The sequence below is a fragment of the Flavobacterium sp. DSR2-3-3 genome, from assembly GCF_049896585.1.
Lineage (GTDB): Bacteria > Bacteroidota > Bacteroidia > Flavobacteriales > Flavobacteriaceae > Flavobacterium.
The window spans coordinates 1-57,671 of the sequence record NZ_JAFCUP010000010.1 but is presented as its reverse complement, the minus strand read 5'-3'; the positions used below and the strand labels follow the sequence as shown (position 1 = coordinate 57,671).

The following is a 57,671-nucleotide window of genomic DNA, read 5'->3' as shown; positions in this document are numbered from 1 at the left end:
TCCAACTAAAATGCGTCGTTTCCGAAGGTGAAACTCCAGCTCCCGTGCTTCCGGTTGTGGCATTGATATGAACATCAGTCGTAAGCATTTCGTTTTTAGCCAAAGGCAATAACGCTAATTGAATTGCTGTTGCAAAACAACCTGGATTAGCGATAAATTGGGCATTTTTTATGTTCGCTTTGTTTAATTCTGGCAAACCGTAGACGAAAGATTTTCCGTTGAAATCTTTGTCTTTTGTTAATCTGAAATCGTTTCCTAAATCGATGATTTTGGTATGACTCGCAAATTGATTGTTCTCTAAAAACGATTTTGATTTACCATGACCTAAACACAAGAAAAGTACATTCACATTTGGATTTACAGTATCGGTAAAATTCATTTCGATATCGCCCATCAAATCGTGATGCGCGACATGAAGTGGTTTTCCGGCGTTTGTCGTGCTATACACAAAATCAAGTGTAGCTTTGGGATGAAACATCAATATTCTGATGAGTTCGCCCGCAGTGTAACCTGAACCGCCAATTATTCCAATATTAATCATAATCTTATTTTTTAAACATATTAGAATTAATCCTTGTTGGAGTAATTCGATTTGTATTATTTTTTAACCACATAGATACATAGATTTTATTAATTTTATAAAGCGTTTCACTTATTGGAGTAAAATATAGCTTTGTGTAACCAAAAATTGGTCTATATAAGTTCTTTTTTCTATGTTTCTATGTGGTTAAATTTTATATTTATTGATTAATTCAGAATTTCAATTAATCGTGTGTCAGTTTATTTACTGATGAAAATATATTTTGGGCATTCCCCAGAATTTTGATAAATCCTTTGGCGTCGTCAGAAGTCCAGGCGTTGTTCATTTCTCCGTATTGTCCAAAAGTAGTATTCATTAAATCATTTTCAGATTCAATACCGTCCAATGTAAAGTGATATGGTTTTAGAGAAACGATAACAGTGCCGTTAACTGTGGTTTGAGTATCTTCCAGAAATGCCTCGATGTTTCTCATTACCGGATCTAGAAATTGTCCTTCATGAAACAACATTCCGTACCAGTTTCCTAATTGTTCTTTCCAGTATTGTTGCCATTTGCCCAACGTATGTTTCTCTAATAAATGGTGTGCTTTAATGATGATTAAAGGCGCAGCGGCTTCAAAACCAACTCTTCCTTTTATTCCGATTATCGTATCACCAACATGAATATCTCTACCAATTGCATATGCGCTGGCTAATTTTTCTAATGCAACGATATTTTTTGTTGGGGTATCCAAGTTCCCGTTGATACCTACTAGTTGTCCTTTTTCAAATTGTAAGGTAACTTTCTCTTCACCCGTTTTTTGCAATTGCGAAGGATACGCTTCACTTGGTAAAGTTTGATTTGACGTCAATGTTTCTTTACCGCCTACGCTTGTTCCCCACAATCCTTTATTGATGGAATATTGTGCTTTTTCCCAAGAATAATGAACTCCATTTTTAGATAAATAATCCACTTCTTCCTGTCTTGATAATTTTAAATCACGAATAGGAGTGATGATTTCAATTTCGGGAGCAATGGTTTGGAAAATTAAATCAAAACGAATTTGGTCATTTCCTGCGCCAGTGCTTCCGTGTGCGATTGCTTCGGCACCAACTGATTTTGCATATTTAATCGCTTCGATAGCTTGAAAAACACGCTCAGCGCTTACAGACAGTGGATAGGTATTATTTTTTAATACATTTCCATAAATTAAATATTTTATGGCTTTGTCATAATATTTATCGACAATGGTAAGATTTGTATGTTGAGCACTTCCTAATTCGTAAGCTCTTGCTTCAATGGCGGTTAGCTCCGTTTCATCAAATCCGCCAGTATTTATAAGAACGGTATGAACTTCATATCCTTTTTCGTTTTTTAAATATTTTAGGCAATAGGAGGTGTCTAATCCTCCGCTGTAAGCTAGTATTACTTTTTTCATGATATTATTTTTTTTCCTCACCCCATCCCCAGTCGAAGGAAGGGGAGCCGAAACCGGCAATTGGGAATTTATATTTATGTTTTTTTTTTTACTCCTTGGCTCCCTCAGCTTCGGGGAGGGCTGGGGATGGGATTTATTTTTTTAAGAACAAGGCTTCTTTAATTGATTTTAATCTGTTTAATACTCTAACGTTAAATGGATGTTCAGGCGGATCTTTAGGTTTTTCTTTTGGATCGTAAAGCATTCCAGTACACAAACACATTTTGTTGTCTTTACTTTTTAGGATTTCAAAATTAGTGCAGGTTTTACAACCGGCCCAAAAAGTTGGATCTGTCGTCAATTCTGAAAACGGAACCGGTTTATATCCCAAATCAGAATTGATTTTCATTACTGCTAATCCAGTTGTAATTCCGAATATTTTAGCATCTGGGTATTTCTCCAAAGAATAGTCAAATACTTTCGATTTGATTTGTTTTGCCAATCCTAAATTTCTGTAGTCAGGGTGAACTATCAATCCTGAATGTGCCACATATTTACCGTGCTGCCAACTTTCGATATAACAAAAACCAGCAAATTTCCCGTTGTCTAATGCAATTATGGCATCCTTACTTTCCATTTTTTTCTGGATGTATTCAGGAGTTCTCTTAGCAATTCCCGTACCTCTTAATAGTGCGGATAATTCTATGGTATCGCATATTTCATGCGAATATTTATATTGTTCTTCCTGAGTTATAATGATAGAAATATTCATTTCAAAAGCTGAATTTTGAGTTATAAAAAGATTTTAATATTTGTTTTTGAAATGCATTTTTACCAAATTCAAATACAACAATAAAACTGTTGATTGTTGTGCAATAAATTGAACTACAATGCGGTAGGATTAAATAAGTATTAGTTTTTGGATAAATTATTCCAATGGAAAATAGCGGTGATTTCAAAATGAAAAGAATGAAAAATGAATAAAAATACAAAACAGCTTTTGGGTACTATAATTATAGCATCCGTACTTCGGGAGAAGTTGTAAGTCTGTTTGTCCGTGACAAAGAAGTTATATGTAAACTTGATTTATTCATTGCTTCAAAAGTACACATATTTTTATAACGTAACACTACTTTTCTGTTTTCTAACAAAATTTTAATGTATTGTTGATTTATTTAAATTAAAAAAACTCCTTATTAAAATTGATTATCAAGAAGTTTTATAAAGTTGTAAAGTCTTAAAAATATTAGTTTCTTAGGCTGTTTCGAGTGATAATATCTTTAATTTTAGCTTTTAAGTCAATTCCAGTGTCATAAACCATTTGTTCACTGCTAGGGAAAGGAATTGGATTTCTATCAAAATAAGAATAATAATTATCGTCCGCAGCGAGTCGGTCTCCTTTGTAAGTGGCATAAATATTTTCGAAAATAAATTCACTAGTTAAAGGAAAAGATTGTAAAAGTTGATTGTTTCTGAAATTTATATAATCCACTTTCGCCGTAATTTGGCAAGATTTAAATTGTTTGAATTCATAAATTCGGGCAGTTACAGTTTTAAGATTATCTATCATAACTACTTTACCTTTTTCGTCCAGCACTTCTTTTCCGTTGGCATCAATCAGTTTTTTGAAACCGTCTTTGATAATTCGTTCTTTTACAAATTCTCTTTCTTTAATTTGCTCTGGCGAAATGTAAATTTCTCTAAAATTTATCATCAGTCCGTAATCATAATTGAATCCTTTTTGTTTGTTGCTGTGGTAAACAGTCCATTTATCGTTTAATCCTAAAGTACTGAAATCCAATAAATCATTTTGAAGATGGACCGGAATGATCATGTTGGTTTCGTTTTTGGTGTAAACTGAAACATAATCAGAACCTTTGTATTTTGCATCGTCCATCAATCGCAAAACATCTTTGTAATTTGGATTTATTTGATTTAAATAATCCATGTCATCATACGCTTTTCGATAATTCATCTTGTCTGATGTTGCCATTAATTTTTTGGCATTAGCATACAAATAAGTGGACAAAGCATTTTTGCTGTCAATGATTTGATCGTTATAATTATCAAATGGGAAAATGGCATTTCGTCCTTCTTTGATTAACCTTAAAGGAAGTAAAGGTTTGATTTTTTCCTGACGCGAATTCAATTGTAAATACGTATTATATAATTTTTCCAATTGAGCCGGATTAGCATCTTTAGCCAATAAATTAATAGCATTCAAATCCCGATCTTTTGCTTTGGCGAAAGCCTCTTCGAGTAAGTAAATATAGTCTTGTTTGCCTTTTTTATCTTTATTTGTTCGCAAATTGGATGCGGCGTTATCAATTGCCTGATCGTAATTTCCGGAGTTTACTAAATTTTGCGTTTGCTTTACGCCACAGGAGTAAATAATGAGAAACAGGAATAATGAAAGAGTAATTTTTTTCATAAGCGATATGATTAGTGAAGTGATTTTTGATTGAAATGCTACTTTTTTTAAACAGAGTAAGTATTCTAATTTCCAAAATTCAAAAATAATGCCATAAAAAAACCCAACAAAAGTAGTATAGTTGTTAGGTTTTTAGATTCTATGTTTATTCCTTTTATTTTCTAACGAAAGGTGGCAATAGCTTACTGGAAACTTCACCAAAACCAATGCGAACATGTCCGTTCTGGCAGTGTCCTTTCATGATTACAGTGTCATTATCATTGATAAATTTACGTTCAGTTCCATCTTTCAATTGTATTGGGTTTTTTCCGCCCCAAGTTAGTTCTAACATCGAACCAAAACTGTCAGGAGTAGGCCCGGAAATAGTACCAGATCCCATCATATCGCCTGAATTTACACGACAACCATTAGAAGTATGGTGTGTTAATTGCTGGCTCATTGTCCAGTACATGTATTTAAAATTAGAATGAGAAATAACTGTTGCTTCCGCATTTTCAGGCTGAATGGCCACTTCTAAATTAATGTCAAAAGAATGTTTTCCTTTTTGTTGCAAATAGGGAAGAGGCGTTGGTTCTTGTTTTGGACCTTTGGTTCTAAAAGGTTCTAAAGCATCCATAGTCACGATCCAAGGCGAAATTGAAGAGGCGAAATTCTTTGCCAAGAACGGTCCCAACGGAACATATTCCCATTTTTGAATATCTCGGGCACTCCAGTCATTCAATAAAACCATTCCGAAAATATATTCTTCAGCTTCAGTAACCGAAATATTTTCTCCCATTATATTTACATCTGTAGTAATAAAAGCTGTTTCAAGTTCAAAATCGACAGAACGGGAAGGGCCAAAAACTGGTGTGGTTTCTCCGTTTGGCAACGTTTGTCCCATAGGTCTGTGAACTGGAATTCCAGAAGGAACAATCGTGGAACTTCTTCCGTGATAGCCCACAGGAATGTGTAACCAGTTTGGTAGCAATGCATTTTCAGGGTCACGGAACATTTTCCCTACATTAGTTGCATGCTCTTTACTGGAGTAGAAGTCTGTGTAATCCCCAATAAGCACCGGTAATTGCATTTCTACATCTTCCATCCTGAAAATTATGATGTCTCTATCTTTGGCATTATCCTGTAATTTTGAATTTGTCACATCAAAAAGTTCTGCAATTCGGTTTCGAACCAAACGCCATGTTTTTTGACCATCGGAAATAAAATCATTCAAAGTGTCCTGCATGAACATATCATCCGTCAGCTCAATGCCTTCAAAATAATTTAATTGTTGTAAAGCTCCCAAATCAATGGCGAAATCCCCGATTCTGGTTCCTACGGTTACTATATTTTCTTTGGTAAGAAAAACTCCAAAAGGAATATTTTGAATAGGAAAATCACTATTGACAAGTACTTCTAGCCATGATTTTCTGTTGGTATCGTTAGCTGTTATTGGCATATTTTGTTAATTATTTTGTTAAAAAATTACTCATCAAATATATTATAATCTAACTATTAACCAAACGTTTTTTTGTATTTTTGCATCAAATTAACGAAAATCAAAAAAATGCAACGCGACGAACAAATTTTTGACCTTATTCTAGAAGAACAAGAAAGACAAATTCACGGATTAGAACTTATTGCATCGGAAAACTTCGTAAGTGACGAAGTAATGGAAGCAGCTGGGTCTGTTTTAACTAACAAATATGCTGAAGGCTATCCTGGCAAAAGATACTACGGCGGTTGCGAGGTAGTTGATGTCATTGAACAAATTGCTATTGACAGAGCCAAAGAGTTATTTGGTGCGGCCTATGCAAATGTGCAGCCACACTCCGGTTCGCAAGCAAATACAGCGGTTTACCACGCATGTATTAAGCCTGGAGATAAAATTTTAGGTTTTGATTTGTCTCATGGTGGTCACCTAACGCATGGTTCGCCAGTTAATTTTTCAGGACGTTTGTATACTCCTTCTTTTTATGGTGTAGACAAAGAAACAGGACGATTGAACTATGATAAAATTCAAGAAATAGCGACGAGAGAACAACCAAAATTAATTATTGCAGGAGCTTCAGCTTATTCCCGTGATATGGATTTTGAACGTTTCAGAGTAATTGCTGACAGTGTTGGCGCTATTTTATTGGCTGATATTTCTCATCCTGCAGGTCTTATCGCAAAAGGATTAATGAATGATCCATTACCTCATTGCCATATTGTGACAACTACAACTCACAAAACATTACGTGGTCCTCGTGGAGGTTTAATTTTGATGGGTAAAGATTTCGAAAATCCATTTGGTCTGACCACGCCAAAAGGAGAAATCAGAATGATGTCATCTCTATTGGATTTAGCTGTTTTCCCAGGAAATCAAGGTGGTCCCTTAATGCACATTATTGCTGCAAAAGCAGTAGCTTTTGGTGAAGCGTTGAAAGATGAATTTTTTACATACGCTTTGCAATTACAAAAAAATGCGAATGCTATGGCGGATGCTTTTGTAAAAAGAGGCTATGAAATCATCTCTGGCGGAACGGACAATCACATGATGTTGATTGATTTAAGAAACAAAAACATTTCTGGGAAAGATGCTGAAAACGCATTAGTAAAAGCAGAAATTACAGTAAATAAAAACATGGTTCCATTTGATGATAAATCACCATTTGTAACTTCAGGAATTCGTGTAGGAACTCCTGCAATTACCACTCGTGGTCTTGTGGAGGAAGATATGGAAACCATAGTTGCTTTAATAGACAGAGTTTTGATGGATCATACCAACGAAGATGTAATCGAGGCTGTAGCAAATGAAGTAAACGAAATGATGAGCGAAAGAGCTATTTTCGTATACTAATAAATCGTTGTAAAATTTTTAAAGTCGAAAGTCGAAAGTCTTTGAATAGAATTTAATATTCTGTCTTAGTTTTGGCTTTCGACTTTCGACTTTATGACTTTCTAACTTTAAGATTTAAATTATGTCTGTATTAAGATTAAAATTACCAACCGATCCAAGATGGGTCAATATTGTAGAAAAGAATATTGAGGAAATCTTGACGGATCATGCTTGGTGTGAACAAAAAGCAGCTACAAACGCAATTACGATTATCACTAATAACTCAGAACATCAGGATTTAGTGAAGGATTTATTGGCTTTGGCCAAAGAAGAAATCGATCATTTTGAGCAAGTTCACAATATTATTATCAAACGTGGACTCAAATTAGGTCGCGAGCGCAAAGACGATTATGTAAATGAATTGTATTCGTACATGAAAAAAAGCAGCGACGGAAGCAGGGTTTCCAGCTTAGTGGAACGGTTATTGTTTTCGGCAATGATAGAAGCCAGAAGTTGTGAACGTTTCAAAGTACTTTCAGAAAATATCAACGATGAAGAACTGTCCGTGTTCTATAGAGATTTGATGGAAAGCGAAGCAGGACATTATACCACTTTCATTACATACGCTAGAAAATATGGTGTGGGAATTGATGTAGAAAAACGTTGGCGAGAGTGGCTGGAATTTGAAGAGTGCATTATTGCTAATTATGGTAAAAACGAAACGATTCACGGGTAGGTATTTTGATGTTTTTAAATTTTAATTGCGTTAGGTAATTGTTTTTGAGGTAGTTGATTGTATTTTTATTCCTTACGATTTTGCCATTTGGGACAAAAATTAAGTAGTAATAATCGATTCGCAATATTTAATATCTTTTTTAGAAATAAATCAATTATTAACAATATATTCACAGGATGAAGCTTAATTACAATTACGATGGAAATATTGCTTGTCGCAGAATACTAGAAGACCATTTAGATAAATTAAATATTGAATATCAGGTTTTAAGTTTAGGTCAAATTGAAATTAATGATGATGTTTCAATTGAGATTTTTGAACAGCTTCAAACGGCATTAGATAGCTATTCAATCCACATTATAAATAATCCCAAAGGGCAACTGATTCAGCAGATAAAGGATGCCATTGTTGAAATTATTTATGAAAAAGATAAATTTCCAAGTACAACAATTTCGCAATATTTATCTGAAAAACTGAATTCTAGATATGGTTATATTACCAATATTTTTTCGGAGTACACACATACTTCAATAGAGAATTTTATTATTATTCAAAAAATTGAAAGAGCCAAAAAATTAATATTAGATGGAGAATTTAGTTTAACGGAGATCTCTTATGAATTAAATTACAGTAGTGTTGCATATTTATCGACACAATTCAAAAAAGTTACCGGATTGACGCCATCCATGTTTAAAAGAATAGTTGAAAAAAGAAGAAAATTATCAAAAGATATTAAATAAAATTACCTACACCCGAATATTTCATGATTAATAATATAAATAGAATACATATTTTGATTGCTGACGATGATGAAGATGATATTCAACTTTTTAATGAAGCGTTGGCTGAGCTAAAAATGGATAATAAGCTGACTTCCTGTAAAGATGGAAAAGATTTGATGGATTATCTTCACAATCCTGAAAATAAGCTGCCACATGTTTTATTTCTGGATTTAAATATGCCTTGCAAAACGGGTAACGAATGTCTCCGCGAAATAAGAGCAAATGCTCGTTTTAATGATATTTCTATTGCAATATATTCCACTTCTTCGTCAGAAAAAGATATCGAAGATACTTTAGTGGGAGGGGCCAATATTTATATAAAAAAGCCAAACGATTTTTCGAAATTAAAAAAGGTAATTAAAGATGTGGTAAACATGAACTGGCAATACCAATCTTTAGGCTTAAACAAAGAAACCTTTTTCTATAGTTTGTAAATCTTAAATAATGAAAATTTTAAGATTACTGAAAAATACTCAAGTATTCAAAATCGCTTTGGCTATAGCAATTGTAGTTGTGATGTACATTGCTTCTCAATTTTATTATCAAATGCACAAGCTCAACGCAACCGTTGAACTGATTGCAAATTCCAATGAATCCCAAGATGAATTAGAAAACCTGTTATCCGTAATCAGTAATTACGAAACAAGTTTACGCAGTTTCATCATTACAAAAGACGAGAGTTATATTGAAAATCGATTTTTAAGTCGTGGTAAAATTGAACGAAGTATTGAAAAATTAAAAGAGTTATCGGTCAATGATTCATCCAGAAATCAAGATATTGATAGCCTCAAAAAAATTATAGACCAAAGATTTAAGCTATTTCGCGAGACATTGATTGTTGCAAAAAGTAAAAATGACAATCGATTGGCATTGAATGCAAAAATGGTTGAAAGTAGCGAAGTTACTGAAATGATGAGAAGCTTTGTTAGCAAAATAGTATTTTCGGAAAATATAAAAACAAAGCTGCAAAACGACAGTCATCAATTTGAATTGAATGACTTGATTATCACTGCTTTTTTATTGGTGATCGTAACGCTTTTGGTCTTATTTCTGTCTTTTAATAAAATGAATGTGGATATTGCGGAACTGCAGAAAGCAAATGATAAATTAAAATTGCTTAATAAGTCCTATAACACTGCAGAAATGACAGCAGGATTTGGACATTGGATGTTAAACATAGAAGCGAACACCTACACTTTTTCAGATAATTTATACCGTTTAATGGGAGTTGAACCTAATGCTTTCGAACCTAATATTGAAAACACAAAAGCCTTTATTTATCCTGAGGATTTAGAATATGTAACTAAAATACACGAGGATTCTTTGATAAATAATGAATCTACTGCAATGAATTTTCGATTTTTAACTGCTGACGGTGAAGTAAAACATATTAGGGCTGTTGGAAGTTTTACTACAGATGGAAATGGAGATTCATTCAAAATAGGCGTTATTTATGACATTACAAGTCAACACCACAAGACGCTTGAATTAGAAAATAATAACAAAGAACTGGAATATATAAATGCAGAACTGGAATCATTTAATAATATTGTGAGCCACGATTTACAAGAACCATTGCGTAAAATTCAAATATTTATTTCCAGATTAGAAGAAAAAGAATTGCATTTGCTGACACAACAAGGAAAAGATTATTTTTCTAAAATACGAACTGCGGCAAATAGAATGCAGACATTGTTAATTGATTTGGTAAATTATTCCCGAACAATAAAAGGCGACAAGGTTTTTGCAGCAACGGATTTAAATTTAGTTTTAGACGAAATTCTCCTTGATTTATCGTGTAGTATTGAAGAGAAAAAGGCAGAAATTTTAATTGGTAAGTTACCAACACTTATCGCCATACCTTTCCAGATTAAACAACTTTTTATTAATTTAATTTCCAATGCGCTTAATTACAGCAGGGAGGAAGTAAGTCCTCAAATCAGCGTAGTTTCTAAAAAGGTTACAAAAAGAGACTTGCGAAATTATAATATAGATAGCAAGAAGGAGTATTATAAGATTGTAATTTCGGATAATGGAATTGGTTTTAAACAGGAATATGCCGATAAAATATTTCTTTTATTCAAACGATTGGAAACCGATGCTAAATACGCAGGAACTGGGCTTGGACTGGCTATTTGCAGCAGAATTGTGGAAAATCATCAAGGCTTTATCAAAGTGAAAAGCACGCCTAATCTCGGATCTAAATTCTACATATTTTTTCCAAGAAGAGATTCGCTTTAATAGAGGTTTTTAAAATTATTCAGAAATAGCATTATGCTCTCATGCGGAAAAAAGCTTCATTTTACCTCATAATTTAGCGTATTAAATTTTTTCTCACTTCTAATTTGAACTAATGAATGTAGCTTCAAAATGGATATTGTTGTACATTTATAGAAAGAATTCACAACAATTCAAAAAATTAAATAAGAAGCGAAATGAGTTTACAATTACGATTATTATTTTATTTGCTACTCCTCAGTTTGCTTTCTTGTTCCAAAAATAAAGCAGAAGAAATTAAACCAACAATAGGTGAAGTTACGGAAAGTGTTTATGCCTCTGGAGTTATCAAAGCAGAAGGACAATATACGGTCTACGCTACTGTAAACGGCACGTTACAAAAAGTAAATGTTACCGCTGGTCAATCCATTACTAAAGGACAGTCTTTATTTGAATTGGAAAGTGATAAAGCGGAATTGAATACGGAAAACGCTCTTTTAGCGTATCAATTAAGTCTGGAAAGCAGTCGGTATATCCAAGATAAAATTGCCGAAATGCAAATGAAAGTCCAATCAAGCAGAGATAAATTAACGTTGGACGAATCCATTTACAACCGAAATAAAAACATCAAAAATCAGGGAGGCATTTCGGAAGTTGATTTTGAAAGAGTAGAATTAGCATTCAAAAGTTCCAAAATTAATCATGAATCGGCTAGAAAACAATTGGCACAACTCAAAGCCCAATTGGAGAATGATCAAAGCAGAAATGCTGTCAATCTACGAATAAACCAGAAATCCCAAAGTGATTTTATCGTCAAAAGTGCCTTTTCCGGACAATTGTTTGATGTATTGGTGAAAGAAGGAACATTAGTTACGCCGCAAACTCCTTTGGCGATAATTGGTCAATCCGATTCCTTTTTATTGGAATTAGAAGTGGACGAAAATGATATGGTTCGCGTGAGCACGGGACAAAAAGTATTGGTGACAATGGATAGTTATAGAGGACAGGTTTTTGAGGCCGTTATTGATAAAATTTACCCGATAATGAACGAGCGATCCCGTACTTTTAAAATCGAAGCATCTTTTATGAAACCACCTTTAAAACTGTATCCAAATCTTACTGCTGAAGCCAATATTATCATTCAGATAAAGCAGAATACCATCACGATTCCAAAATCATATTTGATAGAAGGCAAATATGTTTTAGTAAACAAAGAAGAAAAAAGGGAAGTGAAAACCGGTTTGAGCGATTATCAAAAAGTGGAAATAATATCAGGATTAACCGCTGAAGAAACGATCTATAAACCCAAATAATGAACTTTAAACTGATTTTAAATATTGCTATGCATTTGCTTCGTGCAAGATTGAAGCAAACGATTGTTGCTGCTATTGGCGTAACGTTCAGTATTGCTATGTTTATTGCTTTGGTTAGTTTTATGAATGGTTTAAATGATTTATTAGATGGCTTAATGCTCAATAGAACGCCCCATATACTGCTATATAATGAAATAAAGCCTTCGGAAAATCAACCCATACTTTCATCCGAAGCGTTCAAGAAAAAAACCAATTTTGTTCGTTCGATTAAGCCGAAAGACCGTGGAAAATCCATTTATAACAGCAAAACAATTCTGGCTGTTTTAAAACAAGATTCTCGCGTGATTGATGTTGCTCCAAAGGTGACTTCGCCCGTTTTTTTTAATTCGGGGACGATCGAAATTTCAGGAATAATAAATGGAATTGATGTTTTATCTGAAGATAAATTATTTAAAATCAGTGATTACATCATAGAGGGAAAAGTAGCTGATTTGCTTCAAAATAATAGCATTATTATTGGAAAAGGTTTATCGGATAAAATGCTTCTTACCAAAGGTGACATTATCAAGATTACCACTTCTAAAGGAAATTTAGCTTCGCTTAAAATTGTGGGTATTTCTGAAATTGGGATTGCTGAAATCGACAATGTGACGAGTTTTACCTCTTTGGCGACAGCCCAAAAAATATTGGGAGAACCTACAAACTACATCACCGATATTCAGCTAAATTTATATAATATGGCTACTGCAACTGCTGTTGCGAAAGAGTTTCGGGATAACTTTAATCTGGATGCGATTGATTATCAAACTGCAAATTCTCAGTTTGAAACCGGAAGTACGGTGCGAAGTATCATTTCCTATTCCGTTGGCGTGGTGTTGCTAATTGTCGCCGGTTTTGGAATTTATAATATTCTGAATATGATGATTTATGAAAAAATGGACAGTATTGCGATTTTGAAAGCAACTGGATTTTCCGGTAATGATGTGAAATGGATTTTTGTTTCGCTTTCTATCATTATTGGACTTGCTGGAGGATTGTTTGGTTTGCTGTTTGGCTATATTTTCTCTTCAATTATTGATGTTATTCCGTTTGAAACGGCTTCATTACCCACGGTAAAAACTTATCCTGTTAATTACAATCCGCTATTTTATGGTATCGGGATTACTTTTGCATTATTTACAACAACCATTGCCGGACTTTTTCCTGCTTTAAAAGCTAGTAAAGTAGATCCAGTAGAAATTATCAGAGGGAAATAAAGATGGAAAATAATACTGTTTTAGAGACAAAAGGTCTTAATAAATATTTTTACAACCCTATAAAATTTCAAGTGTTGAAAGAAATAAGTATGCGAGTAAATCATGGCGAATTTGTTTCCATTGTAGGAAAATCTGGCTGTGGTAAATCAACTTTGTTGTATTTACTTTCTACAATGGACACGGAATATGAAGGTCAGATATTAATTCATAACGAACTTGTTACCGGAAAAACCGACAGAGAATTAGCATTAATCAGAAATGAAAAAATAGGCTTTGTATTTCAGTTTCATTACTTACTGGCAGAATATAATGTGTTGAAAAATGTAATGCTTCCGGGGATGAAATTAGCTAAATATTCAAATAAAGAATTAGAGAATCGCGCTATGGAGCATTTAAAAACACTCGACATGGAAGATCAGGCGCTGAAAATGCCAAATCAATTGAGCGGCGGACAAAAACAGCGGGTAGCTATTGCACGTGCTTTAATAAACGATCCGTGGATTATAATGGGCGATGAACCGACAGGGAATTTAGACAAGAAAAATAGTGACTTGGTTTTTGATATTTTTAATAAATTAACTCAAGAGAAAAATCAGACTTTACTAGTTGTTACTCATGATACTGATTTTGCCGAAAAAACGAACAGAATTATTGTTATGGAAGACGGAAAAATAATTTCTTAAAGCACTATTGAACTATAATTTCATGTTTATAAAGTAGTCCTTTTATTCCTTCTAAAGCAAAAATGGCTTTCTTTAATTTTGTTGTTTTGGGATCAATCGTATAATTATAACTGGTTTTAAAATTAGCTTTGTTGGCAATTGCTTTTGCAAATTCAGAACGGTATAAATCACAGTTGTCAAAAACGACTTCAGTCAAATCAGTACTCATGAAATCGACTGCAATAATACTGCAATTGGTGAATGATGTTCCTTTGATTTTTAAGGTATAAAATTTGGAGAAATCCAAAATACAATCAGTAAAAGCAATTTCGAAAATCAATTTATCGCACATGGCAAAATTGACGTCTTTAATATCACACCGATTGAAGGTCACGGTTCTAAAAGCGACATAATTAATTTTGGCATTGCTAAAAGTGCAATCATTAAAAGTACAGTCTATGAAAGTAACCGCCACAAAAACACATTGGGAGAAATTACAGTTGGTAAAAGTACAGCATTCAAATTCCTTAAAATTGACTTCTTCCTCGCTATAAATGATATTATTATATTCAATATCTAGAAAATATTCTGGCATTTATAGGTTTTAAATTCAAGTTTTAAGTACTTATTTTGCGCAATAAAGAAACAAAATTACAGAGCTATAAAAATCAAAATTTTAAATAATTATTTTAAAATTTTAAACTCGATCGTAATCTCCTTTCCAATTCACAATGGCTTTTTTAATGGCTTTTCCCGAAAGATTTTCCTTTAGCGCTCTTTGCGTAAGTTCAGGAAGTTCATTGTCTGGGGCAAAACGCAACGCAAATAACTGGTCGTCATTTAATTGGTGTTCAAAATCTTCTAATCTTTTTCCGGTAATAAAAAAATAGCGATAGCGCACCTCTAAACGTACAATGCGATTTTGTAAAGTCAACGCATAATGCTGACGCAACATAAAGGCAAGGCACAAAAGCACCACAAAAACAACACTGATAAATCCCCAAATCAATGAATTTTCATTAGTGAAACTGAAATAAATGCTGAAAGCTAAAAACGCCATTATGACGGGATAATATACAAAATGATGAGGCGGATAGTACCGAATGTGATTTTTATAAGATTGTGTTCCCATGATTTTTTTTAATTTTTTTTAAAGATAGTTAAAACAGTTTATTTTAAAGTCAGTATGATTTTTTAATTATCAGAAAGTCAAAACAATATAATTTTGTGCGCTGATTTTAAAAATTTTAATGGCTATTTTTTATTTATAGTATTAAACCAAAAGTCAAATTTTGGGAAAACCTTCGGAATTCTTATGACTTCCGACTGGAATTAATTCCATAATTTTATAAAAAATTAAAAATATGATACCTACGAAAGGATACGCAGTACAGGATTCAAAAACAGATTTAGCCCCATGGAATTTTGATAGACGAGAAGTTGGGCCACATGACGTACAATTCGACATTCAATTTTGTGGCGTTTGTCATAGTGATCTTCACCAAATAAAAGATGATTGGGGTGGAGCAATATTTCCAATGGTTCCGGGACATGAAATTGTAGGGAAAGTGATAAAAATAGGAAGTCATGTCAAAAAGTTTAAGGTAGGAGATTTAGCAGGGACAGGATGTCTGGTAGATTCTTGTAGAACCTGTGAGAACTGTAAGGAAGGTTTAGAGCAATTTTGCCTAAACGGAAGTACTGAAACATATAATGCTTTAGGACAGGATGGAAAAACGCCTACTTATGGTGGATATTCCAATACTATAGTTGTTCATGAAGATTTTGTTTTGCATGTTTCAGATAAATTAAATTTAGCTGCGGTTGCTCCATTGCTTTGTGCTGGAATTACTACTTATTCTCCATTAAAGCATTGGAAAGTAGGGAAAGGACACAAGTTAGCTGTTTTAGGTTTAGGAGGTTTGGGTCATATGGCTGTTAAATTTGGTGTTGCTTTTGGTGCAGAGGTTACTGTATTAAGTACATCTCCAGGGAAGGAAGCCGATGCTAAAAAATTAGGTGCTCACAAATTTATTGTTACTAAAGATGCAGACCAACTAAAAAGTGTAACTGGGTATTTCGATTTTATTCTTGATACTGTTTCTGCTCCACATGATTTGAATCTGTATTTGTCATTGTTAGGAGTAAACGGAGTGCATATTTGTGTGGGAGTACCACCAACACCATATGAGATTCGTGCGTTTAGCTTAATAGGAGGAAGAAAAAGCTTAGCGGGTTCTTTGATAGGTGGATTGCCAGAAACTCAGGAAATGCTTGATTACTGTGCAGAACACGGTATTGTTTCTGAAATCGAAATGATTGATATCAAAAACATAAATGATGCTTACGATCGAATGACAAAAGGCGATGTGCGTTACCGTTTTGTAATTGATATGGCAACATTATAGCCAACAGTTTTAAAAAAAAGCCCTGTACGTTTTATAATGTACAGGGCTTTTATGTTTTTCTAGAATTTGAATTCCAATTTATGAGTGTATAAATTTTAGTTCATTTTACTTTTTTTCAATGGATCTTTCAAAAAATTCATAAGTTCGTAGCATTTGATCCATTCGTTGGCGATTGTCACCATTTCGAGTTATTTCATGAGTTGCTCCCGGGTGTACGACAAACTCGACTGGTCGATTTAATACTTTTAAACTACGAAACATCATTTCTGCCTGAATAAAACCGGTACGACGATCGTTGCCACCATGAAAAATAATGAAAGGTGTTGTAATATTTTGGACATAGCTTATTGGTGATTCACGAGTTAAAATTTCCTTTATTTTTGTTTCCCACGGATACCCTCCAAAATAATTTGGAACTAATCTCCATGCGTTTCCTTCTCCAAAAAATGTATTAAGATCATATACACCACGTTGCGCACAAGCCGCTTTGAAACGATTATCATGACTTATGATCCAAGCTGTTAGGTAACCTGCATAAGAACCTCCGGTAATAAGCAACTTGGAGTTGTCAGCCCAACCTTCTTCAATAGTTTTGTCTAATGCTGTTAACACATCACTTGCGGGACCTTTGCCCCAGTCATTAATATTACCTCTTAAAAAATCCAAACCATATCCACCGGAACCTCTTGGATTACTATAAACGATGCCATATCCTTTACTACAAAAATATTGGTATTCATGCCACATACTTTCTTCACCTGGACCCCACATTGCTGATGGGCCACCATGAATTTCTAACAATAACGGATATTTTTCTCCTTGTTTGTAGTTGGATGGTTTCATAATCCAATATTCTACAGTCATCCCTAAATCGTTAATAAATGTTTTCTTTTCAGGAAAAGACAATTTTTTATTTGTAACCCAATCATTAAAATCACTTACTTTTTTTTCATTTTTAAAATTGGCATCAGCAAAATATAATTCAGAAGGATTTGATACCTGAGTTTTAGAAAATACAATCGTATTATTTGCAATGTCAAAACTTGAAATACCAGCATCAACATTGGATAAAACATCTATTTTTTTTGTTAATCGGTTAATTCTGTGCAATACATTACCACCGTTCATTTGAGCCGTAAAGTACAGATATTTGTCATCTTTACTCCAGGTAAGATTCGATTTATTTCGATCAAAAGGGATTGTTACAATATCTTTTTCGGTGCCATTAATAGGCATTATCGATAATGAAGGAACGGTTATAAAAGAAGTATTACTGGACAAGAACGCTAACCATTTTCCTGATGGAGATAAAGTGGCACTATTGTATCTTTTCCCGCTTTCGCCAAGTATCATTTTAAAATTCTCGCCATTTGTGTCAACTGTGAAAACCTCACTTTCTAATGAACGATCTGCATTTTCTATTGTGTCAACATCTCCTGATAACATTATTTGTTTCCCGTTTGGGGTGTAGTCAGCAGTACTAAAACTATAAAATCCTTTTGTAAGTAAACGAGGTTCAGCATCTTTGGAGACATTTATTTCAAAGAAGTGATTGAAATTCATTTCTGAAGAAACATTTGACTCACTTTGAAAGTTCAATTTATTCAATACAATTGCTTTTTTATCTATTGCATTCTTATCTAAATAAGCTCTTATTTCTGATAAATTTCCGTTTGGATTTGCTTTATCACTATTAGTCAACAAATGTTCATTTTTGTCAAAACCGGGTTTCTCCATTTTCCAAGTAGGAATTGTTTTTGATTTGTTTAAAATAGAGTCTTGAAGTAAATCTCTTAACGGGATGCTTGCAGAAAAAAGTATTTTTTTGCCATCTGGCGACCACTTCGGATTGCTTGCACCGTATTTATGTTTTGTCAATTGAATAGGTTCTCCACCTTCCATTAATAATATAAAAATTTGCATTTTGTCCTCTACTGAACGGACAAAAGCAATTTTTTTGCCGTCCGGACTCCATGCCGGTCGTGTTGCTCCATCTTTATTTGTAGTAAGTTGTGTGGGTACGGAATTTTTTAAAGTAGCGGTAGTAAAAATCTGTGTGAGATATTTGTAGTCTAATTTATTATTTTCATCGGCTTCAATAGAAGTCACAGTAAAAGCAGCTCGTTTGCCATCTTGAGTCAGCGTTACATTACTAACAGTTTTAATTTTTAACATATCTGTAATATTAACAGCTTCATTTCCATTTTGAGCGATTGCGGAATGTAATTGTATTAAAAACAATAGTAGGATCGAAAATTTTCTTATCATGTTGATTTTGTTAGGGGTGGTTGTTTGTTTTTAAGTTAGTCTTTTTACAACTGATATAAACCTAATTTATTTGCTTAGGGCTATGCTTTTATTTAGTAAATATATAAAATAAAAGCCTGTTGTAAGTAATTTGATAATTTGTCACGCAACAGTACAAATTAGGATTGATACATCAAAAATCTATTTTTTTTAATTTACCAATTTTATAAAAATATTGATATAAAAAAACTCCTCAATTGCTTGAAGAGTTCTAGTGGGGAGAGCAGGATTCGAACCTGCGAAGTTTGCACAGCAGATTTACAGTCTGCCCTCGTTGGCCGCTTGAGTATCTCCCCAAGACTCAACAAGCATTGCTTGTTGTGCTAACTGGGTGCAAATATAAAAACTGTTTCGATGTTTCCAAACTAAATTTGCACTTAATTTCAGTATTATTTTTAATACATTGGTATTGAATAAAATAAAAAAATCTCCACTGGGGAGATTTTTTTATTTTGTATCAATGAAGCTGTTTATTTAGCTAAAAGTTCTAAAATTTTAGCTCTAAGTGCATCTCCTCGTAAATCTTTTGCGACTATATTTCCAGATGCATCAAGAATAAAAGTTGCTGGAATAGACTCCACTTTATATTGCGCTGCGATAGGCTCATCCCAAAATTTTAAATTGGAAACCTGATTCCAAGTTAATTTATCTTTTGCTATAGCGTCTTTCCAAGCTTTGGCATCTTTATCTAACGATACACCAATAATGTTAAGACCTTTACTGTGTAATTCTTTGTAAAGAGCAACAACATTTGGATTTTCTTGACGACATGGTCCACACCAAGATGCCCAAAAATCTACTATAGTTACTTTTCCTAAACTTTCTTTTAGAGAAATAATTTTTCCCTGAGGATTAGGACCAGAAAAATCTGCTCTTCATTTAGCTTCTCCAGCAGGAGCAGCAGGAGCAGCTCCTACAGCAGCTGGCGCTTTCATTTCAGCTAATTTAGTTTTGATGGCAATACCTGGTTTTGTTTTTTTCAATGATTCTTCTAAATTATTATATAACTTTTCAGATTTTGCTACATCAGCTGTTGGATCGTTCAACATACCTTGGATAATCAAAGCAGTAATAAATGATTTAGGATGTGTTTCAGCATAAGCAACATATTTTGCTTTCGAAGCTACACCAACTTCTTCTTGAATTTTAGAAAATTCTTTCATCAATCCATTGATTACAACAGTATCTTTGGCTTGTTGTGCGGCATTCATAGCCTGCATGTTTTTACTTTGGAAATCCATAAGTTTCTTTTGAACTTGAGTGATTTCTTTATTGAAAGTTACATACTCGTCATTATTATAAGTACCTGAAACTTTCGATTTTTGAATGCTGTCTTTATCAATGGCAATAGTTACTTCTCCATTTTCTAATATTAAAGGTATTTTAGCTTGTGCTCCTTCTAATTGAATGGTGTAAAAAGCAGGCTCTGTAATAGATCCTTTCATTTCAAATTTACCGTTTTGAACTTTTACAGTGTCTTTTGGTAACATCATTCCGGTTGCATCTTGTGTTTCCAAGATAATAGTTTTACCATTATCAATTCCTGTTGCAGTTCCTGTAATGAGGTATTCGTCTTTGCCAACTTTGCTACAGGAAATTAAAACTACAGCCGCTGAAAGTAATAAAATTATTTTTTTCATTATTAATTAGTTAATTGAGTTAAGTCTGCAAAAGTATTTAAAAAATATAAAATACAAATAATTTTTGAACCTAAATTTTTGTTATAATTTGGTATTTATTTTGTATTATTTTAATAATGGAGTGATGCTAATTCCGTTCATAATTTATGGCTACAGTTTGCATTGGTAATTCATTCATTTTAAAGGAGTTAAGATACTTTTTCTTAGGACAAAGAAAAAAACTTTAAAAACAGACTTTGAATTAATTAGGATAAAATGCATTTAAAATTTTGAGCAATATTAAATCAGAATATCATTATTGCGCGTCAGCCGAGTAGTGTAGATAATAAATTAGTGTAGTTGCCGATGTTTAAATTGAAAATTAACTAACGTATTACACCGTTAGTTCTGTTTCATCAACATTTTCTGAGCCGCATTTAATAATGTCGGATTCAACGTGTTCCATTTCATTTTCTGTAATCTTAAATATTTAACTTTACAATTCTCAATTCTTTATGAAGAATAAAACAAGGTGAATTTGAATGCAAATTAAGATCAATTTGGTCTCTTTGTTTTTCAAGAATATCAAGTGTTTCTTTCGCTTTTTTATATTGTGATTGGTAAAGCTTGCAAAAATCTTTCATGGTAAATAAAGTAATTTGGTATAATTTGATTTACTAAGTTGCTAAAAACAAGTGTATTGCACAAAAGTGTTTGTCAAATTAATTGATTCAATCTATTTTAAAAATAGATTGGCATACCCACTTAAACAAAAAAAGCATCCTTTAATAGGATGCTTGTATCTTTTTTTTACTTGAAAATATTTAATCTTGATTGATTGTTTTTCTCCAAGTAAATGAATTCAAAATGTGTCTTTTTGCAAATCTTCCAGGAGAATCTGCGTTTACCATTTTGACGTAAGTTGCTTTAGGAACGCTGATGTATTCATAAACACTACCATTTGAAAAATTGATAATTAATCTTCCTTCAACAAATTTATAATCTGTGATTGTTGATGTAGAAATGGTTTGAGTATATTCTGGCAAGTTTGCTTTTGTAGTCTCAGGATTGATACTAACCAAAAAGTGGTATGCTTCAATAATTTTTTTACTATTTTCTTCTGCAGCTTTCAATCCAGCTTCGTCACCTGAAAATTTATCAGGATGTGATTCTTTCATCGCATTACGATAAATCGTTTTCAAATCTTTCAGCTCTGCAGTTTTATCTACATTTAGCAGTTTGCGGTATTCAACTATTTTTTTCATAAATAAGGTAACTACTTGTCTTTTATTATAAAATCAATATAATTTGATTTCAAAATCGACAAATTTTTTGCAAAGGTACACTTTTTTTTATTTTTTTGGATTCACACCAGTAAATTTTCAAAAAAAGTACTTTTTAGTGCTCTTATCTAAAGAATTTTAGAGCTGAAAATTAACTATTGTTGCGGCTTATTATTTGCTTTATCAAAATTTTTCGATTTTTTTTGATATTTGTTGTAACTAATATCACTGGGATTTTCAATAATTGATTTTATAGTAATGTAATCTCCAACGGCATGTTTTTGTGCCATTTTATAATCTAAAAGATATTCTCCACAAAAAAAGTTGTTATTTTCATCTTTTTCCATAATTCCTGTGTAAACACCTTTTTGTAACATTCTTTCTTCAGAAGCTTTTGTCATAATCCGTTTATTTTAAAAAATCTAGTGGGCAAAGTTAGTCAAATATAGTTTGTCTTGCTACGATTTGGGCTTTCTGATTACCTTTGCCTCATGGAAAAAATTTTTCGGCCAAACCTTAATTCCTTTAAAAATACTTTCTGTGCATTTGATGAAATATCCATGGATGCTGTGAATGGATTAAAAATTCAGTACGCCAGCAAATCAGGGAGCAAGTATTATTACACTAAAACAGGAATGTATCGCTTGTCAAATCATTGGGGTCGATTGGCTAATAGCAAATGGCGTCTGAAGCCTTTAGAACCTGAAACCATTTCCAAAATTAAATTGGGCTATGCGTCGTGGGAAAATTTTTATCCGGATAATACTGTTGAAGAGCTCTATTATTTAGAAGCAAATTACCAAGAGAAAAAGGCCAATTATCAACATAAGAATAATCCAACCTACGATAAAAAAGCAGTATTGCGAACCAGCTTTGAAACGACTAAACGCATCAAGCAGATTCGGAATTTGTTTAATCTTACTTCCTGGGCCAAGTATTTTGAATGTGATGATATTAATCTTTTGAGAAAAAAAATTATCGATGAACTTATCTTTACCAATAGAGGTCTGGAAGAAATAAAAAAAGAATTCATGTAAAACCATTTTGAGAATGATTTTTTTTTACCTTAAAATTTCCTTTATGGGTCGATTTTTCAGCATTTCATCGTTCGATGCAATTAATACCAAATCATTTACTGTAATCGGTTTAGATAAATAACCTAAAATGTTTTCATAAGACTTTGATTTGGTTTTGTCTTCAAAAGCAATAGATGAGCTTACGATGTAAACAACAATTTCTTTAGGAAATTTAGGTTTTATTATTCCCATTTCGTCCATAAATTCCCAGCCATCCATTATTGGCATATTGATATCCAGTAAAATTATATCCGGAAGATTGGCATTAATTTCTAAAGCATTATACAAATCATCAATAGCTTCTTTTCCATTTTTGAAAGAGAAAATCGCAGAAAACATTTCAGATCGTTGAATTATTTTATTTACGATTATTTGGTAAATTGCATCATCGTCCACTATCCAGATTGCTTTTTTTATCATTGAATGTAGATTTTAAATGTAGTTCCAACATTAGGTTCACTTTCTACAGTAATTGTTCCTCCCATAGCATCAACTTGATTTTTTGTAATGAACAATCCTATTCCTTTTGAATCAGAATTGTTAGAGAAAGTTTTATACATGCCGAAAATTTTGTTGGCATTTCTGACGAGATCAATTCCTATTCCATTATCTGAAATTTGAAGGACATTTACGTCATTTTCTTTTACAAAATTAATTTTTATGATTGGTTTTCTACTGTTATGTCGATAACGTATAGAATTTGAAATAATATTATAAAGGATGCTTTCTAGATAGGCCGGATTATAATTTATCATTGTGTCCGTTGGAATATCTGTTAAAATAGTGACATCATTTGACGAAATTTGTTTTGAAAGTACATTTTTTACTGTGTTAATATATTGGTCTAAATATAAAGGTTCCGATACTAAACTAATATTTGTTCTAATGTTAATTACTTCGTTCAGGTGAAGCATAGTTTCGTTAAGCGAATTAGATACTGTTTTTAAAAGTTCCATCATTTGTTCCCTTTCTTCTTCAGATTCTGAGGTTTCAATTAAATCAACTATTGAAGCAATATTGCTCGTATGCGATCTTAAGTTGTGAGAAACGATATAAGAAAAATTCAACAATCTTTTATTTTGTTCTGTAACAAGATTAAAGGATGTATTTAAATCTTTTTCAGCTTCTTTTGTTTTGGTAATATCAATCATAATGCCACGTAATCTCTCTGCTTTACCATTTTTAATGACAACATTTACGATGTCACGCAGCCAAACTAAATCTCCATTTTTGGCTACCATTCTATACTCAAAATCATGGTCGGCATTGTCATTTGTTTGTTTCATACAATAATTCTGAACCCATTCACTATCTTCTGCATAGATATGGTCGCGCCAAAAAGTAGGACTTTTAAGCCATTCCTCAGGGGTATAACCTAGTATGTTTTCAACTTTCTGACTAATAAAATTAAAAGAAAAATCAGTAGCATCGCACTCCCAAACAATTCCGTCAATGGTATTGATCAGCGATTTAATTCTTTGTTGGGAATCTAGAATTATTTTTTCAGAGTATTTACGATCAGTAATGTCTTCTGTGGAAACAATGATTCGTTCTAATGTTTTTTCGTAACCACGAATTACATTCCACCTTAAGTTAATGTCTCGTAATTTGCCCTCAGCATCTTTTATTACGGTGTCAATAATAAATTGTTTTTTATCTTGAGTAATTGAGATCAAATTTTTTATGAAATGTTCTTTGGACTTCACATTAAACAATTCTTTTTTGATACTAATTAATTCCTTTAATGTGGAAACTTTATAAAGCGACAAGTTAGCTCTGTTAGCACTGATAATTTTAATTAAGGAATGACATTTATCGACAACTGCCGGATTACTGTTGAAATATTCTGTTACTTTTTCTTTGGTTTTCCCCATCAAATTTAATTCCTCCAGATATTTTTTAACATCTAAAAAATCCTCTTCTCTGAGAGGCAATGGCGAGTCTTCGAATAAACTTTTGAATCGAATTTCACTTTTTTTGATCAATTCTTCAGCTTCCTTTTTTAAGGTAATATCTTCAATAATTGAAATTGCGCTTATTTGCTTTTTGTTTTTATCTATTATTGGCTTAACATTTAAATTTACCCAAATAATTTTTCCTTGGTTTGTATAATATCTTTTTTCCATGGAATATTCATTGATTATTCCTTTTTCCAGATTATATACATTTGTTAAATCTTTTTTAAGATCATCAGGATGCGTTAAAGATTGAAAATTCTTTTGTTTCATTTCATTCTGAGTGTAGCCTAAAAGTTCACAAAATTTATTGTTTACTTCCAAAAAATTCCCTGTTGCAATGTTGATATTAGCAATACCAACCGCTGCTTGATCAAAAATAATTTTAAATTTTATTTCAGAATTTAATAATTTGGTGGCTTGTGTAGTTACTAAAGATTGTAATTCCTCTGGAATTTTTAAAAGTGTATAAATTAAAACACCAAAAAGTGCCGCAAGAATAATTCCAATAATTCCCGGAATTAAAATCTGTGAATACAGATAATTTTTGTTTTTTGATATTAAATATAATTTCCAGTCACCATCCGGTATGTCTGTACATATATTATAATTTTCTGAGAAATCAGTTTTGTTGGGCAAATAGAAAATCTCCTTTTGTTTCTCCGCATTGTATTTTGAAAACTGAAAAAAATATTTTGAATCATCCACGTTTTTAATTCCAGAAGCTTTTAAAAAAGTTTCTAATTTAATTACAACTGCGGAGAATCCCCAAAACTTATTATTTTGAAAAACGGGAAACCGCCCTACAATTCCCACTCCGCCTTGTTTCAATACAAAAGGACCGGCAAAATACATCTTTTTTTTAATGATTGATTTTAAGGCTTCTTTTTTAAGACTTGGGTTAGTTAAAATATTTAAATTCAAAGCCGCTTCATTTCCTTTTTGCGGATAAATATATTTTATTATTCCATCAGGGACTAATTGAACAGCATTAATATTGGCATTTGATTCCATTAATTTTTCACTCACGTAATCAAAATTTTCAGGAATGCCTTTATCGTTAATGGTTAGTGCCAACGTTAAAGTAGTCGTGTAGCAGTTTTTAAGGGCTTGTTCGATATTTTGATGAACAACAAGTAATATGTTATTCATCTCGCGTTCCTGATCTTCTTTTATCAGCTTATATTGTTGTGAGACGATAAATGCCGCTACATAACTTAAGAATAAAAATGTTATGAAGCCTGTTGTTTTTGGTCTTTTTAAGAACCATCTGATGAATTTTGGGTATTTTTTTTCAGACTTCATGTATTGTATTGGTAGGTTTTAGGTACAATTTAGTTTAAAAATAAAGATATGAAAAAAAATGTACGAGCACACTAATTTATTAATTATCGTCATATTCTTCGGTATTTGTTTCCAAAATGCTTTTTTGTAAATCAGTAAACAGGATGAATAATTGTAAACCAGACAATTTTAATAGTAGCGTTTTGAGTATAAATAAATTTTATTTTCAATAATAAAACCGAACTTTGCAATAGTTTTTGAGTCAAATACTTGATTTAATTATTAAAAAGTATAGATATGAGCAGAAATAACGAAAGAAATATTAAAAAACATAACGATAAATTGCATAAAGCGCAAGATAAAGCAAAACAAACCGTATTGTTGCGCAAGGAAAAATTAAAACAAATTACAAAAAAGTTCAATGAAGATAAGGCTTCAGAAGAATAAAGTAAAACTCGTATGATGGAAATAAATAAATTTGATCAAGTGAAAAATGGAGTTCAGCAAATAATTGATTTTGTTGCCGAAAAAAACGCCAAAGAAGCCAACAATAAATTAGTGGAAGTTAGCGAGGAATTAGATGAACTTTTAGATTTTGCTGACGAAGATGAAGATTTAATCGAAATAAGCCGCTTTCAGGTATTGTTAAATCAGTTGCATCAAAAAATAGTTGGGCTCAATGGACAGGTAACGGGCTCAATTTAAAATTTTTAATATTTAACATGATTGAAAACAAATGTCATTGCGGTTCCGATAAAGATTTCGAGAATTGTTGTGAAGTAGTATTAAAAGGCATTCAAAAAGCGCCTACAGCTGAATCTTTGATGCGTTCAAGATATTCCGCTTATGTGACGCATCAAGCCGATTATTTGTTGGCAACAACCCATATTTTGGAAAGAAGTCAGTATTCGAAATCTGAAATTTTACATTGGGCAACTAGCAACAAATGGCTTCAATTGGCGATTATAAAGTCCACTGAAAATAACGTGGAATTCAAAGCCTATTTCTTGGACAGCAAACTTCAAAAACAGATTCATCACGAACTTTCTACTTTCAAATTCGAAAATGGAAGTTGGTTTTATGTGGATGGTCAATTTTTTAATTAGCTTATCTTCCCAATAAAATCCAACTTCATGGTGTCTGAATGTTTTTAACTAAAAATTAATAAACGTTTGTATTCAGTATATTTTTATTGATGTAATTTTATTGTCTATGAAAAATGAATATAAAAAAGGATTTTATTTCAAGCAATACGAAGCACCTTTTCAATCTCCGTTTGATAAACTCTTTGGTATTTTCAAAGAATTAATTACACATACCTCGGGAGATTTTGATGAAGCAATCGACTGGTTGCGGGAATTAGACAAAGAATATAAACTCACAGATGAACATTACACCATCGATGATTTTATTGAAGATTTAAAGAAAAAAGGGTATATCCGTGATGAACTAAAAGAAGATGGAACTTCGGGAATCGGTATTACCGCAAAAACGGAACGCGCCATCCGGCAGCAAGCCTTAGACAACATTTTTGGTAATTTAAAACGCTCCGGAAGCGGGAATCATAAAACGAAACATTCCGGAAACGGGGATGAACACACTGGAGAATTTCGGGAGTTTCATTTTGGTGACGGACTCGAACGAATCTCTTTAACTGAAAGCTTACGTAACGCTCAAATCAATAATGGAGTAGCTGATTTTATGTTAACCGAAAATGATTTGGTTGTCGAAGAGACGCAATATAAGTCGCAGATGAGTACTGTTTTGATGATTGACATTAGCCACAGTATGATATTGTATGGAGAAGACCGAATTACTCCAGCCAAGAAAGTGGCGATGGCTCTTGCTGAATTGATTACGACACGATATCCAAAAGATACTTTAGATATTTTAGTTTTTGGAAATGATGCCTGGACCATTGCAATTCGGGATCTACCGTATTTAAAGGTGGGACCTTATCACACGAATACAGTCGCCGGTTTACAACTAGCCATGGATATTTTGCGTAGAAAACGTAACACCAACAAGCAAATTTTCATGATTACCGATGGAAAACCTAGTTGTGTCCGCGAAAAAGACGGTTCCTATTATATGAACAGCAACGGGCTCGACGAATACATTGTGGATAAATGCTACAATCAGGCGCAGCAAGCCCGAAAATTACACATTCCAATCACCACCTTTATGATTGCCAATGATCCATATTTGCAAAAATTTGTAAATAAATTTACAGAATCAAATCAAGGAAAAGCCTTTTATACCGGATTGCAAGGTTTGGGGGAAATGATTTTTGAAGATTATGAAACAAATCGAAAGAAGAGAATAAAATAGTAGTCGGTTTAGATTTCCATAAGTCAGTTCGAGCGCAGTCGAGAACAACAGCAATAGCAATTTCAATAACAATTAAGGTCAACTGCAATATCAATATCAATAAAAAATAATAAATGAATACTATAAAAACACTCGGAGAATTAAAAAAATCAGGTTACGAAAGTAAAAGCATTAAAGATGAATTGCGATCCAACTTAAGAGAAAAAATAAAATCTGGAAAACCAACATTTGAAGGCGTTCACGGTTTTGAAAATACCGTAATTCCAGAACTAGAACGCGCTATTTTATCGCGTCATAACATCAATTTATTAGGTCTTCGTGGTCAAGCCAAAACCAGATTAGCACGTAAAATGATAGAGTTGTTGGATGAATACATTCCGTTTGTATCGGGTTCCGAAATTAATGATGATCCTTTACAACCAATTTCGCGTTTTGCCAAAGACATCATTGAACTCAAAGGCGATGAAACTCCAATTTCTTGGCTGCATAGAAGTGACCGTTTTTTCGAAAAATTAGCAACACCTGATGTGACAGTTGCAGATTTGATTGGAGATGTCGATCCAATAAAAGCGGCAAATTTAAAATTGTCTTATGCGGATGATCGTGTGATACATTTTGGGATGATTCCAAGAGCAAATCGTTGTATTTTTGTTATCAACGAATTACCTGATTTACAGGCGAGAATCCAAGTAGCGCTATTTAATATTTTACAGGAAGGAGATATTCAAATTCGTGGTTTCAAGTTGCGAATGCCACTCGATATGCAATTTGTGTTTACGGCAAATCCGGAAGATTACACGAATCGTGGAAGTATTGTAACACCATTAAAAGATAGAATTGGTTCCCAAATATTGACGCATTATCCGGAAACTATTAAAATTGCCAGAACCATTACAGAGCAGGAAGCGAAACTTGATGTCACGCAAAATGATATGGTTTACGTGCCTTCATTGGCAAGGGATTTATTGGAACAAATCAGTTTTGAAGCAAGAGACAGCGAATATATTGATAATAAAAGTGGCGTGAGTGCCAGATTAAGTATTACTGCTTTCGAAAACTTATTAAGTACAGCAGAAAGAAGAGCACTGAAATCCGGTACTGATAAAACAACGTTGCGTTTGTCTGACTTTATGGGAATTATTCCTGCCATTACTGGAAAAGTGGAATTGGTTTACGAAGGTGAGCAGGAGGGAGCTGCCGCTGTAGCGCAACATTTATTGGGCGATGCGATTCATACTTTTTTCCCTGCATATTTTCCAAAAATTGAAAAACTTGAAAAAGAAGGCGTCAAAAATGCCTACACGGATATCATTGAATGGTTTTTTGCCGAAAGCGGTTTTGAATTATTAGACGATGCTTCCGATGAAGAATACGAAAGGATTTTGGGAAGTATTGTCCCGCTTGAAATTTTAATCAAAAAATATCAACCGCAACTAGAAAAAGAAGATAAATTTTTTATGAAGGAATTTATCCTTTGGGGATTGGTAGAATACAAGAAACTGAGTAAAGACCGCTTCTCCGAAGGCTATCAGTTCAAGGATATTTACGGTAGTTTTATCAGTAAATTATAAAGAACGTACTTTTTTTTCACTGTACGAGTCATTTAAGGAACCAACATTTTGTAATTTTTTAAATGACTTTTATGTTTTTTTTGCGACTGGTATTCATTGATTTAAGATTGATTTGCAATACCTAAAAAGTCTAAAAACTTCACGCAGAAAAATTATTTAATGTACATTGATGGTTTGATTTGCATACCAAGATGTAAGCATGTAAGTCATCTAAGCAATTTACTAATTTGTAGTTTCTTAAATGACTTATATTTTTAAAAATGAAATTGTAATTTTATTTTTTTCTTGCAAAAGTTATTAGTTTACCATTTAATTTTTTATTTATTTCAGAATTAGTCTTTGACGATTTTTATTAGTCTACCTTGCCCCGTTGGCGGTATTTTCAGTCAATGCGAAAGTCATGGAAAATAACTTTGAGGATTTAATTGCCTCCTACATTGAAAATAAAGTTGGAATATCTGAACATTTTTTGAGTACTGATTTGGCCCATAATCTCAGACAAAATTTGATTGTTTTGAAGCAAAAAAGCTTATTGATGCAAGCTGGAATTGGTAATTCTGAGAAAGTTTCTTATGATGGTGCGATACGAAGCGATTCTATTTATTGGTTGGATAAAAAACACAACAATGCATTCGAAAATGAATTCCTGGCCCAAATAGAAGCTTTTATTGTTTATTTAAATCAAAGTTGTTATGCCGGAATTACGGGATATGAATTTCACTATTCGTTGTATGAACCGGGTGACTTTTATTTAAAGCATTTGGATCAATTCAAAAATAATCCCAGCCGAAAATATTCTATGATTAGTTATCTGAATAGCAATTGGAAAGAAAGTGACGGTGGCGAATTACTGATTCATCAATTGGATAACAATCAAAAAATTGCTCCTACTCAAGGTAAAACTGTTTTCTTTAAAAGTGACGAATTAGTGCATGAAGTTTTGGTTACCCAAAATACCAGGATGAGCATTACGGGTTGGTTGAAGAGTGATTGATATCTATAAAAAAAAACACTCAGTTTCCCTTCATCCGTGTAACTATTTTTTGAATTAATCGCTTTCCGTCTCTTTTACTTTTTGGCACTTCTACTGCTTTCATTTCAACATTGCCTGCAATAAATTGATAGCTGAAAGCAAATTGAGGGTTTTTTGGGTTGTCATCTAAAAGTCCAAAGCGTAAATCATTAAAGTAAAAAGATCCTTTTTTTTGAGAAATAATATACCAGCCTTCACTGGGTTTCTTCAGTTTTTCAAAGTCCGAATTTCCTTTTAATTGCGATTCTAAAATTTTGTTTTTGTTGTAAGCAGTAAACGAAATGGGTTGCGTATCAAAAAGAGAGTAGTCGCCTAATACATAATTATCTGCAGTTGCTACATTAGCATTCCATAAAATGAGGTTGAAAGCGGTAGGTTTTACAATAATTTCAGAATAGTGGATTCCTTGTTTTGTCAATGCTTTTTCAAATTGGTTCAAAGCATGTACTTTTATAAAACAAGACAAAAGGAGATAAGCACTACTGATAAATAATCCTAAGACTATGTATTTTTCACGAAGTATGGTGTCTTTTGTTTTCCAAACCATAATCAATGCAATAACAAGTGGAATGGTGTACAGCGGATCAATTACAAAAATGGTTTTTAGCGCAAACCGTTCGTCTAAAGGCCATAAAATTTGCGTGCCCCAAGAAGTAAACACATCCAATAGCACATGGGTAAACAAACACCAAAAAGCCATAACAGTTGCCTGAACAAAATTGATTTTATCTCTTTCTGTTTTTGAAATAATCCAACCCAAAACAGGGGATAAAAACAAAAAAAGAAAAAGAGAATGACTGATGCCACGATGAATCAGGACGGCATCGACAGGATTTAAAAAAAGTCCCACTACAACATCTAAATCGGGAATTGTGCCTAAAATCGCACCGTATAAAACCGTTTTGTTTTTGAGTTTTTTGCCCGCACATACTTCAGCTATGGCAATTCCTAAAGCGATTTGAGTAAAAGAATCCATCCTGCAAAAGTAACTGAAATCAGGAAATATCTTGATAGCCCTGTAGTAATTGATTGCTAAGAATCGCATTTTTTATAATGTAATTGAAAAAGAGTAATCCGAAAACAAATAGATTTGTGAAGGTGAAAATTTTTGGATAATTCTTAACATCTTAGAATTTAATAGTAGTTTATCTATCCATTAAAACAGAATAATCGGATGGTTTTAAAACGCGTGCTTTTTTTGTACAGAAAAAACAGGAGTATTTTAAATGTTTTTTTTTAAAACCATACCGATCAAAAGAAATTTTAAAATAAATATGCACTAACTTGTCCAATCAAAAATAAACAGCGCCATGTATAAAATTCATACTATTGATCTACACTTTCAATCCGAAAAACATTCTATTGGTGCTTTTTTAATTGAAACGGAAAAAGGTCCGATACTTATAGAAACTGGACCGGAATCAACTTGGGAGTTTCTTGTTAAAGGAATAAAAAAGATTGGGTATGAAATCAAAGATATTCAGCATGTATTCTTAACGCATATTCATTTTGATCATGCCGGAGCAGCTTGGAAATTAGCACAAAATGGAGCTAAAATATACGTACACCCTATTGGACTTCCACATTTAGCTAATCCAGAGAAATTATGGAATTCAGCCAAAATGATTTACACAGACAAGATGGAGCTTCTTTGGGGAAAAATGGACTCAATACCAGAGCAACAATTGATTGGGGTAACGGACGGTGATGTTGTAGACCTGGGAGATGTTCAAATAAAAGTATGGTATACGCCGGGTCATGCTGTGCATCATAATGCATATCAAATTGATGATGTGATATTTACAGGGGATGTGGCTGGAGTAAAAATAGGAGATGGTCCTGTTGTGCCTCCCTGTCCTCCGCCAGATATTAATATTGAATTATGGAAACAATCCCTCAAAAAATTAAAAGATTTAAAGCCCAGAGCTTTGTATCTAACACATTTTGATTTGCAAAAAAATCCGGATGAATTATTATCGGGCTTAGAAATAGTTCTAGATGATTGGGCTAGTTTTATCAAACCTTTTTATGACAATCAAACTCCGCCAGAAAGTATAGTTCCCCAATTTATGGAATACACAAGAAAGCAGTTTTTGGATAAAGGACTGAATGCGGAAGAAATTCAAACTTATGAGTTTGCTAATCCAAGCTGGATGTCTGTAAATGGTTTATTGAGGTATTGGAAACTTAAAGAACAGCGAAGGATTTAAGATTGCTACAATTTTTATATCTTTTATTTTCCTTCATATTACTAAAACCGTATTAATCCTATTTTTTTATTGAAGTATCGCTTTCGATACTTTTATAAAAGAGCAATAGGAAAGACAATAAATGGTAATTTAGCCATCTAAAAATTCGCTATGCTATTTTTGATTTTAAGTATTATTTGCAGTGTAACCGTGGGAGTATTATTTAAATTTGCGCGCAGGTACTCCGTAAGTCCTATTCAAATTGTTGCCTGGAATTACGTATTTGCGCTTGTTCTTTGTTATTTTTTCTTCAGTCCCGATTTAACTAATTTAGGAACTTCGGCACCTTGGGCAATTTATATTCCTATTGGAATTTTGCTGCCTTCTATTTTTCTTTTCTTGGCAGCTTCAATAAAACAGGTAGGAATTGTAAAAACCGATGCAGCTCAAAGACTTTCGCTGTTTATACCTATTTTGGCAGCATGGTTGCTCTTCAACGAAGATTTCAATATTTTAAAAATCACGGCATTTTTAATAGGTTTTCCTGCTTTGCTGCTTATTCTCGCGAAACCTTCCGAAAAAACAGAAAATAAATGGATTTATCCTGCGGTTGTTTTACTCGGCTTTGGAATTATTGACATCCTTTTCAAGCAAATCGCTCTCTATACAAGTCTGCCTTACACTACGTCATTATTTGTGGTATTTGGAATTGCGTTATCAATCATGATTGGAACGGTGTTGTATCACGTGATTGTAACTAAAACACCACTGCAATTAAAAAATATTATTTTTGGTGGTTTAGTAGGTGTTTTCAATTTTGGAAACATACTTTTTTATCTAAAAGCGCATAAAGCTTTCGCTGAAAATCCATCTACAGTTTTTGCAGGTATGAACATGGGCGTGATTGTAATAGGAAGCCTTGTAGGGATTTTTGTTTTTAAAGAAAAACTAACAAAAATGAATTATGCAGGTTTGTTTCTGGCTTTGATTGCGATTGTTTTAATCGTGTTATCACAGACAGTAAAATTACAGTAATCTACTGATTGTAATTCAAGTTTTTTTTAACATATTGAAACAAAGTTTTTACGTGTTGCTATTGATGCATTTCACTTTATTACAGAAAACTATAGATATGTTGTTCCAGGTATTTGGTTTTTTATTTATTTAATACTTTACCGTAAACGGGCACCACGTAATTCCCATTTAAAAACGGAATTGGATCAATTTGACTTTGAAGTATAACTCCGCTTAATGACGATTCAAGTAAAAGTTGCGCTGCCTGAACTAAAGGTGCTGCTGTGGTTATTTGTATCGCTCGTAACTGATGTTTCCCTACTATTTGCGGAAGAATGCGCTTGGCAATTTCTCGTCTGCGTAACACTCCCGTAGCATCTTTGCCTTCCACTGCTGCATATAAAATGATTTGGTCGTCTTCAACATGTGGAATTACGGCTTCCATTTTTTCTTGTAAATTTTTAATAGCATCTGAAGTATTTTCAAGATTGTCCAATTGTTCTTGTAGCCAAGCATAATGTCCAGGATGTCGTAAGGTTTTGTAGTCAAGTGAACGTACCTTTCCCGACAAGGCATCCGGCAAATCAGCAGCACCACCCGAAGTTAGGTTCTCTTCATACGTGATGCCATCGATAATGATTGTGGCTCTTTCGGATAATGGTGACAGATTCGTTTTTTTATAATCCCGAAGCACGATAGTATCTTTTATATATTCAGTAGCCACTCCAACAGGGCTCCAAGTAAAACCATAATAATGTGGAGCAACGGCATGATTGGTCAGTGCCCCAACTTTAAATTCCAGTTTGTCTACTTTATCAACTTCAAAGTCTGAACAAAATTGTTGAAATAGTCCATTGGCGAGTAAATCAACATATCCGGGAGCTAAACCAGTTTGAAGTATAAAACCAGTTTTGGCGTCTTTTGCTAAAGCTATTATTTCTTCGGTTTCTGCAACGTATTCTGTAAGGTTTGCATAATGTAGATTGTAATCTTTGGCAAATTGTGCTATTCTGGGTGCTTGACTACCCGGTAAACAGTCGAGAATGATGTCTCCTTGATTTAATATTGTCTTCATTTCGTCCGTTAGGCCTTTTTCAGCAAGATGAAAATCGTGGACAGATGATGATTTAGTTGTTCCTTCTTGAATCCAACGTGCGACTTTTTTTGCTTTTAAATGCATTCTGTCACCTATAAAGAGAGTAGGAGCAACTTCGCCCCATTCCATCAGTAAGAGACCAACAGCTTCTGCGATTCCGCCGGCTCCTGCGATAATAATAGTATAATGCTTTTTCATATTTTAAAGATACCCTTTTTTATTGGTAAAGCATTTGAGTTGTATGGTAAATTGGTTGTGATCAAATGTAGATTCTCTGTCAAGGATAGCAGCGGAAAGCCCGCAAAGGAGGAGGTCCTTTTATTAAACAAACCCGAAAACAGCGACTACAGGAAGCTCGTTTTAGGGGTCGTTTTATGGACTGATACCTGCGGACTTGCAGTGGATAGCCTGCCCGACAGCATACTTTAAATGTAATTAAAGCATTACATAGTATATTTCAATGAATTGATAGTCAGTTTTAAAAAAATAAATTTAAATGTCTTCATAAACTGCTATTTTTGAAAAACTTTTAAAGAAAACACTTTTTGATCAAGATCAATAATAGCAACAGTGGATTCTAAATGTTTATTATTCAGCCACACATTCAACTGCTGTGAACTTATACTTTACACTTTCAAAGTCTATCGGTGAGCCTTTGACAAAATAAGTGGCTCCCATAGTGGTTTGCATTTTTCCATTTCCCAAAATAAGTTGTTTCCCTCTTTTTAGAAATGCCATCGGATTTTTAAATGTTACTTTTTTGTTATCCCCCTGAATAAAGGTGTAGCTGACAAATAACGTGTCTCCACTGAATTCTCCTGCAATTTTTCCAACCTTTTGGGGTGTATTGAAAAATTTCATCATCATATCGCCGGTTATTTTTCCATTTTTTAAAGTATTCATTTTTAAATCTATAATATCTTTTTCATACAAAGCTTTATAGCATTGGACGCTTATTGCTCTTTCAACCGGGATTTGTTTAGAATTAACGGCTTTCTCGTTTTCATTTTTTTTACAACTTTGGAATCCTATACTGACAAACAGTAAACAAAAAAGAAGAGGAGTTTTCATGATACTAAATATTTAATTATTAACTATTGCTAATTTAGTCAAAAAAATCCTTCTTTAGTTAAAATATTATAAAATATTGATTTTCAATGTAGTATATATTTTTTTATAATTTTATTTACCGATGCAGAAATTAGCAAAAATATTACCTAACAACTCATCATTAGTAACCTGTCCGGTAATCATTCCAAATTGATATAATGCTTCTTTGATATCAAGAGCCATCAAATCGCTGGATAAGTTAGTTTCAAGCCCAAATTTTACTTTTTTGATTTCTTCTAAAGCTTTAATTAACGAATCGTAATGTCTTGTATTAGTTACGATTGTTTCATTATTGCGCAAAGCACCCGTGTTAATAAACGCAAGTAATCGATTTTTTAAATCCTCAACTCCCAGTTTTTCTTTTGCGGAAATTAGCAAGATTTCAGGAATTTCCGATTTCAAATTTTCAATTTCGATTTCTTTTAATTTGTCGGCTTTGTTACCAATGATTACAAGAGGTTTTAAAGGAAACTGATTTTTAATTTTTTCCAGTTCCACTTTTAACTTTAGACCTGAAACTTTAAACTCCGAACTGTCAAAAAGAAAAACGACAACTTGCGCTTGTTCAATTTTTTCGAATGTTTTACGAATCCCGATGCTTTCCACTACATCTTCCGTTTCCCGAATTCCGGCGGTGTCTATGAATCTAAAACCGATTCCACCAATAACCAATTCATCCTCAATTGTATCACGCGTTGTTCCCGCAATTTCTGAAACAATGGCGCGTTCTTCATTCAATAAGGCATTCAAAAGAGTCGATTTCCCTACATTGGGTTCACCCACAATAGCCACAGGAATTCCGTTTTTGATCACATTTCCTACCGCAAAAGAATCAATCAGACGTTTCAGTACAAACTCAATTCTATTTAGTAAATCATGAAATTGGGTTCTATCGGCAAATTCAACATCTTCTTCAGCAAAGTCGAGCTCAAGTTCAATTAGGGAAGCAAAATTCAAGAGTTCTTCCCGCAGTTTAGCTATTTCATTAGAGAAACCACCACGCATTTGTTGCATCGCAATCTGGTGTGAAGCTTCATTATCGGAAGAAATTAAATCGGCAACGGCTTCTGCCTGAGATAAATCCAATTTTCCATTTAAGAAAGCTCGGAGTGTAAATTCACCTGGATCAGCCATTCGGCAACCTTTGCGAAGCAATAATTGAATGATTTGCTGTTGAATGTAAGTTGAACCGTGGCAGGAAATTTCAATCGTATTTTCACCCGTATAGGAGTTTGGTCCCTTGAAGATTGACACCAGAACTTCATCCAAAGTTTTGAAGTCATCCATAATATGTCCTAGATGTAATGTATGGGTTTTTTGTGTGGTTAATTCTTTATTCTTAGTCGATTTAAAAACAGAATTTCCAATCGTAATGGCGTCTTGGCCGGAAATCCGAATAACGGCAATAGCTCCCGCTCCCGAAGGAGTGGCCAATGCCACTATGGAATCGTGAGGTATCATAATTTATGCAATTTTATGCAAAAGTAAGTAAAATTGAGTACGCATCAATAAGTAGGAGGCAAACCATTAACTTTTTTTTTTGTTAAAAATTTGCCAAAGTGATAATTATCAGATTTTCTTACGTTTCTGTTTTGTAATTTTATAGAACATTGATTTATAGTTAATTGCCTTCTTATGAAAAAAATTTTATTCCCAACCGATTTTTCCCATGTCTCTAACAATGCATTTATGTATGCATTAAAATTGGCTGATTCTATTAATGCTGAAATCATAACAATGCATGTTTATCATTTGCCACAAGCAAATTATATTAATGTTTCGGAGTATTTACATGAAATTTATGATGTTACGGAGTTAAGTAATTTTGAAAACTATAAAGATGAAGTTCCCGTTCTAAGAAGAATTGCTGAAGAAAATAATTTGGATCATGTAAAAATCAGCCATGTTTTGATTTTAGGAAATTTAATTGAAGAAATACAAAAAATCACTAAGCACGAGTTTATTGATTTCATTGTGATGGGAACTAAAGGAGCAACTGGACTTAAAGAAACATTTTTAGGAACAGTAGCCACAAAAATAATGAACAATGTCAAAGCAGTTGTTTTGGCTATTCCAGAACGTTGTAAATACGAACCGGTAAAAAATTTGCTTTTTATCACTGAATACCAAGCGGATGACACGCAATCTTTTCTAAAAGTTAAGGCTTTGGCCAAGGTATTTCAAGCTCATATTGACTGTCTTCGAGTAAAACCCCAAAACCGTGAAGATGACAATAATAACATGAGGAATTGGGAAGAATTAATTGATAATCAAAATATTAAGTTGCACTCTGTTACAGGAAATGATGTGGAAGGGATTATTTTAAACTTTATTGATTCACATAAAATCAATATGATTGCCATGCGTGTACATCATAAAAATTTCTTTGAAAAATTATTTCAAATCAGCCTTTCAAAAAAATTGGCGTTTCATATTAATATCCCTATTTTTGGTATTCATGAATAAAAGTATTTTACTCTGAATATTCTGAAAAATAAAGTTTAATAATTTATTTTGGTAAACAAATTATTTTAATACGTAAAAAAAATGAAAAAAATTTTATTTCCGACCGATTTTTCTAAAGTGGCCACAAATGCCTTTGTTCATGCATTAGAATTTGCAAATATTGTTCAAGGCGAACTCATTTTGTTGCATACATTTCAATTGCCAGTATATGACAATCAGTTTTTTCCGGAAAACTACGCCGTCATTTATGATTCATTAGAGTTAGCTCAATTTGATATGTTTAAGGATGAACTCCCAAAATTACGAGCCATAGCTCAAGAGCGACATCTTGACAAAATAAAGATGTCTCATAGATTAATGGATGGAGATTTACTTCATAATATTAAAAAATCTATAAAAGAAGATAAAATTGATTTTGTAATCATGGGTACTTCCGGAGCGACAGGTTGGGATGCTTTTTTTGTGGGTACCAATACCGGCTCTGTAATTTCTGGAATTGACGTTGCGATGTTGTGCGTGCCCGCGGAAGCAAAATTTAAGAAAATTGAAATTATAGGATTCACGACCCGTTTTAGAATGAAAGACAAAAAAGCTTTAAAAATGGTGTTGGATATTGCAAAAAAAACAAAAGCAAAAGTCAAATGTTTGTATGTAAAAACAAGTGATTCGGATGTTCCAAAAGAGACAGTTGCTGCATGGGAAGATGAATTTATTAATGAACCCGTTGAGTTTTTTGTAATTAATAGTGATGAAGTCAAAGAGACGATTTTAGATTTTATCATGTACAAAGAAATAGATTTTTTGACAATGCTCACTTATAAACGAGGGTTTTTTGAGGGCATTTTCAAACCTAGTTTAACCAAAAAAATTGTCACTAATTTTGAAATTCCAATTTTAGCGATTCATATTGATTGATACAGTTTAAATTCAATTGAAATCTTGAATTCTATTTAGTATAGCATCGCCATTGCCTTTTAATTTAGACTTCAAAGTAATCTATTTCGTTATATTTGCAATTCATTAATTGAATTATGGAAATATACAAAACAAAAAAGATACGCTTTTCAACAGCATTGACTGCAATCAATAAAAAGTACAATAGTATAAGTATTTTAAGACTTCTTACTATTGTACTTTTTTTGGTTTCTATTTATTTCTACATTAAAAACAGTGAAATTATTTTCATAATTACCGCCATTTTTCTTTTTGGACTATTCGTTGTATTGATGCGCATTCATTCTAAATTAGTTTTAGAAAAACATGTCAGTCAAGCCTTACTTGATATAAATGAAAATGAAATTTCTTATTTGGAAAGAAATAAAATCCCTTTCGAAAACGGACAGGAATTCAATGATTTTCACCATCCGTATGCCTATGATTTAGATATTTTTGGCGAGCATTCTTTGTTCCAAAACTTAAATAGGACCGCTACATTTATTGGAAAAAAAACATTCGCAAACCAGCTTCTATCAATTTTGCCAAATGATGCGATTATCAGAAATCATAAAGCTGTTAAAGAATTATCCGAAAAATTAGATTGGCGTCAGGAATTTTTAGCTTTCGCCAAAATAAGCAATGACAGTCAATCGAATTATGAGACTTTGCTAAAGTGGAGTACATTCAATAGTGCGCCTTTAACTAAACTGAGTGTTTTTATTTCTTATTTTACGCCGGTTCTTTTTCTTGGAGTTTTGATTGCTTATTTAGTGACTTCCAATACCACTTTCGCTTCTATATTGTCGTATTTATTTGTTATTAATTTAATTATTTTAGGACGGTTTATGAAGCGTATCCAAGCTGAAATCGCCAATTCCGCAAACATTGACAAAACCATACATCAATATAGTTTGTTGCTGCAAAAAATTGAAAATGAATCTTTTAAATCGGAAAAATTAATCGATTTGCAACAAAAACTGACATTCAAAAAAGAAAATGCCAGCGTTCATTTTAAACAGTTAGCGGGTTTGTTTTCTAATATGGACAGTATTGGTAATTTTGTAACCGCTATTGTTTTTAATGGAACATTTCTGTTTAATGTACATGTTTTAAAATCATTAATTCAATGGAAAAACGATCATGCGGATGCCTTAGAAGATTGGATGAAAGTTGTTGGTGAATTCGAAATGTTGAACAGCTTGGCTAATTTATCGTATAATAATCCAGAGTTTGTTTATCCAACATTGAACACCAATTTCGAAATTGATTTCAAGGATTTAGGTCATCCTTTATTGAATAAAAAAACCAGAATAGGAAATGATGTGCGTTTTCATCCCGAGTCGTTTATGATCTTAACGGGTTCTAATATGTCCGGAAAAAGTACGTTTCTAAGAAGTTTGGGAATCAATATGGTATTATCAGGAATGGGTTCGCCGGTTTGTGCCAGCCAAGCTAATGTACATCCTTTGCCCGTTTTAGTTTCCATGCGATTGTCTGATTCGTTGTCTGATAGCGAATCGTATTTCTTTGCGGAGATTAAACGTTTAAAGCAAATTATGGACGAACTCGAAAACCAACCCGCATTTGTATTATTAGACGAAATATTACGCGGAACCAATTCAGATGATAAACGCAACGGAACAATTGAAGTGGTCAAAAAAGTTATTGGTAAGCGAGCAGTAGGAGCAATTGCTACACATGATATTGAAGTTTGTTTGACTACTAATGATTATCCAAATATATTAACCAACAAATGTTTTGAAGTGGAGATTATCAATGATGAACTTCATTTTGATTATAAACTTCGGGACGGAATTTGTAAAAATAGAAGCGCTACATTTCTGATGAAAAAAATGGGCGTGATTTAAAGTAGTAATCAATTCAGTTTTCAATTTGTCTTTGCGAGAAACGAAGCAAACCCAATAACATGAGCAATCAAAGTTAATCATTGCGGTGAGAAAAAACGATATGAAATTTCTCCTTTGTCAGAATGACATAAAGAGAAATGAATAAAAGCAAAAAACCGTCCCGATTTATCGGGACGGTTTTTTTAAATATAAAAATGGTTTGGTTAATAGCGTATTTTTAAATTGAATTAACTGTTCAACATTACTGGCATTACAAGCATCGTTACCGTTTCACCTTCTTCTAATCCGTCTACAGGAGTTAGAATTCCAGCTCTGTTTGGCAATGACATTTCAAGCATAATCATATCCGATTGCAAGTTAGTCAACATTTCAGTTAAGAAACGAGAATTATACCCTATTTGCATATCATCACCTTGATAATCACAAGTCAATCTTTCCTCAGCTTTATTGGAGTAATCAATATCTTCAGCAGAAACATTCAATTCAGCACCAGCGATTTTCAAACGAATCTGGTGTGTAGTTTTGTTCGAAAAGATAGCAACACGACGTACAGAACTCAAAAATTGAGAACGGTCAATCATTAATTTATTTGGATTTTCTTTTGGGATTACCGCTTCGTAATTTGGATATTTTCCATCAATTAAACGACACATTAAAACATAATTGTCAAAAGAAAAAGTAGCATTCGAATCGTTGTATTCAATTTTTACTTCAGCATCTGAAGTGCCAAGAATACTTTTTAAGATGTTTAAAGGTTTTTTTGGCATAATGAAATCAGCCACTTGAGAAGCCGTTACATCTGTACGCGCATATTTTACTAATTTGTGCGCATCAGTGGCAACAAAAGTCAATCCTTGTGGCGAAAACTGGAAGAATACACCTGACATTACAGGACGCAAATCATCGTTTCCTGCTGCAAAAATAGTTTTGCTAATGGCTGTTGCCAAAACATCAGAAGGAACAAGCGTTACAGATGGATCGTCTAAATTTACTGATTTTGGAAATTCGTCTCCAGGAGCATAAGCCAAAGCATATTTTCCAGAATTAGAACTGATTTCTATCGTACTGTTTTCTTCAACTGTAAAAGTTAGCGGTTGTTCAGGGAACGTTTTAAGGATTTCCAAAAGTAATTTCGCAGGAACAGCAACGCTTCCTTTACTTTCTGAATCAATTCCTAAAGTAGCAGACATTGTTGTCTCTAAATCAGAAGCAGAAACCGTCAGCACATTATGGTCTAAATCAAATAAAAAGTTATCTAAAATAGGCAAAGTATTATTACTGTTGATTACATTACCTAAAACTTGTAATTGCTTCAATAAGTACGAACTTGATACTATAAATTTCATCTGTTTTTTTTTATTTTTTAAGGTATTTCTTTAAATTCGAAATACGATACTTTTTACAAATATATCGTAAACAATTTTAGTTTCGAAACTTTTTTATTAACATCTATTTGCTGTATTTTCTTTTTCTAAGGAAAGTAAATACGACACCAAAAAGCGCCAAAATAAGAATTGGAAGCCCGATAGTTAGGATTTGTGTTCGGGTGTAATTTTCAAAAACTTTTTCTTTATCCAATAAAGGTAAATCAAGATCTTTACTTCGAATGTTAATAAGTCCGGTATCATCCAATAGGTAATTGACACAGTTTATTAGGAAATCTTTATTATCATATAAATTTCCGGACCTTTGATCGTAACCCAATTCTATCGGTTGAAAGTTTTTATCCAATTGGTTTTTTATCAAATCCCCATCTGATATCACAATCATCTTGTTCTTTTGTCCTGTGGCTTGAAATGTTTTTAGTTCAAATGGCAACACTCGATTTTCAAACATCGAGCGAAACGAACCTTCCAATAAAACCGAAAGTGGAATTTTTCCTTTGTTTAAATAATCGTTTGGTGCCGTTTCTTCGGCAACGATGTTAAGATTAATCTCTGATGGTGTTCCTATTTTTTTCGAATATTGTGACGATTCCAACAGAATAGTTTTCTTTATTCCGTTTTTTAAAGTATCGATAGGATTGGCAAAATCAAATTTGATTCCGCCTAAATTTTTCACAATTGGATGCAAACTGTTTGGATACACTTGTGGCGCAAACTTCCAGTTGAATTCCTGAAATTGAGTGGCACTTCCTTGTTCTCCGGTGGCCAGTTTTATGGGACTTCCTTGTTCGTCTTTTACTAAATCAGGATTAATTCGAATTCCGTATTTAAAGAACATATCATTCAAATTCAAATCTTTTGGATAGGCCAAAGTTGCTCCGGATGAATCGTATAAACTGTCCATTTCTGCCGTAACTTGATCAATCAGCCATAATGTTTTTCCACCATTGATGATAAATTGATCCAAAACTTGTTTCTCCGCATCTGTAAAATTTTCAGTGGGTTTTGCAATAATAGCCAAGTCATATTTTTCTAAAGCTTCTAGACTTCCAACAGGATTTTTGGCAACCGAATCTAAAGTAAAAGGACCGATATGGTAACTTTCGCGTACTTGTAACAGAAATTTAGCCATCAAAATATCTTGCAATTCACCATTTCCTTTGATAACAGCGATTTTCTTCTGTTTGGCTTTCGTAATCTTATTCAAGCCTTCGGCGATTGAGTATTCAAGGTGCTGAACAGATCCAATAACTTTCTGGGTTGTTGTCGCGCCCATAATGTTTTTCAACAAGGGAATATTAACTTCTTTATTGTTATAAACTGCAATTGCCCAGGGAAAAACCATCGCTTGGGACTGCTTTCCTTTATCGTCAACGGTTATGTTTATTGGCGTAAGCCCTTTTCGATACAACTCTTTAATATTGTCCATGCTGGTGTCTTTGTTCTCCAATGGATCTACAAATTCAAAAATAATATTGCTATTATACGCTTGAAATTCTTCCAGCATTTGTTTCGTTTCTTGCTGTAACCGCATAAATTCAGCCGGTAAATCACCTTGTAGATATACTTTAATAGACAACGGATTTTGGACTTGCTTTATGATATTCAAAGAAGCAGAGGAAAGAGTGTATCTATTGTCTTTTGTTAAATCAAAACGATGAAAAAAGGATTTTCCTAGTACATTTATTAGCAGTACAATTGCTAGGATAATCAACACTGCTTTTAGGTTATTTTTCTTTGAAGTTGTCATTACGATTTGAACGATTTTAGATTATAAACAGTAAATGAAAGAAAGACAACGGTTATGCTAGTAAAATAAAGAATATCCCTGGTATCTAATACGCCTCGACTCATGCTTTTAAAATGATCTTGCATTCCTAATGAAGCAATTATGGAAGACCAATTTGGAACAACAGAAGCTAAACCATCAAATCCAAAATAGAAAAAGAAGCATAAAAATACTGCGATAATAAAAGCCACAATTTGATTATCAGATAATGTTGAAGTGAATATTCCAATGGCCGAATAGGATGCAATCAGAAATAATAATCCAAAATAAGAGCCAATGGCGCTTCCCATATCGATATTACCTTCGGGCATTCCTAAATTAGAAATAACGGCTACATAAATAAATGTTGGGATAATTGCCATTACAATTAAAAGCAAAGCACCAAGAAATTTTCCATTAACAATTTGCCAAATACTCAATGGTTTGGTCAGCAATAATTCTAACGTTCCTTGTTTTTTTTCATCCGAAAAACTGCGCATCGTCACCGCGGGAATCAGGAATATTAATATCCATGGTGCCAAGGTAAAAAACGGAGTCAAATCAGCAAAACCGGTATTCAGAATGTTATAATCTCCTTCGAAAACCCAAAGAAACAATCCATTAATAATTAGAAAAATGGCAATAACTAAGTAGCCGATTGGCGAACCGAAAAAGGATTTTATCTCTCGTAATACTATTGATTTCATTTATGTTAATTCGTTGATTTGTTAATTCGTTGATTTGAAACTGAATACTGATTATTCTAAACTTACTAATTTATTTACGCTCCAAGCTTCCGGTTTATCGTTGAATAATTTCTTGGTGAATGTCCAAACATCGTAAAAAAGTTCAGAATTCCTGTAATTTTCTAAATCGGCTTCAGTTTCCCAATAACTGTAAGTAAAGAAAATGCTTTGGTTGTTTTTATCCTGATACAATTCTAAGAAACGATTCCCGGGCGCATTTCGTATTTTATCTTTCATTAACTCAAAGTTTTCTAAAAATGCAGGAATATGTTCCTCGTGAAAACTCAATTTTACTATTCGTACAAACATTAGATTTTTGATTAACGATTTATGATTTTTAAACTGATTACTGAACACTGCTATCTGAATACTATATTTATTATATCTCTATAATTCAATCCCAGCAAGCTATTAGCAGAACCAACTTTAGAAGGATTGCTTCTAAAAATTGCAATTTCAAGAAAACCGGCTTCGTTGAAAATGGCTAATTTTTCGCCTTCATACGATTTAATCGGATATTTTTCAGAACTCGCAATCGCTGAATAATTCGGCAAAATTGTTTTGATGTTTTTAGTTTTCAGAACAATTTCATACGGCCTTCCTTTCGCAACTGCAATAAAATATTTTTTAGAGATATTGGTAATTACATTCCCAAAATGATCTATGTAAATTACATTTCCTTTCAGTGAATTCCCATCTTCTGAAATTGTGGCTTGCAGATTTGTAACGTGCTTAATCGTATTGATTTCTTTACCAATGACATTCATCAATCCCCCTTTGGCTAAATGACAGGCTACTTTTACAAATACATCCAGATCCGTACCTTCACTCGGTAAACGATCGTGTATGTTAATCGCCACCACTTTTTGCGGAACAATTTTTTGCGACAGCATGCTTAAAATCCCATTATCGGCGGCAATAAAATAATGATCGTTCCATTGCATCACAATATGCTGATTCTCTTTATTGGATTCCATATCTACTCCTATAAGATGAACCGTTCCTTTTGGAAAGCTCGCATACGATGCTCCAATAATGTAACTGGCTTCTAACGTGTTGAATGGGTCTATTTCGTGTGAAATATCAATAATTTTTGCTTCGAAATACTCAGACAAAATTTTCCCTTTCAGCGCACCTACAAAGTGGTCTTTCAAGCCATAATCGGTAGTTAGGGTAATTATTGACATAAATTTGTTTAAACTATTGGTGTTTTGTAAACCTAATTTTCATTAAATTTGAGAAACGCAAAGCTAAAGTATTTTGAGCTTTATTTAAATAGAATTTTTTAATTTGAATTTAAACAGGAAACATGATCAAACCACTATTTTTTCTTCTTCTTTTCTTTTGTAGCTTACAATCGTATTCACAAAAACTAGTTTACAAGTCCAACGGCACTACTTTAAATTCCGAAAACCAAAAAATTTCCCCCAATCAAGTCCGGGAATTACTGGCAAACAACGAAAAATTATTGACAGATTATAATGCCGGAAGAACAAAGAAAACAGTTGGAAATATATTATTAATTGGTGGTTTGGGATTTTTGACTGCTGATTTAATTTATGGAGTTACTGCATCTGGAATGACCGCAGTTCCTGTTGGCGGTGGGTATTATGATCTGCAAACGGAGAAAACCTATCCAAATGTATTGACTTATTTAGGTGTTGCAGCAGTCATAATAGCCATTCCTGTCAAGATTGGTTTTTCGAAAAAGATTAAAAATGTGGTTACTGAATATAACAATCAAAACACCAATGCATACAACCAATTCGATAATCAAAAACTGGATTTAATTACCAATTCAAACGGAATTGGATTGCGATTGACTTTAAATTAAAATAATCTAAAAACAACTTCATTTGAACGAAAGAATAATCGAGCTCATAGACATCGCTCCAAAAGACTTTTGGGGCGCTCAAGACACTCATCTTGAAACAATTAAAAAATACTACCCAAAATTAAAGATCGTCGCTCGGGGAACAACTTTAAAAGCTTTTGGAGAAAAAGAAGTTTTAGACGAGTTCGAAAAACGTTTTCAACGATTAATGGTGCACTTTTCAAGATACAATAACATTGATAATAATGTAATAGAGCGTGTTATTCTTGGTGATGTACAGGAAGACAGAAAATTTCAAGGACAGGATAAAATATTAGTGCACGGTGTAGGTGGAAAAATCATTAAACCAATGACACCCAATCAACAATTGTTGGTGGATACCATGGAAAAAAATGATATGGTCTTTGCCGTTGGACCTGCCGGAACCGGAAAAACCTATACCGGAGTTGCCATGGCCGTTAAAGCGCTGAAAGAAAAGCAAGTCAAACGTATTATACTCACACGTCCAGCGGTAGAAGCAGGGGAGAACCTTGGTTTTCTTCCAGGGGACATGAAGGAAAAACTGGATCCATATATGCAACCTCTTTATGATGCTTTGCGCGATATGTTGCCTAATGAAAAACTGGAAGATTATATTTTAAAGGGAATTATTCAAATAGCACCACTGGCATTCATGCGCGGAAGAACACTTGATCATGCTTTTGTAATTTTGGACGAAGCCCAAAATACTACACATTCCCAAATGAAAATGTTTCTTACCCGTATGGGAAAAAGTGCTAAATTCATGATTACTGGTGACCCAGGCCAAGTCGATTTACCACGAAGAACCATTTCCGGACTCAAAGAAGCCTTATTGGTTTTGAAAGACGTTGAGGGAATTGGAATTATATATCTGGATGATAAAGACATAGTAAGACACCGATTAGTTAAAAAAGTAATTGACGCCTATAAAATGATTGAGAATAATGATTAAAACAAAAAGAGGCTTTTTCACAAAGCCTCCTTTTGTAATTTTTTTATTAATCTTGAAACATAGTGCTCCAAGTTTTGAATTCTATATCAGAAAGTTTGTACTGATTTAAGCTTTCAATAAAAGCCTGATAAGCGATATTGAACAACGATTTTAGTTTGCAATTGTGTGATTGAAAAATACAAGGCTTTGAATCACAATTGACGATTGGTGTATCGTCTTGTTCTAATAGGTGAATTAAATCGCCTAAGCGAATTTCTTTTGCTCTCTCCGAAATCATTATTCCGCCATTCTTTCCTCTTTTGGTTAGAATTAATTGGTTTGCCGATAAGAATTGAACCACTTTAATAAGATGATTACGCGAAATTTTAAAAGTATTTGCTAAATCATTTAAAGAACTTTGGGGAGTATCATTTTTTTGATTTAAATACATCAAAACGCGCATACTAAAATCGGTAAAGTGATTCAATTTCATATTAAAATTTACTAATTAAGACTTAATAATTGGGGACCAAATTCTTCGTAAAGTATATTTTCTCTATTTACACCAAGTGCGACCAAAGATTGATATTGAACTTTTATAAAAATAGCCGGTCCACAAATATAATATTTTGCATCTTCAATAAGGATTTCTTCTTTAATTTGATGCAAATCGATTCTTCCTTCGATAGCATTTGTTTCTGATTCGGGTAAAGTTTCATAAAAAACGAAAGAAGTTAACCACTCATTTTCGTTGTTTAATTCTTCGATAGTATCTTTAAAAGCATGAACATTTTCATTGCGACAACTGTGAATCCAAACTGTTCGATTTTTTTGAAGTGAATTTTTATTGGTTTCTACCATACTCATCATAGGAGTAAGTCCAACACCGCCACTAACCAATACCAAAGGATTTTTTGCCTCTGGATCTGCAAAAAACACCCCCGCTGGTGCGCTAACTTCAATCATGTCACCTTCGTTTTTGTTATGTAGTGCATTGGAAACAATTCCATCAGGAGTTGTGTTTTGACTGATTTCTTTTTTTACCGAAATTCTATAATATTCACTATTGGAAGAAGATGACAGGCTATATTGTCTAGGCTGTTTATAACCTAATTCAGGAATAAAAGCACTCACAGATATATATTGACCCGGATAGAAATCAGCAATTTCTTTGTTGTCTTCCGGCTTAAGGTAAAATGAATTAATTTCGTCGCTTTCTTTCACAATTTTGGAGATTATGAAGGTTCTCCAGCCTTTCCAGCCTCCTTTTTTATTAATTGTTTTTTGATACATTTCAGCTTCAATACTAATCATTATTTGAGCCAATTCATTGTAAGCACAGGTCCAGGCTTCAATTAATTCTACTGTTGCGAGATCACCTAATACTTCTTTTATCGATCCAATTAAATGGTTTCCAACAATGTCATATTGCTCTGGTTGAATATTTAAACTCACATGTTTATTTCCAATTAATTTTAATGTATTGATCAAAACCGTAGGATTTTCTATGTTTTCAGCATAAGCAAGAACAGCTCCACTCAAAGCATTTTGTTGTTTACCACTAGCTTGATTTGCCATGTTAAAAATGTTTTTCAGCTCTGGATTGTTGGATAGCATTCTTTGATAAAAATAGGATATCAAATCATTTCCATTTGTTCTTAAAATTGGAACAGTTGCTTTTATTAATTTTTTTTGACTTGCATTCATGACTTTATTTTACTTTAATTTTTACAAAGATAGCAATCATTTTTACATTGTTGTATTTTAAATGCAACAATGTGTTTTAAATGTATTTTTTAAAATATTGTCATGAAAGGTTAACCTAAACTTTTTATAAATTTTTGCGTTTCTCTCTAAAATTGAATAAATTTGAAAATATTAAAAATGACAGTGAAAAACGAAAGATGCTACAAGAAAAAATAAAAGTCGTAATAAGCGATTTAGACGGAACTTTACTTAATTCAGATCACAAAATATCCCAATACACCAAAACCGTATTTCAAGAACTCCACAATCAAAATTACCTAATAATTATTGCAACTGGTCGTCATCACTTAGATGCAATGCCGATTGTAGCAGGATTGAATGTGCCTCTTTATCTGGTTACCTCAAATGGAGCTCGGATACATTCCCCTGAGAAAGAACTGCTTTTCTCTTTTAATATGGAAAGTGAGGCTGTTAAATCCGTTTTGTCTTTAGATATTGATCCTGAAATTACAACTGTATTATTCAGAGAAAATGTGTGGCAAACGAACAAGCACAATGAAAAATTAAATGAGTTTCAACCAGAAGTAAATTATCATCCAGAACTCGTCGATTTTGAAAACGTAGAAGATTTGAGTGCTATAAAAGTATTTTTCACGCACGATCGACATTCAAAATTAATAGAGTTAAGAGATCGAATTTTAGAGAATCATACCGGACTTTTTAGCCATGCTTTTAGTCTTCCGCTTTGTTTAGAATTTATGGACAAATCTGTAGATAAAAGTGTTGCCATTGCCAAAATTTTGGAACTAGAAAATTTTGTTTTTCAGCAAGCATTATCTTTTGGTGACGGTTACAATGATGAAAACATGCTTAATTCTTCCGGTAAAGGCGTAGTAATGGGGAATGCACCTGATAGTTTGAAAAATAAACTTTCTCATTTGGAAGTCATCATGACTAATGATAATGAAGGAGTTGCAAAATATATTGCGCAATTACTATTAAATAATTAATTTTTTTAACTAACCATATTTTCCGCTTTACACAAAAAACTAAAACCAAATGAACAAAAAAATAATCTTCGTTATCTGTATTTTGTTTTCCTTAACAATTCAAAGTCAAACGCTAAAACTGGAAGAAATCATGAAAGGTAATGCTTTCATTGGTGCGCAACCAGAGAATGAAAGATGGTCGCTAGATGGACAGAAAGTTTATTTTGATTGGAATCCAAACAATGAATTGGGCACAAGTACTTATTTTTGGAAAATTGGATTGTCAAAACCAGAATTAGCATCTCCAAATGAAGCTGCTTTTTCAAAACTAGATTTAAAAAAAACAACTAATCCAGATTTATATTATTACATCGATAAAGGAAGATTATTTTCTTATTCTTTAAAAAATAAAAACTCAAAAAAATTATACCAACAAAGCAGTCCGATTGCTAATTTGCAAATGGGTTCTTTGCCAGGAGTGCTTTATTTCAGACAAAATGAAAATCTTTTTCAGTTCAATACTAATGAAGGATCTGTCATTCAAATCACGAACTTTCGTAAAGGAAAGTTGGATGAGAAAGCCAATGATAAAGAATCTTTTTTGAAAAGCCAACAAGAGGAATTATTCCAATTTATTAAAGATCAGGAAGCACTGAAAAAATGGAATTTGGCGAAAGCAAAAACCACAAAATCTGATTTTCCAAAGCCTTATTATTATGGAAAAAATACCGTTGGAAGCTTAAAAGTGGATCCAAAAGGAAACTTCGCCACCTTCAGATTAATAGAAGATTTAGAACGTAAAAGTGAGAAAATGGAACTTTTCATAACTGCTGATGGCTACAATCAAATTGAAGATACTAAGGAGAAAGTTTCTTTAGTTAATTTGTTGCCAACCAAATTTGGAGTGTATGATATTGCCAAAGATTCTGTTTATTTCGTAAATTTTTCAACATTAAGCCACATTCAGGATGTTCCTAAATATTTTGAACTGTATGAAAAATCAAAAACGACAGAAAAAAAGAATAAACTAATTGTAGTTCAGGAACCTATTTACAATGAAAATGGCTCTTACGCTATTTCCGAAATAAGAAGTCAGGATAACAAAGACCGATGGATTGTAAGTTTGAATTTAGAGCAAGGAACTTTTCAGGAATTAGACCATCAACATGATGAAGCTTGGATTGGCGGACCCGGAATTCCGTCTAATTCATATGGAAGGGGAACACTGGGGTTTTTGGGAGACAATGAAACCATTTATTTTCAATCGGAAGAAACCGGTTATTCTCATTTATATTCCTATAACCTGAAGTCAAAAAAGAAAACACAGTTAACCACAGGAAATTGGGAAGTGCGCAACGTGAGTTTGTCAAAAGATAAAAACTCTTTTTATTTGACCACTACGACTACGCATCCAGGAAACAGAAATTTCTATAAATTAGAAGTTAGAAATCCGGTTTTACAACCAATTTTAACCAAAGATGGTGCTCATGAAGTAAGTTTGTCTCCAGACGAAAAAACTTTATTGGTTCGTTACTCGTATAAAAATAAACCTTGGGAATTGTATGTAGCGCCCAATAAAAAGAATACCAACTTAAATCAGATAACGTCTTCCACATCGGAAAGTTTTAAAGGATATTCTTGGCGTGAACCGGAAGTAATTACTTTTAAAGCACAGGATGGAACTTCTGTAAATGCCAGATTGTATAAACCGCAAACTGCCAATGCGAATAAAGCCGCTGTCTTGTTTGTTCATGGTGCCGGTTATTTGCAAAACGCGCACAACTATTGGAGTACATATCATAGAGAATACATGTTTCACAATTTATTGGTCGATTTAGGCTATACTGTTTTAGATATTGATTATCGGGGGAGCGATGGATATGGACGTGATTTTAGAACAGGAATTTACCGTTTTATGGGTGGAAAAGATTTAACAGATCAAATAGACGGCAAGAAATACTTAGTCGAAAATTACGGAATCGACGCGTCAAAAGTTGGGATTTATGGCGGTTCTTACGGCGGTTTCATCACGTTGATGGGAATGTTAACTACTCCAAAAGAGTTTGCTTCGGGTGCTGCATTGCGTTCCGTAACTGATTGGGCGCATTACAATCATGGCTACACCGGAAACATTCTTAATTTCCCAGAAACGGATCCAGATGCTTACAAGAAAAGTTCACCAATCTATTTTGCTAATAATTTAGAAGGAGATTTATTGATGCTTCACGGAATGGTAGATGACAATGTTGAATATAAAGATATTGTTCGGTTGTCTCAGCGTTTTATCGAATTAGGGAAGAAAAAATGGAGCTTATCTAGTTTTCCCGTTGAAGCTCATGGTTTTAAAGAAACCTATTCCTGGGTTGATGAATACAGTCGAATCTTAAATTTATTCAACAATACATTGCTTAAAAAATAGTTTTAGACATAAAAATTTATGAAAGAGTTCCGTTCTTTTCTTTGCGTAACTCTGTGAAATAGTTATAAATTTGCAAGAACAAAAATAAACACATACACACAACTAGTATAATGAGCAACACCATCACAACTACTGATTTTAATTTTCCAAACCAAAAATCTGTTTACCGCGGTAAAGTAAGAGAAGTGTACAATATCAATGATGAACTTTTGGTTATGGTAGCAACTGACAGGCTTTCAGCTTTTGATGTCGTTTTGCCAAAAGGAATTCCATATAAAGGTCAAATTCTAAACCAAATTGCTACTAAATTCATGGAATTGACGGAGGATATTGTTCCAAACTGGTTAATTGCAACTCCTGATCCTAATGTTGCTGTGGGCCATTTATGTGTGCCTTTCAAAGTGGAAATGGTAATCCGCGGCTATCTTTCAGGTCATGCTGCCAGAGAATATGCTACTGGTGAAAGAGAAATTTGCGGCGTAACAATGCCCGATTACTTGAAAGAAAATGATAAATTCCCAGAACCTATCATTACGCCGACTACCAAAGCGGATAACGGAGAACATGATGCGGATATTTCTCGTGAGGATATTTTATCAAGAGGAATTGTTTCTGAAGCAGATTATGTGGTTTTAGAAAAATTTACAAGAGATTTATTCGAAAGAGGAAGTGAAATTGCAGCCAGTCGTGGTTTGATTTTGGTTGACACCAAATATGAATTTGGAAAAACCAAAGAAGGGGTAATTGTCTTGATTGACGAAATTCATACGCCGGATTCTTCTCGTTATTTTTATGCTGAAGGATATCAAGAACGTCAAAACAAAGGTGAGGAGCAAAAACAATTATCAAAAGAGTTTGTTCGTCGTTGGTTAATCGAAAATGGTTTTCAAGGATTAGAAGGACAACAAATACCTGATATGACTGACGAATACATTGAAACTGTCTCTGAAAGATACATCGAATTATTTGAAAATATATTAGGGGAGAAATTTGTAAAAGCTGACATCAGTAACATAGACGAAAGAATCGAGAAAAATGTTTTAGAATATTTAGCCAATAGATAATTATTTTTAGAAAAAAGTAAAATAGAAAACTGCAATTCATAATTTTGAATAGCGGTTTTTTTATTTTTTTACTACTGATTCATAACAGGTAATCCATTCTTGAACCGACATTTTTTGGACGAGTTCTGCAATTAATTCAAACGGAATTTGGTCCATCTTCTTAAATCGGATGCAACTTTTTCCCATGTCTAATTTTTGGGCGCTATGTTTTGGGTATTCCTTTATTAACCACTTCAGTAATTCCGGATTGGCATAAATCCCCATGTGGTACAGCGCGATGAAATTTTTCTGTGATGCAATATTAATAAAAGGTAACGGTAGTTTTCGGTCACAATGATAGCCACTAGGATAAATAGAATGTGGCACTACATAACCAATCATGCCGTATGACATTTGTTCAACAAAACCGTTTGGAATATTTTCTAAAATATTTTCTCGAAGTTTAGCAAAAGAATCCTTTTTCTCTACGGAGATTTCTTCTAAATAGACGTCGATTGATGTGGAGGTTGATTGCATTTTTAAGCATTGTTTGAGTAAAGTTAACAAAAAAACCGCAATTCATAATTTTGAATTGCGGTTTTTTAGCCCCGATAAAAGTGGAAATACTTTCTAGTCCTGAACTTGTTTCAGGATCCTGAAACAAGTTCAGGACTAGAAAGATTAAAACGGATAGCGGGATTAGCTCCTAAAACTATTTAAAATAAGAGAATGTTTCTTCGTTTTCCAACTTCAATAAGGTTTCATAAATTAATTTAATCACATTTTCAACATCGTCACGATGCACCATTTCAACCGTGGTATGCATGTAACGTAACGGCAACGATATCAAAGCCGAGGCAACGCCACCATTACTGTATGCAAAAGCATCGGTATCGGTACCGGTAACGCGTGAAGAAGCCAATCGCTGGAATGGAATTTCTTTAGCCATAGCAGTTTCTAAAATTAATTCTCTCAAATTATTTTGAACCGCGGGCGCATACGTAACCACTGGGCCTTTACCAATTTTGGTTTCCCCTTCAATTTTCTTGTCGATCATTGGAGTAGTGGAGTCATGGCATACATCAGTGACAATTGCTACATTGGGTTTGATGGTTGTAGTAATCATTTCAGCACCACGAAGTCCCACTTCTTCCTGAACCGAATTAGTAATATACAATCCAAAAGGAAGTTTTATTTTGTTTTCGTGTAGCAATCGAGCCACTTCGGCAATCATAAATCCACCCATACGATTATCAATCGCGCGGCAAACAAATTTATTTTCGTTCAAAATCATGAATTCATCAGGATATGTAATTACACAACCAACATGAACACCCATTTTATCAACCTGTTCTTTGGTTTCACAACCAATGTCAATGAATAGATTGTCAACTTTTGCTACTTCTTCTTTGTCTCTCATTCGTGTATGAATGGCGGGCCACCCAAAAACACCTTTTACAATTCCTGCTTTAGTATGAATATTGACACGTTTTGAAGGGGCAATTTGATGATCTGAACCACCATTTCTAATCACATAGATCAATCCGTCATCCGTAATGTAATTTACGTACCATGAAATTTCGTCAGCATGACCTTCAATTACAACCTTATAAGGTGCATCGGGATTTATAATCCCTACCGCTGTACCGTAGGTATCCGTTATAAAAGTATCAACGAAAGGTTTCAAATAATCCATCCATAATTTCTGTCCACCACTTTCATATCCTGTAGGCGAGGCATTATTAAGATAATTTTCTAAAAACTCAAGTGATGACTTGTTTAATATTGATTTTGTACTCATAAAATTATTTTTTTGCTAAATTATAAATTTGGCATTACAGTTGCGTATTTAATGTATAATTTTGACAATAAAATTTCCCTAAATGAAGCTAATTAAATTTTTGTTGTTTTTTCTATTTACCACGATGTTTGTTAACGCACAGGTAATCCCACAGGATACTACAAAGATGGGGTACGAGTTAGAAGATGACGAATTGATTCTTAATGACACCATTCAATTACCAGAAATAATAATATATAAGGGAAAAACGGATCCCGAAGCAAGAAAGCAATTTTTATTACTTCAAAGTCGGGTTTATAAAACTTATCCTTATGCAAAACTAGCTTCGGAGCGATTGACCATTCTTAATAAAGGAATGGCAAACCTTAAAACAAATAAAGAGAAAAAAAGATACTTTAAAATAGTAGAAAGTTATTTGAGTGATGAATTTGAAGCCAAGCTCAAAAAGCTTTCCCGCAAACAAGGTCAAATATTAGTTAAATTGATTCATCGTCAAACTGGCACTACAACTTTTGAATTGGTTAAAAACCTCAAAAGTGGCTGGAAAGCATTTTGGTCGAATACGGCGGCTAGTATGTTTGACATCAATTTAAAAACAAAGTATGCGCCTTTTGATGTTAACGAAGACTATCTGATAGAAACTATATTAGCTCGAGCATTTGATTCTGGAAGATTGCAAAATCAAAATCCGGCAAAACCAGTTGATTATAACAATCTAACCGATTCTTGGGAGTCCAGAGCTGAAAACCTAAAAAAATAATTTTAATTTGTGCGTTCCACCTTATATAAAGAGAGGCAATTATCTAAGTGGGTAGTTGCCTCTCTTTATATAAGGAGTCGGGCTATTCGCTTCAAGTCCTCGTCCCGCCAAAAAAAGGCGAGCCTGCGGGCTTTTCGCTGCTATCCCTAACGCGAACTTTATTAAGCCAGCATTCTTAGTTGTTTCGAGTAATATTATGTTACCTTATATATAGGAGTGAAAAAGTAACAGTACAATTTAGTTCTATATAATGTATGGGACAAAACCATTAGTTAGTTTAATCATGTTTTTGAATAATAGCACGAAAGTAACATTTGAAGTCGCAAAGGGTACTGATGAGCTACAAATAATGCAATACTGTTTCGATTTTGAAAGATGTATTAAGCAAAGCAATGCTTATGAAGGTAATCTTTCATTAGTGGAATAGGGGATTTTGACAAGAAAACGAGTTTAAGGTATATTAGATTTTAGATTTGTTTAAAAAACTTGTTCTTTCAAAAAACATGATATCAGTTAGTTAAAGATAAAGTTAAGAAAAGGTCAAAAAAAAGTGTTTAAAAAGCTTGAATAACCCAATAAAGGGTGTA

53 protein-coding genes, 1 tRNA gene and 1 pseudogene (1 of these 55 running past the window's edge) are annotated in these 57,671 nt (G+C 33.2%); 27 read left to right on the top strand and 28 right to left on the bottom strand.

Going from position 1 to position 57,671, the window contains the following annotated elements:
• From argC to fahA, 5 genes are all read right to left on the bottom strand, one after another.
• A protein-coding gene (gene argC, locus ACP7AQ_RS13250; protein WP_426095800.1) for an N-acetyl-gamma-glutamyl-phosphate reductase crosses the window boundary here: on the bottom strand, positions 1-541 show its 5' portion. Its footprint begins 437 nt before the window's first position; 541 of the gene's 978 nt are visible here — the first part of the coding sequence; its start codon is at positions 539-541; its stop codon lies beyond the left edge, outside the window.
• A gap of 223 nt (positions 542-764) precedes the next feature.
• Positions 765-1,958: an argininosuccinate synthase gene (locus ACP7AQ_RS13245; RefSeq protein ID WP_426095799.1), complete on the bottom strand. Its 1,194-nt coding sequence runs from the start codon at positions 1,956-1,958 to the stop codon at positions 765-767.
• A 133-nt stretch (positions 1,959-2,091) separates the two neighbouring features.
• Complete coding sequence (locus ACP7AQ_RS13240; RefSeq protein WP_426095798.1) at positions 2,092-2,709, bottom strand: GNAT family N-acetyltransferase; 618 nt, start codon at positions 2,707-2,709, stop codon at positions 2,092-2,094.
• A gap of 474 nt (positions 2,710-3,183) precedes the next feature.
• A complete protein-coding gene (locus ACP7AQ_RS13235) occupies positions 3,184-4,368 on the bottom strand; it encodes a hypothetical protein (RefSeq protein WP_426095797.1) in 1,185 nt (394 codons plus the stop codon).
• A gap of 154 nt (positions 4,369-4,522) precedes the next feature.
• Positions 4,523-5,806, bottom strand: coding sequence for a fumarylacetoacetase (gene fahA / locus ACP7AQ_RS13230; protein WP_426065153.1), 1,284 nt, complete (start codon positions 5,804-5,806; stop codon positions 4,523-4,525).
• Positions 5,807-5,914: 108 nt separating this feature from the next.
• Here fahA and glyA point away from each other — a divergent pair, with 108 nt between their 5' ends.
• The 8 genes from glyA to ACP7AQ_RS13190 all read left to right on the top strand — a co-directional run bounded on the left by glyA (position 5,915) and on the right by ACP7AQ_RS13190 (position 14,155).
• Positions 5,915-7,189, top strand: coding sequence for a serine hydroxymethyltransferase (glyA, locus tag ACP7AQ_RS13225; protein ID WP_426095796.1), 1,275 nt, complete (start codon positions 5,915-5,917; stop codon positions 7,187-7,189).
• Between the two features lie 121 nt (positions 7,190-7,310).
• Positions 7,311-7,904 carry a tRNA-(ms[2]io[6]A)-hydroxylase gene (locus ACP7AQ_RS13220; RefSeq protein ID WP_426095795.1) on the top strand — a complete coding sequence of 198 codons (594 nt, stop codon included), beginning with the start codon at positions 7,311-7,313 and terminating at the stop codon, positions 7,902-7,904.
• 176 nt (positions 7,905-8,080) lie between these two features.
• A complete protein-coding gene (locus ACP7AQ_RS13215; protein WP_426095794.1) occupies positions 8,081-8,644 on the top strand; it encodes a helix-turn-helix domain-containing protein in 564 nt (187 codons plus the stop codon).
• 23 nt (positions 8,645-8,667) lie between these two features.
• Entirely contained in the window at positions 8,668-9,120 is a 453-nt protein-coding gene (locus ACP7AQ_RS13210; protein WP_426095793.1) for a response regulator, read from the top strand.
• A 10-nt stretch (positions 9,121-9,130) separates the two neighbouring features.
• Entirely contained in the window at positions 9,131-10,927 is a 1,797-nt protein-coding gene (locus tag ACP7AQ_RS13205; protein WP_426095792.1) for an ATP-binding protein, read from the top strand.
• Positions 10,928-11,121: 194 nt separating this feature from the next.
• Complete coding sequence (locus tag ACP7AQ_RS13200) at positions 11,122-12,216, top strand: efflux RND transporter periplasmic adaptor subunit (RefSeq protein ID WP_426095791.1); 1,095 nt, start codon at positions 11,122-11,124, stop codon at positions 12,214-12,216.
• On the top strand, positions 12,216-13,472 hold the full coding sequence (locus ACP7AQ_RS13195) for an ABC transporter permease (protein ID WP_426095790.1): 1,257 nt from the start codon (positions 12,216-12,218) through the stop codon (positions 13,470-13,472). The genes ACP7AQ_RS13200 and ACP7AQ_RS13195 overlap by 1 nt, the downstream gene beginning before the upstream one ends.
• Before the next feature lie 2 nt (positions 13,473-13,474).
• A complete protein-coding gene (locus tag ACP7AQ_RS13190; RefSeq protein ID WP_426095789.1) occupies positions 13,475-14,155 on the top strand; it encodes an ABC transporter ATP-binding protein in 681 nt (226 codons plus the stop codon).
• A gap of 4 nt (positions 14,156-14,159) precedes the next feature.
• Here the strand turns inward: ACP7AQ_RS13190 and ACP7AQ_RS13185 are convergent, their stop codons facing one another.
• Positions 14,160-14,729 (bottom strand): pentapeptide repeat-containing protein, encoded by a 570-nt coding sequence (locus tag ACP7AQ_RS13185; protein WP_426095788.1) that lies wholly within the window; start codon positions 14,727-14,729, stop codon positions 14,160-14,162.
• Between the two features lie 102 nt (positions 14,730-14,831).
• Entirely contained in the window at positions 14,832-15,266 is a 435-nt protein-coding gene (locus ACP7AQ_RS13180) for a DUF6526 family protein (protein WP_426095787.1), read from the bottom strand.
• 232 nt (positions 15,267-15,498) lie between these two features.
• On the opposite strand from ACP7AQ_RS13180, the gene ACP7AQ_RS13175 reads away from it, so the two are divergent.
• Positions 15,499-16,542 carry an NAD(P)-dependent alcohol dehydrogenase gene (locus ACP7AQ_RS13175; protein ID WP_426095786.1) on the top strand — a complete coding sequence of 348 codons (1,044 nt, stop codon included), beginning with the start codon at positions 15,499-15,501 and terminating at the stop codon, positions 16,540-16,542.
• 105 nt (positions 16,543-16,647) lie between these two features.
• Here the strand turns inward: ACP7AQ_RS13175 and ACP7AQ_RS13170 are convergent, their stop codons facing one another.
• The 6 genes and pseudogenes from ACP7AQ_RS13170 to ACP7AQ_RS13145 all read right to left on the bottom strand — a co-directional run bounded on the left by ACP7AQ_RS13170 (position 16,648) and on the right by ACP7AQ_RS13145 (position 22,152).
• Positions 16,648-18,810 carry a S9 family peptidase gene (locus ACP7AQ_RS13170; RefSeq protein WP_426065166.1) on the bottom strand — a complete coding sequence of 721 codons (2,163 nt, stop codon included), beginning with the start codon at positions 18,808-18,810 and terminating at the stop codon, positions 16,648-16,650.
• Positions 18,811-19,064: 254 nt separating this feature from the next.
• Positions 19,065-19,145: transfer RNA gene (locus ACP7AQ_RS13165), tRNA-Tyr, on the bottom strand.
• A gap of 174 nt (positions 19,146-19,319) precedes the next feature.
• A pseudogene (locus tag ACP7AQ_RS13160) lies at positions 19,320-19,706 on the bottom strand (TlpA family protein disulfide reductase); the annotation flags it as partial.
• Positions 19,707-19,724: 18 nt separating this feature from the next.
• Positions 19,725-20,489, bottom strand: a complete 765-nt coding sequence (locus ACP7AQ_RS13155; RefSeq protein ID WP_426065167.1) for a DUF4369 domain-containing protein — start codon at positions 20,487-20,489, stop codon at positions 19,725-19,727.
• An 803-nt stretch (positions 20,490-21,292) separates the two neighbouring features.
• A complete protein-coding gene (locus tag ACP7AQ_RS13150; protein WP_426095785.1) occupies positions 21,293-21,733 on the bottom strand; it encodes a KTSC domain-containing protein in 441 nt (146 codons plus the stop codon).
• A 173-nt stretch (positions 21,734-21,906) separates the two neighbouring features.
• Positions 21,907-22,152, bottom strand: coding sequence for a hypothetical protein (locus ACP7AQ_RS13145; protein ID WP_091204675.1), 246 nt, complete (start codon positions 22,150-22,152; stop codon positions 21,907-21,909).
• Positions 22,153-22,242: 90 nt separating this feature from the next.
• Between ACP7AQ_RS13145 and ACP7AQ_RS13140 the strand changes: the two genes are divergently transcribed.
• Entirely contained in the window at positions 22,243-22,788 is a 546-nt protein-coding gene (locus tag ACP7AQ_RS13140) for a hypothetical protein (protein WP_426095784.1), read from the top strand.
• 24 nt (positions 22,789-22,812) lie between these two features.
• On the opposite strand, the gene ACP7AQ_RS13135 is transcribed toward ACP7AQ_RS13140, so the two are convergent.
• Both ACP7AQ_RS13135 and ACP7AQ_RS13130 read right to left on the bottom strand, forming a co-directional pair.
• The gene (locus ACP7AQ_RS13135; protein ID WP_426065169.1) at positions 22,813-23,247 is read right to left on the bottom strand and encodes a response regulator; all 435 of its coding nucleotides are present in this window, start codon (positions 23,245-23,247) and stop codon (positions 22,813-22,815) included.
• On the bottom strand, positions 23,244-26,087 hold the full coding sequence (locus ACP7AQ_RS13130) for a PAS domain S-box protein (protein ID WP_426095783.1): 2,844 nt from the start codon (positions 26,085-26,087) through the stop codon (positions 23,244-23,246). The genes ACP7AQ_RS13135 and ACP7AQ_RS13130 overlap by 4 nt, the downstream gene beginning before the upstream one ends.
• A gap of 276 nt (positions 26,088-26,363) precedes the next feature.
• On the opposite strand from ACP7AQ_RS13130, the gene ACP7AQ_RS13125 reads away from it, so the two are divergent.
• The 6 genes from ACP7AQ_RS13125 (at position 26,364) to ACP7AQ_RS13100 (ending at position 30,962) form a co-directional block, all read left to right on the top strand.
• Positions 26,364-26,513 (top strand): hypothetical protein, encoded by a 150-nt coding sequence (locus tag ACP7AQ_RS13125; protein ID WP_426065173.1) that lies wholly within the window; start codon positions 26,364-26,366, stop codon positions 26,511-26,513.
• A 12-nt stretch (positions 26,514-26,525) separates the two neighbouring features.
• Positions 26,526-26,771, top strand: coding sequence for a hypothetical protein (locus ACP7AQ_RS13120; RefSeq protein WP_426095782.1), 246 nt, complete (start codon positions 26,526-26,528; stop codon positions 26,769-26,771).
• A gap of 17 nt (positions 26,772-26,788) precedes the next feature.
• Positions 26,789-27,172, top strand: coding sequence for a YchJ family protein (locus tag ACP7AQ_RS13115; protein ID WP_426095781.1), 384 nt, complete (start codon positions 26,789-26,791; stop codon positions 27,170-27,172).
• Positions 27,173-27,278: 106 nt separating this feature from the next.
• Complete coding sequence (locus ACP7AQ_RS13110; RefSeq protein ID WP_426065178.1) at positions 27,279-28,397, top strand: vWA domain-containing protein; 1,119 nt, start codon at positions 27,279-27,281, stop codon at positions 28,395-28,397.
• A gap of 113 nt (positions 28,398-28,510) precedes the next feature.
• On the top strand, positions 28,511-29,968 hold the full coding sequence (locus tag ACP7AQ_RS13105) for an AAA family ATPase (RefSeq protein WP_426095780.1): 1,458 nt from the start codon (positions 28,511-28,513) through the stop codon (positions 29,966-29,968).
• 400 nt (positions 29,969-30,368) lie between these two features.
• Complete coding sequence (locus ACP7AQ_RS13100; RefSeq protein WP_426065180.1) at positions 30,369-30,962, top strand: 2OG-Fe(II) oxygenase; 594 nt, start codon at positions 30,369-30,371, stop codon at positions 30,960-30,962.
• 19 nt (positions 30,963-30,981) lie between these two features.
• Here the strand turns inward: ACP7AQ_RS13100 and ACP7AQ_RS13095 are convergent, their stop codons facing one another.
• The gene (locus ACP7AQ_RS13095; protein WP_426095779.1) at positions 30,982-32,046 is read right to left on the bottom strand and encodes a metal-dependent hydrolase; all 1,065 of its coding nucleotides are present in this window, start codon (positions 32,044-32,046) and stop codon (positions 30,982-30,984) included.
• Positions 32,047-32,311: 265 nt separating this feature from the next.
• On the opposite strand from ACP7AQ_RS13095, the gene ACP7AQ_RS13090 reads away from it, so the two are divergent.
• Together ACP7AQ_RS13090 and ACP7AQ_RS13085 are read left to right on the top strand one after the other, a co-directional pair.
• Entirely contained in the window at positions 32,312-33,211 is a 900-nt protein-coding gene (locus tag ACP7AQ_RS13090) for an MBL fold metallo-hydrolase (protein ID WP_426095778.1), read from the top strand.
• A gap of 150 nt (positions 33,212-33,361) precedes the next feature.
• Positions 33,362-34,225 carry an EamA family transporter gene (locus tag ACP7AQ_RS13085; protein ID WP_426095777.1) on the top strand — a complete coding sequence of 288 codons (864 nt, stop codon included), beginning with the start codon at positions 33,362-33,364 and terminating at the stop codon, positions 34,223-34,225.
• 121 nt (positions 34,226-34,346) lie between these two features.
• On the opposite strand, the gene ACP7AQ_RS13080 is transcribed toward ACP7AQ_RS13085, so the two are convergent.
• The 3 genes from ACP7AQ_RS13080 to mnmE all read right to left on the bottom strand — a co-directional run bounded on the left by ACP7AQ_RS13080 (position 34,347) and on the right by mnmE (position 37,871).
• Complete coding sequence (locus ACP7AQ_RS13080; RefSeq protein ID WP_426095776.1) at positions 34,347-35,498, bottom strand: saccharopine dehydrogenase family protein; 1,152 nt, start codon at positions 35,496-35,498, stop codon at positions 34,347-34,349.
• A 390-nt stretch (positions 35,499-35,888) separates the two neighbouring features.
• Positions 35,889-36,371, bottom strand: coding sequence for a hypothetical protein (locus ACP7AQ_RS13075; RefSeq protein ID WP_426095775.1), 483 nt, complete (start codon positions 36,369-36,371; stop codon positions 35,889-35,891).
• A gap of 111 nt (positions 36,372-36,482) precedes the next feature.
• Positions 36,483-37,871, bottom strand: a complete 1,389-nt coding sequence (mnmE, locus tag ACP7AQ_RS13070; protein ID WP_426095774.1) for a tRNA uridine-5-carboxymethylaminomethyl(34) synthesis GTPase MnmE — start codon at positions 37,869-37,871, stop codon at positions 36,483-36,485.
• 174 nt (positions 37,872-38,045) lie between these two features.
• Between mnmE and ACP7AQ_RS13065 the strand changes: the two genes are divergently transcribed.
• The 3 genes from ACP7AQ_RS13065 (at position 38,046) to ACP7AQ_RS13055 (ending at position 41,680) form a co-directional block, all read left to right on the top strand.
• A complete protein-coding gene (locus ACP7AQ_RS13065) occupies positions 38,046-38,876 on the top strand; it encodes a universal stress protein (protein ID WP_426095773.1) in 831 nt (276 codons plus the stop codon).
• An 81-nt stretch (positions 38,877-38,957) separates the two neighbouring features.
• A complete protein-coding gene (locus ACP7AQ_RS13060; RefSeq protein WP_426095772.1) occupies positions 38,958-39,791 on the top strand; it encodes a universal stress protein in 834 nt (277 codons plus the stop codon).
• Between the two features lie 116 nt (positions 39,792-39,907).
• Positions 39,908-41,680 carry a MutS-related protein gene (locus ACP7AQ_RS13055; RefSeq protein WP_426095771.1) on the top strand — a complete coding sequence of 591 codons (1,773 nt, stop codon included), beginning with the start codon at positions 39,908-39,910 and terminating at the stop codon, positions 41,678-41,680.
• 227 nt (positions 41,681-41,907) lie between these two features.
• Here ACP7AQ_RS13055 and dnaN read toward each other — a convergent pair whose 3' ends face one another.
• The 5 genes from dnaN to ACP7AQ_RS13030 form a co-directional block, all read right to left on the bottom strand.
• Positions 41,908-43,026: a DNA polymerase III subunit beta gene (gene dnaN, locus ACP7AQ_RS13050; RefSeq protein WP_426095770.1), complete on the bottom strand. Its 1,119-nt coding sequence runs from the start codon at positions 43,024-43,026 to the stop codon at positions 41,908-41,910.
• Positions 43,027-43,129: 103 nt separating this feature from the next.
• Positions 43,130-44,815 carry a gliding motility-associated ABC transporter substrate-binding protein GldG gene (gldG, locus tag ACP7AQ_RS13045; protein ID WP_426095769.1) on the bottom strand — a complete coding sequence of 562 codons (1,686 nt, stop codon included), beginning with the start codon at positions 44,813-44,815 and terminating at the stop codon, positions 43,130-43,132.
• A complete protein-coding gene (gldF, locus tag ACP7AQ_RS13040) occupies positions 44,815-45,540 on the bottom strand; it encodes a gliding motility-associated ABC transporter permease subunit GldF (RefSeq protein WP_426095768.1) in 726 nt (241 codons plus the stop codon). The genes gldG and gldF overlap by 1 nt, the downstream gene beginning before the upstream one ends.
• A 51-nt stretch (positions 45,541-45,591) precedes the next feature.
• Entirely contained in the window at positions 45,592-45,888 is a 297-nt protein-coding gene (locus ACP7AQ_RS13035) for a putative quinol monooxygenase (protein ID WP_426065194.1), read from the bottom strand.
• A gap of 50 nt (positions 45,889-45,938) precedes the next feature.
• Positions 45,939-46,766, bottom strand: a complete 828-nt coding sequence (locus tag ACP7AQ_RS13030; RefSeq protein WP_426065195.1) for an SAM hydrolase/SAM-dependent halogenase family protein — start codon at positions 46,764-46,766, stop codon at positions 45,939-45,941.
• Positions 46,767-46,888: 122 nt separating this feature from the next.
• On the opposite strand from ACP7AQ_RS13030, the gene ACP7AQ_RS13025 reads away from it, so the two are divergent.
• A complete protein-coding gene (locus tag ACP7AQ_RS13025; protein ID WP_426065196.1) occupies positions 46,889-47,413 on the top strand; it encodes a hypothetical protein in 525 nt (174 codons plus the stop codon).
• Between the two features lie 22 nt (positions 47,414-47,435).
• Complete coding sequence (locus ACP7AQ_RS13020; protein WP_426065197.1) at positions 47,436-48,386, top strand: PhoH family protein; 951 nt, start codon at positions 47,436-47,438, stop codon at positions 48,384-48,386.
• 46 nt (positions 48,387-48,432) lie between these two features.
• Here the strand turns inward: ACP7AQ_RS13020 and ACP7AQ_RS13015 are convergent, their stop codons facing one another.
• The gene (locus tag ACP7AQ_RS13015; RefSeq protein ID WP_426095767.1) at positions 48,433-48,858 is read right to left on the bottom strand and encodes an Rrf2 family transcriptional regulator; all 426 of its coding nucleotides are present in this window, start codon (positions 48,856-48,858) and stop codon (positions 48,433-48,435) included.
• A gap of 11 nt (positions 48,859-48,869) precedes the next feature.
• Positions 48,870-50,072, bottom strand: coding sequence for an NO-inducible flavohemoprotein (gene hmpA / locus ACP7AQ_RS13010; RefSeq protein WP_426095766.1), 1,203 nt, complete (start codon positions 50,070-50,072; stop codon positions 48,870-48,872).
• Positions 50,073-50,269: 197 nt separating this feature from the next.
• Between hmpA and ACP7AQ_RS13005 the strand changes: the two genes are divergently transcribed.
• The 3 genes from ACP7AQ_RS13005 to ACP7AQ_RS12995 all read left to right on the top strand — a co-directional run bounded on the left by ACP7AQ_RS13005 (position 50,270) and on the right by ACP7AQ_RS12995 (position 54,544).
• Positions 50,270-51,082, top strand: a complete 813-nt coding sequence (locus ACP7AQ_RS13005; protein WP_426065202.1) for an HAD family hydrolase — start codon at positions 50,270-50,272, stop codon at positions 51,080-51,082.
• Positions 51,083-51,131: 49 nt separating this feature from the next.
• Positions 51,132-53,480, top strand: coding sequence for a prolyl oligopeptidase family serine peptidase (locus tag ACP7AQ_RS13000; protein WP_426095765.1), 2,349 nt, complete (start codon positions 51,132-51,134; stop codon positions 53,478-53,480).
• 110 nt (positions 53,481-53,590) lie between these two features.
• Positions 53,591-54,544 carry a phosphoribosylaminoimidazolesuccinocarboxamide synthase gene (locus tag ACP7AQ_RS12995; protein ID WP_426095764.1) on the top strand — a complete coding sequence of 318 codons (954 nt, stop codon included), beginning with the start codon at positions 53,591-53,593 and terminating at the stop codon, positions 54,542-54,544.
• A 60-nt stretch (positions 54,545-54,604) separates the two neighbouring features.
• Here the strand turns inward: ACP7AQ_RS12995 and ACP7AQ_RS12990 are convergent, their stop codons facing one another.
• Both ACP7AQ_RS12990 and ACP7AQ_RS12985 read right to left on the bottom strand, forming a co-directional pair.
• On the bottom strand, positions 54,605-55,060 hold the full coding sequence (locus ACP7AQ_RS12990; RefSeq protein WP_426095763.1) for a DUF1801 domain-containing protein: 456 nt from the start codon (positions 55,058-55,060) through the stop codon (positions 54,605-54,607).
• 175 nt (positions 55,061-55,235) lie between these two features.
• A complete protein-coding gene (locus tag ACP7AQ_RS12985) occupies positions 55,236-56,324 on the bottom strand; it encodes a M42 family metallopeptidase (RefSeq protein WP_426095762.1) in 1,089 nt (362 codons plus the stop codon).
• A gap of 82 nt (positions 56,325-56,406) precedes the next feature.
• On the opposite strand from ACP7AQ_RS12985, the gene ACP7AQ_RS12980 reads away from it, so the two are divergent.
• The gene (locus tag ACP7AQ_RS12980) at positions 56,407-57,084 is read left to right on the top strand and encodes a DUF4294 domain-containing protein (protein WP_426095761.1); all 678 of its coding nucleotides are present in this window, start codon (positions 56,407-56,409) and stop codon (positions 57,082-57,084) included.
• Positions 57,085-57,671: the final 587 nt, after the last annotated feature.

Excerpts from the sequence above, each read along its gene's own strand:
- ACP7AQ_RS13085 (WP_426095777.1), top strand. The coding sequence starts at position 33,362 with ATGCTATTTTTGATTTTAAGTATTATTTGCAGTGTAACCGTGGGAGTA.
- ACP7AQ_RS13130 (WP_426095783.1), bottom strand. The coding sequence starts at position 26,087 with ATGAAGTCTGAAAAAAAATACCCAAAATTCATCAGATGGTTCTTAAAA.
- ACP7AQ_RS13155 (WP_426065167.1), bottom strand. The coding sequence starts at position 20,489 with ATGAAAAAAATAATTTTATTACTTTCAGCGGCTGTAGTTTTAATTTCC.
- ACP7AQ_RS13125 (WP_426065173.1), top strand. The coding sequence starts at position 26,364 with ATGAGCAGAAATAACGAAAGAAATATTAAAAAACATAACGATAAATTG.
- ACP7AQ_RS13140 (WP_426095784.1), top strand. The coding sequence starts at position 22,243 with ATGGAAAAAATTTTTCGGCCAAACCTTAATTCCTTTAAAAATACTTTC.
- mnmE (WP_426095774.1), bottom strand. The coding sequence starts at position 37,871 with ATGATACCTCACGATTCCATAGTGGCATTGGCCACTCCTTCGGGAGCG.
- ACP7AQ_RS13105 (WP_426095780.1), top strand. The coding sequence starts at position 28,511 with ATGAATACTATAAAAACACTCGGAGAATTAAAAAAATCAGGTTACGAA.
- ACP7AQ_RS13035 (WP_426065194.1), bottom strand. The coding sequence starts at position 45,888 with ATGTTTGTACGAATAGTAAAATTGAGTTTTCACGAGGAACATATTCCT.
- ACP7AQ_RS13195 (WP_426095790.1), top strand. The coding sequence starts at position 12,216 with ATGAACTTTAAACTGATTTTAAATATTGCTATGCATTTGCTTCGTGCA.
- ACP7AQ_RS13005 (WP_426065202.1), top strand. The coding sequence starts at position 50,270 with ATGCTACAAGAAAAAATAAAAGTCGTAATAAGCGATTTAGACGGAACT.
- ACP7AQ_RS13220 (WP_426095795.1), top strand. The coding sequence starts at position 7,311 with ATGTCTGTATTAAGATTAAAATTACCAACCGATCCAAGATGGGTCAAT.
- ACP7AQ_RS13240 (WP_426095798.1), bottom strand. The coding sequence starts at position 2,709 with ATGAATATTTCTATCATTATAACTCAGGAAGAACAATATAAATATTCG.
- hmpA (WP_426095766.1), bottom strand. The coding sequence starts at position 50,072 with ATGAATGCAAGTCAAAAAAAATTAATAAAAGCAACTGTTCCAATTTTA.
- ACP7AQ_RS12990 (WP_426095763.1), bottom strand. The coding sequence starts at position 55,060 with ATGCAATCAACCTCCACATCAATCGACGTCTATTTAGAAGAAATCTCC.
- ACP7AQ_RS13120 (WP_426095782.1), top strand. The coding sequence starts at position 26,526 with ATGATGGAAATAAATAAATTTGATCAAGTGAAAAATGGAGTTCAGCAA.
- ACP7AQ_RS13135 (WP_426065169.1), bottom strand. The coding sequence starts at position 23,247 with ATGATAAAAAAAGCAATCTGGATAGTGGACGATGATGCAATTTACCAA.
- ACP7AQ_RS13080 (WP_426095776.1), bottom strand. The coding sequence starts at position 35,498 with ATGAAAAAGCATTATACTATTATTATCGCAGGAGCCGGCGGAATCGCA.
- ACP7AQ_RS13000 (WP_426095765.1), top strand. The coding sequence starts at position 51,132 with ATGAACAAAAAAATAATCTTCGTTATCTGTATTTTGTTTTCCTTAACA.
- ACP7AQ_RS13170 (WP_426065166.1), bottom strand. The coding sequence starts at position 18,810 with ATGATAAGAAAATTTTCGATCCTACTATTGTTTTTAATACAATTACAT.
- ACP7AQ_RS13030 (WP_426065195.1), bottom strand. The coding sequence starts at position 46,766 with ATGTCAATAATTACCCTAACTACCGATTATGGCTTGAAAGACCACTTT.
- ACP7AQ_RS13100 (WP_426065180.1), top strand. The coding sequence starts at position 30,369 with ATGGAAAATAACTTTGAGGATTTAATTGCCTCCTACATTGAAAATAAA.
- ACP7AQ_RS13075 (WP_426095775.1), bottom strand. The coding sequence starts at position 36,371 with ATGAAAACTCCTCTTCTTTTTTGTTTACTGTTTGTCAGTATAGGATTC.
- ACP7AQ_RS13200 (WP_426095791.1), top strand. The coding sequence starts at position 11,122 with ATGAGTTTACAATTACGATTATTATTTTATTTGCTACTCCTCAGTTTG.
- ACP7AQ_RS12985 (WP_426095762.1), bottom strand. The coding sequence starts at position 56,324 with ATGAGTACAAAATCAATATTAAACAAGTCATCACTTGAGTTTTTAGAA.
- ACP7AQ_RS13235 (WP_426095797.1), bottom strand. The coding sequence starts at position 4,368 with ATGAAAAAAATTACTCTTTCATTATTCCTGTTTCTCATTATTTACTCC.
- glyA (WP_426095796.1), top strand. The coding sequence starts at position 5,915 with ATGCAACGCGACGAACAAATTTTTGACCTTATTCTAGAAGAACAAGAA.
- ACP7AQ_RS13110 (WP_426065178.1), top strand. The coding sequence starts at position 27,279 with ATGAAAAATGAATATAAAAAAGGATTTTATTTCAAGCAATACGAAGCA.
- ACP7AQ_RS13065 (WP_426095773.1), top strand. The coding sequence starts at position 38,046 with ATGAAAAAAATTTTATTCCCAACCGATTTTTCCCATGTCTCTAACAAT.
- ACP7AQ_RS13060 (WP_426095772.1), top strand. The coding sequence starts at position 38,958 with ATGAAAAAAATTTTATTTCCGACCGATTTTTCTAAAGTGGCCACAAAT.
- fahA (WP_426065153.1), bottom strand. The coding sequence starts at position 5,806 with ATGCCAATAACAGCTAACGATACCAACAGAAAATCATGGCTAGAAGTA.
- ACP7AQ_RS13185 (WP_426095788.1), bottom strand. The coding sequence starts at position 14,729 with ATGCCAGAATATTTTCTAGATATTGAATATAATAATATCATTTATAGC.
- ACP7AQ_RS13210 (WP_426095793.1), top strand. The coding sequence starts at position 8,668 with ATGATTAATAATATAAATAGAATACATATTTTGATTGCTGACGATGAT.
- gldF (WP_426095768.1), bottom strand. The coding sequence starts at position 45,540 with ATGAAATCAATAGTATTACGAGAGATAAAATCCTTTTTCGGTTCGCCA.
- ACP7AQ_RS13015 (WP_426095767.1), bottom strand. The coding sequence starts at position 48,858 with ATGAAATTGAATCACTTTACCGATTTTAGTATGCGCGTTTTGATGTAT.
- ACP7AQ_RS13245 (WP_426095799.1), bottom strand. The coding sequence starts at position 1,958 with ATGAAAAAAGTAATACTAGCTTACAGCGGAGGATTAGACACCTCCTAT.
- ACP7AQ_RS13055 (WP_426095771.1), top strand. The coding sequence starts at position 39,908 with ATGGAAATATACAAAACAAAAAAGATACGCTTTTCAACAGCATTGACT.
- ACP7AQ_RS13150 (WP_426095785.1), bottom strand. The coding sequence starts at position 21,733 with ATGAAAAAAATAGTTGAATACCGCAAACTGCTAAATGTAGATAAAACT.
- ACP7AQ_RS13090 (WP_426095778.1), top strand. The coding sequence starts at position 32,312 with ATGTATAAAATTCATACTATTGATCTACACTTTCAATCCGAAAAACAT.
- gldG (WP_426095769.1), bottom strand. The coding sequence starts at position 44,815 with ATGACAACTTCAAAGAAAAATAACCTAAAAGCAGTGTTGATTATCCTA.
- ACP7AQ_RS13190 (WP_426095789.1), top strand. The coding sequence starts at position 13,475 with ATGGAAAATAATACTGTTTTAGAGACAAAAGGTCTTAATAAATATTTT.
- ACP7AQ_RS12980 (WP_426095761.1), top strand. The coding sequence starts at position 56,407 with ATGAAGCTAATTAAATTTTTGTTGTTTTTTCTATTTACCACGATGTTT.
- ACP7AQ_RS13095 (WP_426095779.1), bottom strand. The coding sequence starts at position 32,046 with ATGCGATTCTTAGCAATCAATTACTACAGGGCTATCAAGATATTTCCT.
- ACP7AQ_RS13175 (WP_426095786.1), top strand. The coding sequence starts at position 15,499 with ATGATACCTACGAAAGGATACGCAGTACAGGATTCAAAAACAGATTTA.
- dnaN (WP_426095770.1), bottom strand. The coding sequence starts at position 43,026 with ATGAAATTTATAGTATCAAGTTCGTACTTATTGAAGCAATTACAAGTT.
- ACP7AQ_RS13145 (WP_091204675.1), bottom strand. The coding sequence starts at position 22,152 with ATGACAAAAGCTTCTGAAGAAAGAATGTTACAAAAAGGTGTTTACACA.
- ACP7AQ_RS13025 (WP_426065196.1), top strand. The coding sequence starts at position 46,889 with ATGATCAAACCACTATTTTTTCTTCTTCTTTTCTTTTGTAGCTTACAA.
- ACP7AQ_RS13115 (WP_426095781.1), top strand. The coding sequence starts at position 26,789 with ATGATTGAAAACAAATGTCATTGCGGTTCCGATAAAGATTTCGAGAAT.
- ACP7AQ_RS12995 (WP_426095764.1), top strand. The coding sequence starts at position 53,591 with ATGAGCAACACCATCACAACTACTGATTTTAATTTTCCAAACCAAAAA.
- ACP7AQ_RS13215 (WP_426095794.1), top strand. The coding sequence starts at position 8,081 with ATGAAGCTTAATTACAATTACGATGGAAATATTGCTTGTCGCAGAATA.
- ACP7AQ_RS13180 (WP_426095787.1), bottom strand. The coding sequence starts at position 15,266 with ATGGGAACACAATCTTATAAAAATCACATTCGGTACTATCCGCCTCAT.
- ACP7AQ_RS13205 (WP_426095792.1), top strand. The coding sequence starts at position 9,131 with ATGAAAATTTTAAGATTACTGAAAAATACTCAAGTATTCAAAATCGCT.